Source organism: Paraburkholderia sp. CNPSo 3274 (assembly GCF_024206475.1).
GTDB lineage: Bacteria > Pseudomonadota > Gammaproteobacteria > Burkholderiales > Burkholderiaceae > Paraburkholderia.
The window spans coordinates 1-57,671 of record NZ_JAMBPR010000056.1; the positions used below are offsets into that span (position 1 = coordinate 1).

Sequence of the window (57,671 nt, forward strand, 5' to 3'; positions counted from 1 at the left end):
TCGAGCGGGTGAGCACGGAGATGAGCTTGCATGTGCTCGCGTACAACATGAAGCGGGTGATCAAGCTGATCGGCTCGGAAATGGCTATGAAGGCGATGCGAGCATGATGCCCGCACGGGGTTGTTGAGCCTTTGCAATATGCGTGGCCATGGTTTGAAGCTGGTGTTCCCGCAATTCACATGCCGCGGCCAATACCGAGACAGATCTTGTCAATCTCCTCTGGCCAGGCGTTTTGACACAGTCTGGGCCGACAGGATCTCGAAGCCTTTCGCGGCATTCTTGAAGCTGAGCGTGAACTGGGGGTTCGCCGTCAGTCCGGCAAAGGATCGGATAACGCCATCGCGGATGACGTAATGACGACCGACGCCGGAAACCGTGCGAATCTGAAACACCAAGGTCTTGCCCGCGACGTAACGCGCACAGTTGGGATTGTTTTTGATCTGTCGCTTCAGGATCTGGGCAAATGCCCACAACAGAAATTTGAACTTGAACATGACGGCCAACGTGGAAACATGGGGAAAATGCGAGTTCGGGCGAACACTGCCGTCGCGGTCACTCGGCAAGAAACTGCTCAACGTGATGAAGGAAGCGCTGCGGGTGCTGGAACTGTGCAGCGTGACCTGAGTCCGCGTAGATGAACAACTGGGCGTTCGGCAGGTTGCGGACCATATAGAACGAGTTGACCGTCGGGATCATCACGTCGTTTACGCCGTTGAGGATGAACGTGGGCTGCTGAATGTCGCGCAGGTAGGCGAATGGATCGCCTTCCGAGAGTCTCGGCAGATACAGCATGTTGGCCTCGATCTGCGCTTTCGCCACCTCCGCGGAAGACGGGGGGTCCTGGTCGACGCGCTGATGACGCCGTTCCCAGAACTCGCGCGCTGCCTGCTCAGCTTGCGCCGATCGGCCGAAGAACAGGTAGAGAAAGTCTTCGAAGACGGGGACAGGGTTGACTGCCGTGCTCAGCACGCGTGGTTCCATGTCGGGGTCGCCGCCTCGAGGGCCGGTGCCCAGCAGCAGCAGTTTGCGCACCAATTCCGGATGGCGCCGGGTCAGATCCAGCGCCTGGAAGCCACCCAGCGAAAAGCCGAGAACATCGATCTGCTGCAAGCCCAGCACGCGAACGAAGGCGGCTGCGTCATCGGCCATGTCCTCAATGCGTGTGCGTGGTTGACCGCCGGACGAAGCGATGCCGCGGCCGTTGTAAAGGATGACTTCGCGACCTTCTGCGAGACCGTCCGTTATCAACGGGTCCCAGTGGTCCATGCCGCCGCGGAAGTGCTGCAGAAACAGTAAAGGCGGCTGCGAGGAGGCGGTGTCACCCCAGCGGCGGTAGGCGAATCGAGTACCGTCGACATCTACGAAGCGGGTGGGCGTGGTGATGTGAGTATCAGTCATGTAGTTACCTTTTGAGAGGCTGAAGCAGGGTGCTGGTCTGGTTGGGGGACCTTCGCACGTTCACTGCACCCAAAATGCCAGCACTCCGGGTACGAAGTCCTAACGGGGCTTCGCCTCGCTGGCCGCAGCGAACGGTGAAACGAGCGCAGCGGACAGTTCACGGAGGAAAACAATGGTTATCGGTCGACAAGGCATGGCCTGGCTTTCAAGTCAGACGGAACCCGCCGTGGTCAGGCTTCTGGCCGATAGCGCTCAGCCGCATGCGCTTGTCGAATGTCCGACACGAGTCCTTGACGCGCGCCGTCCAGCGCCTCCCAGCGGCCGGCCACGTGCAGCGGAGGGATGGTGATCAGTTCGCGGCGATCGAAGCCGACCAGTGCCGCATCGACCAGTTCGCCGACCTCCATCACCTCGGTAAGCGCATTGACGTCGATGCCGGCACGCTCCCAGATCTCCGTGCGGGTCGCCGCCGGCAACACCGCCTGTACGTAGACGCCCTTGGGCGACAACTCCAGGTTCAGTCCCTGCGACAGGAACAGCACGAACGCCTTGGTGGCGCCGTAGATCGACATGCCGAATTCGGGCGCGAAACCCACCACCGAGCCAATGTTGACGATCGCGCCAGTACCAGACTGCACAAAGCGCGGAGCGACCGCGGCTGCGAGCCGCGTCAGCGCCGTGGTGTTGAGCGCGATCAGGCGCTCGATGCCCTCGGCCGTCTGCTGGACGAAGCCGCCTGACTGGGCCATGCCGGCGTTGTTAATCAGGATGCCTATGCGAGTGTCGTCGCGCAGGCGAGTCTCGAGCGCAGCCAGGTCGGCGGGCTGGGTGAGGTCGGCCTGCAGCACTTGGACGGCCACACCGCTTTGTTCACGCAGGCGCGCGGCCAGCGCATCGAGGCGCGCCTTGTCGCGTGCAACCAGCACGAGGTCGTGGCCGCGGCCGGCGAAGCGCTCGGCATAGATCGCGCCGATGCCGGAGGAGGCGCCGGTGATAAGAACAGTCGGAAGTGTGGTCATGAGTTATTTGCTTTGCTAGGGTCGCTCTGGCGGGGGTGCAAGCAGCGCGCGCCTCAGGCGGCGATGGTCGGGTAGTCGGTGTAGCCCGCAGCGCCGCCACCATAGAGCGTGGCGAAGTCGGGCTGCGCCAGCGGTGCGCCGGTCTTCAGGCGCTCGACCAGATCGGGGTTGCTGATAAAAGGACGGCCGAAGGCGAACAGGTCTGCCTTGCCCTCGTTGAGGCGGGCCGTAGCGAGTTCCAGGTCGTAGCCGTTGTTGGCCAGGTAGGTTTGCTTGAACCGGCGGCGCAGCGCGCCGTAGTCGAATGGTGCGACATCGCGCGGGCCGCCGGTAGCACCCTCGACCACATGCAGGTAGACGATGCCCAGCGCGCTAAGCTGCCCGGCGATGTAGTCGTACTGCGGCTGAGGATCGCTGCTCGACATGCCGTTTGCGGGCGACACGGGCGAGATGCGCACCCCGGTGCGGTCGGCGCCGATTTCTTCCACCACGGCGGCGACGACTTCCAGCAACAGGCGCGCGCGATTCTCGATCGAGCCGCCGTAGGCGTCAGTGCGCTCGTTCGCCCCGTCTTTGATGAACTGCTCCAGCAGATAGCCGTTGGCGCCGTGGATCTCTACGCCGTCGAAGCCGGCTGCAATGGCGTTCGCCGCAGCCTGGCGGAAGTCGTTCACGATGCCCGGCAGTTCGGCGAGTTCCAGAGCGCGCGGTTCGGAGACGTCGGCAAATCCGTTGTTCACGAAGGTCTTGGTCGCTGCACGGATGGCCGACGGTGCGACCGGCGCAGCGCCGCCGGGCTGCAGATCGACGTGCGCAACACGGCCGACGTGCCAGAGTTGCGCGAAGATGCGCCCACCCTTGGCATGCACAGCCTCGGTGACCGTGCGCCAACCAGCGATCTGCTCGGGTGTGTACAAGCCGGGGGTGTCCTGATAGCCCTGGGCTTGTGCCGACACCTGAGTGGCCTCCGTGATGATCAGGCCGGCCGAGGCACGCTGCGCGTAATAGGTCGCAGCCAGTTCGCTGGGCACCAGCCCCGCGCCCGCGCGGTTGCGGGTCAGCGGCGCCATGACAAAGCGATTGGCGAGGGTCAGACCGCCCAAAGCGTAGGGTTCGAAAAGCGTCTTATCGGTCATGTTGCGTCAGGTTCGAGGTTGGAAATAGGATCAATAATGACGATCATAATCTATTCCGTCAAGGTTTTGATGACGATTGACATCAATGTATAATGGCGTCTTCCCACACATGAACCCATCGTGGTCAGAACATGAAGATCACCAAGGCACAGGCACAGGCCAACCGGGAGCACGTTGTCGAGACGGCGTCCAGGCTGTTTCGGGAGCGCGGCTACGACGGGATTGGCGTTGCCGATCTGATGGCCGCCGCCGGCTTCACCCACGGCGGCTTTTACAAGCAGTTCCGCTCCAAGGCCGACCTGATGGGGGAATCGGCGGCCTGCGGCATCGCGCAGACCGTGGCGCTGAGCGCGGGTGTCAACGCGCCGGAGTTCGTGCGGTATTACCTTTCCCGCGAGCACCGCGACACCCGCGCGACCGGCTGCACGATGGCCGCACTCGGCGGGGATGCCGCGCGTCAGCCGGAAGCGGTTCGCGCCACGTTTGCGGCGGGCATTGAAAGCCTGCTGGCGGTGCTGTCCCCCGAGGGCACTGCGTCGGACGGCGTGGATGCGGGACGGGCGCGAGCCCAGTCCCTTGACATACTGGCGCACGCGGTGGGCGCCATCGTCATGTCACGGGCCTGTCCGGACGACTCGCCGCTGGCCGACGAAATCCTCGCGGTTTGCCGCGACAAAATTCTCGCGTCACTGAGTTCGCCCGCGACAGCGCGCAATCACCGTAACGACAACTCCGCCCAGCCGAAGTGATACGGACACAAACGGCCGACTGGAAGTCGCTGGGACTCATAGAGCACAAAACATCAGAAAGCCGATGAGCCCCCTGCGGAACCGATTATCGTTCTTGCCGTTGACCTCTGGCTCTCGGCTCCAAACGGTCCATGACCCAATCGTGGATAGCCATTAGCATTCCAAGATCGAGTTCATTTGGGTCGGTCGCCCCGAAATAGTGAACCCACTTTTCAAAAATATCGGCCTGCTCCCCGGAATATACGAGGCAACGAGTTTCCGTTTTATTCAGCAAAATTTCCTCCATCAATCACCTCATTAGGAGAGTTGGGCGGCATTTCCGCAACAACTGTCCAGAATGTTTGGACTACCAAGATTGTCATGCTTCAGTATTCTTTTACGAAACTCGTTTTTCTGTTTCTGGCTTCAGGCACTCCGTTAGTCTCTGGAACCACATTATCTCGACAAAGTCACCACTGATTCCGCGAGTCTCTTGATGCAGACCCGCAAGAGTTTTCGAACAAGATCGGGATGACGTGCGCCAGATCCTGGGCCTGAAAACATCGAAGCGAGAAACACAAAACATCAACCCCGCGAATGCTCAGTGTTCGTATAACCGCGGCTGCGTCGTCGGCCATGGCCAGTAACCGTCGTGTTGTCCCACCGGCGATAGGTGAATCTATTGCCATCGACTTCCACGAAGCGAGTCGCGACGGTGAATGGAACACCAAACATGTTGGAAATCCTTAAGAAGTTACCAAGTATGAATATGAAATTCTCTTGTTCGGTGCGAGCAGCCGAACCAGAAGGCTATTGCTTCAAAACTTCAAACGTGCTCTTCGCCCTTCCGGCACGCTGCCTGCGGCGATCGCGCGCCCGGGTGGGCGCTTTCTTCCAAGCTTATTGAGCAGGGAACTCTAGCGCCTTGGGCACAAAGTCCGCGTAGAACTGAAACACCGCGCCGTGGCCGGAATCAGGGTAGATGAGGAGCTTGCTGTTCGGCAGGCGCCGCACCAGGTCTTCCGAGTTCTTGCTTGGGACCATCCGATCGCTATCGCCGTTGACAACGAACACCGGGTTCTGCACCAACGACAGGTTCTCTGGCTCTTTCCGGCCCCAGGCGCGAATCGCCTCCAATTGCGCCAGAAACGCGGCCACGGAGATTTTCTTGTCACGGTTCTCCGAGCGCTCGTTCAAACGAGCCAGGAACGCTTTGCCAGCATCGATACCGTCGGGCGTATGGGCGAAGAACAGATACTGCTTCGGATCCTGGCCGGTGAAGAAGCCTCGGAGCATGTCGTAGAAGGTTACGCCGGTCACGGCACTGATGCCTTCGCCAACAACGTCCAGTGACCCGGAACGCAGTGCAGCGTTCATGCCGTCGGCAGTGCGGAAGCCCCCGGTGACCATTAGCGGCACCTGGATCCTTTTGCGCACTTCTTCCGCGAACTCCAGAAAGTACGCTTCGCGAGCTGCTGTGGAGGCCTTTCCTGGCTTCTGGAAGGCTCCGCTCATGGCCGGCGCTTCGTAGGTTCCGCCGGAGACCTCAATGAGATCGATGCCGGCCTCGACAAGCGCCTGGATGGTCGCCTGGACATTTTTTCTCAGGATCAGCAGCGCAGCCGCTTCCGCCAGCGCCTTCTCCCTTGCCCTGCAATTCCTTCTCAAGCTGCTAGATACGCTTCCTGTCCTCTTTCGACTGCTGGCGCTGCTCGCGTGCCTGCTCCGTGGTATTTGCATTGGCCGAACGGCAAGCGGCTCGCTAGACAGAGATCTGCTCCGGATAAAGACCCTTCCGACGGCAATACTCGGCCAGCTCCGCTGCATTGAGCGGCGCGGTTTCCAGCACGACTGCAAAGTTGTCCTCCGAAGACCATCCTTCCGGATTCTTCCCATCGCCAGGCACAGCCAACCCTTGTCCTTTCGCCTGTCGGCGCCACGTGTACAACGTCTGTTCTGTAATCCCCGTTTCTCTGGCCAGCGCCGAAACCAGCGCATTCTCCGGCGGCATCATGCGCCGTACCAGCGCTTCTTTTCTTTCTACTGAGTAGGCTTTCATTAACCCTGATTTTACCGCCCCCAGACCATGTCTCTAAGAATCAGATAACACGACAAGTAGTCTGACGCCGGGGGCGGGTGCGCTAAGTTTTTCTAGCGCTGTCCTAAGGGGACGCATTGCGTTGGTCAACCTTTCAACAAGTCGGTCGTCTCGGTCATTCGTAGGTGAGTCCCGAGCGCCGCCCAGCAGATAAAAGCTCAGGCTAAGATCATGTGGGTGGAAAGCGTAGGACTCCCAGACAGCCATCGCTACGCGCTCCGCACGACGGACCGGAAGCCGAGCATGCCCGGCTTTGAGCGCATGAATCCCAGCGTCGCTCGCACCGACGGCCGCTCAGGGAAGCACGACGATTTTCCCGCGCCTACTTCGGTCAAATGTTGCCAGCACAGCGTCCCTTGCGTTTGCGAGAGGGAAAGCGATAGTCGCAGGTGGTCGAAGGTGGTCGCGGGCGACCATCGAAAACAGCGCAGTGCGTACACGCCGCGCCTGTTCCGGCCGGTTTGCCAGGAAATACCGCACATCGACCCCATGCAGGGTGGCGTTCTTGAGAAGCGCGAGGTTGACCGGGAGCGACGGAATGGCGCCGCCCGCAAATCCGATCACGAGATAGCGGCCGCCTTTGGCCAGCGAGCGGAATGCCGGCTCGAACATGTTTGCGCCAACAGGGTCGAGCACGACGTCGACGCCTTCTGGCGCGACTCGCTTGAGCGCCTCCCTCCAATCCGGAAGGCTGTAGTCGATGGCAGCCACTGCACCTAGCTCGCATGCGGCTTGACGCTTGAACTCGCTAGACGCCGCCGCGATCACGCGCGCCCCGGCATGCCCTGCAAGCTGAATGGCGGCGGACGACACCGCACCACCGGCTCCCAGCACCAGCAGCGTATCGGCGGCCGTTAAACGTCCCTGATCGAACAACGCGTAGTGTGCCGTCTGGTAGTCCACCAGCATGGCTGCGGCAACGGGCATCGGTAGCCCGCCGGGGACAACGTCCACGTCAGCGGCATCGACCACTACGTATTCCGCCAGGCCTCCCCCTAGCTGCCACGTGACGACACGTTCATCGACAAGTGGCTGCGTCACGCCCGGACCGACGGCGTCGACCACGCCAGCAATCTCTCCGCCCGGTACGTAAGGCAAGTGCGGCTTGATCTGATAGCGGCCGTGCATCATCAGGCCGTCAACGAAACCAAGAGCCGTTGCTTCGATGCGAATCCGCAGTTGCCCGGGACCGGGCTCCGGCATCGGCGCATCAATCAACGCATAGGAGCCGGGATCGAACTCTGTTCCTGAGAAGCTTTGCACGTTTATCTCCATCGCGAGCACCATGACGAACCCACGCACGAATATGCGCGACTACAGCCGCACTTGACCATAGCCGCACTTTACAGCGCATGGCGCGCTCAGCGGACCAACCGCTTCATCCCGCCAACCTCGTGATCGCCACCTGGCTGCCCGCTTGCTCCCGCAGACGAAACTTCTGGATCTTGCCTGTAGTGGTCTTGGGCAATTCTCCGAAGATCACGCGACGAGGGCATTTGAAATGCGCTAGCCGCTCCCGGCAGAACAGGATGACATCCTGCTCCGTGATGGGGGAGGCATCCGGCTTCAGTTCGACAAACGCACAAGGAGTCTCGCACCATTTGTCATCCGGCTGAGCGACGACGGCCACGTTGAGCACGCCGGACATGCGATAGATGACCTCCTCCACTTCTACAGACGAGATATTTTCTCCCCCCGAGATGATGACGTCCTTGGAGCGGTCTGTGATCTGGATATAGCCGTCTGGGTGAACGACCGCAAGATCTCCGGTATGAAACCAACCGCCGGCGAAAGCTTTTGCCGTTGCGTCGGCATTCTTGAAGTATCCCATCATTACCGTATTCCCCCGGACCATAACCTCGCCGCAAGATTTGCTATCGGCTGGCACCGGTTCAAGCGTCGCAAGATCGGCCACCGACATGTTCTCGAACGCGGCCGCTCGTACACCTTGCCCTCTTCCCCGGAAGATGGTGCATGGCACGATCTTCTTCCCACAGTGGATCGCTGGAGAAGGGCAACACCCGGAGAAGACGATCTGCTATCAGAACGACTTCATTGAAGACATGCATCGCTTCCGCGATGAGGGGCCAGCGTACCCCTATGTCATCGTCAGTGAATTCGCGAAAGTCACCTTTATGGAGCAGTGCGGCCCTGACAATGATGCCGTGATTGCGCAGGCGCCAGGGCAGCTTCCGGACGGGTACCTGGATCGCACCAACTAGCCCGGCATCTAGCACGGTCGCAGAATCGGTCGCCTAACTACCACTGGAGAAGAAACATGGTTACGCTTCGCCACGCCATCAAGATCGCAGCTGCCCGGGATGTCGTCTATCGTGCCCTCACTGACATCCAGGGGATGCAAGGCTGGCATCTCGGCGCAATTACCGGAAAGATCGCCGAAGGTGACACCTTTTATCTGGATCGCCGGCCCGGTTTGCGCTTTGGGTGGCGAACAGACCGTCTGCTGGACGGTAGCAAGATCGTCCAGACCTGTATCGAGGGACCGGGCGCCTCAGACGCCAAGCACCTGACCATCGACCTCACTGACCTGCCTGATGGACGCACCCTTGTCGAACTTCATGACGAAGGATGGTCGGAAGACAATCCGCATCTGCCGCTTTGCAACACCTATTGGGGCGAGGCGCTCTCCTCGTGTTGGTGGGCGCGGGCAGAAGCTTGCGCAAACCATTGACCCCGCCGCTGTCGACTCTATCTTCCAGGCCTACGAGGACGCAGGGATTCGCGCGCTCGTGGGGTTCTCGATGATGGATCGCGCGATCGTCGACAACTTCCCGGAGGTCGACAGCATTTTCCCGCCCGCGCTGCTTGCGCAACTGCGTGCGCAGCCGCGGCCCTCTCCCGATACGTTCTTCGCGCTGCTGGAAAGCGAGTTGGCGCATCACCATCCCCAGCATTATCGGGTGGGTATGCTGATCGCCCCTTCCGCACCGCAGCGCTGCACGCCAGAATTTCTCGCGCGTTGCCGCGAATTCGCCGACACGCATGATCTGCCGGTCATCATCCACATTCAGGAAACCCGCTTGCAGGTGGTAACGGCGCAAGCCTTCTACGGCAAGTCCATGCTGATGCGCCTTGCCGAACTGGAATTTCTGCGGCCAGGCACATCGCTGATCCACGCGGTCTGGTTGTCGGATGCGGAGATCGCGTGCCTGGCTCAATCGGGTGCGAGCGTGCAGCACAATCCATGGAGCAACCTGATGCTCGGCTCGGGCATTCAACCGGTGCGAGCGCTGCTCGATGCAGGCGTCAACGTGAGTCTCGGCTCCGACGGCTGCGCGTCGACGGTCACCGTCAATATGCTCAACGTGCTTGGCAGCGCCGCAGCAGTCTCGAAAATACGCGGCGACGATTATTCGCGCTGGTTGTCCGCAGCTGAAGCTCTGCATGCGGGGACAATTGGCGGCGCAACCGCGCTCGGACTAGGCAGCCAGCTCGGTGCAATCGAGGCGGGTTATAGCGCCGACCTGGTCGCTTACCGGACTGACGCGATCAGCTTCACGCCGTTAGCCGATCCGGTGCGGCAACTGGTGTATGCCGAGCGCGGCGCCGCTATCGACAGCGTGTTTGTTGCGGGCGAGGCAGTCATGCGGAACGGCCGACTCACGCGCGTCGATGAAGGCGCAATGCTGCGGGAGATCAACGTCGCTTACCAGGCACTGGGCGCGGAGTTAGACCTCGCGGATGAATCCGTCGCGCCGCTGCGCGCGGAGATGGAGAAGGTCTACGCGCGCGCCCATGCACTGCAGGCCAACTGGCAACCTCATACAGCGAAGCTGCCAGGTTGACGATGTACTTGCGGGCGCGATAGATATGGAATCTCTTCCCCCTGGACGGGATCACGAATCGCAGGTTCGCAGCTGGACGCGTCCAGCCACACGCTAGTCCAGGATTGTCGACGACCTTGAGCCATACGAAGTCGATGTGGCTGTTCCTTCGAGTTGCGAACGTGCAAGCCGCTCTCAGCCGACTTCGATGCACTCGCCAGTCGCCCGGCCTTCAGGCGGCCGAGTTGATGCGGTAAGCTTTGAATGGGACGTGCGACTCTAGTGCGCTACGATCCACCAGATGTGGGAGCGTTGGCAGAACGGAGAATCTCTCCACAAGATCGCTCAGCTTTATGACCGGAATCACTCGGCGCAGATCGTTGCAGGCGAGCTCCCGAGCTCCAGCGGCAGTCGTCACCGCAGCAGATTGCCGGGTGCCTCAAGGCGTGCGTACCCAGACAACAAGGACTGCCACGTGTCCCACGAGACTATCTATCGCAGTCTCTTCATTCAGGCCCATGGCGCCCTGAAGAAGGAGTTGCTGGAACACTTGCGGCGCACCCGGGCCATGCGCCGCTCGCGCCATCACACGCAAAAGACGGACGATTACGGCAGGATTCGCGACACGGTATCGCTCAGCGAACGTCCGGCAACAGTTGAAGATCGCGCGGCACGGGGCCACTGGGAAGGCGACCTCCTATGCGGCAGCGGGAGCAGCCAGATAGCATTGTCGGGAAATCAGATGCGTCTCGCTCAGCCGAAGCGCTCCATGGCTTTGCGGACCTTTCGCCTGAAGGCGTTCCGTTTTTCCGGAGTGGCCACGTTCATGTGGTAGTAGGGCAGATAGAGAATGCGGGCGCGCCCACCGGTGAGCAAATGCAAATAGCGCTTGATGACGCGACGCGGCGGGTCGCTCATGTACCAGGCAACGTAGCGGGGGCGTCCGTAGGTCACGACCGCTGCGATATGCTTGAGGTGCGTGAGGGCCGGCTTGACGTGCGTGGGATCGGTGACGTCGAGCGCCACCCCCGGGATCATCACGCGGTCGAAGAATCCCTTGAGCATCGCAGGCAGACCCATGCACCAGGTCGGGAAACAAAACACAAGCGCCTCGGCCCAGAGTAGCCGTTCGACGTAGCGTTGAACGGGCTGGCGGTTGATCCGGACATCGTGATAGTTCGACCGCTCTTCTTCGGAAAGGACCGGGTTGAAACGTTCGGCGTACAGGTCGCAATTGTCGATGTCGTGACCGGCGTCGCGGAGGCTCTGCAGGACCTCCCGGTGGAGCGCTGCATTGAAGCTGGTGGCAACCGGATGGCAGTAGATGACGAGAATTCGCATGCGCTGGCTGGATTCCGATATCGTGTTAAAGAAGGACGTCCGGTCATGGCCGCGGATCGCGCAACCGATGCTGGGACGAGCGAACGTTGTTTCCATACGTATTCAGGCAATTCGGGATGTGTCGTTTCCCCGTTGGCGCCATGTCCGCTGACGGATTGTCAACGTCGCGGAATCGGGACGTTGCCGGCACAATCGGATCCGGCGTGAAACCGGTAGGTGGTCGGGCGGTACGGCCGGCATCGTCGTCATCGGCGCCGCGTTTCGGGAATCGTCGCCAACGTGACACGAACGAGGGGCTCACGTCTTTGTGCGCATTTGCAGCAGCTCCGCGGACACCGCCACCGCGATCGAGCCGGGCGCCTTGTCAGTGATGCCCGCGATGCCGATCGGACACACCATCTCGTGCATCCTCGCCGGATCGATACCGCGTGCCACGAGCCGCCGCTCGAACTTCACGCGCTTCGTGTGTGAGCCGATCATCCCGAAGTACGCGAAGTCGCGCCGCCGCATGATCCGCTCGGCCAGCGCGAAATCGAGCGCGTGGTTGTGCGTCATTACGAGGAAGTACGCGCCCGGAGGCGCTTCGTCGACGATCGCCTCCGGCGTGTCGGTTGGCTCGGGCTGCACGTTCGGCGGACATTCGTTCGGTAACAGCTCGTCGCGCGTGTCGACCCATAGCACGACGCACGGCAGCCGGCCGAGCAGTGTCACGAGCGCATGGCCGACGTGCCCCGCACCGAACAGCACGACGTGCATCGCCACGGGCGTGCCCGTCGCGCGGTTGCGCCGGCCGGTCCGTTGGGCGATTGTCATGTCAGGGCGCTCCGGGTCGTCCCAGGCGTCCTGACTCCCCCTCGAGGGCAGCGAGCAAGCGAGCGTGGGGACCGTTTCATGTCAGCCTCACGCCGCGCGTACGGCCTGCACCGCGCGCAGGATCGACTCGCCGGTCGCCGGCGCGTCGAGCGGCGGATTCACGCGATAGTCACCGATCGCTGCGACCGCGTCACGCACCGCGAAGAACACCGAGAACGGCAGCAACAGCGGCGGCTCGCCGACGGCCTTCGAACGGTGGACGCTGTCCTCGACGTTGCGGTTCTGGAACAGCCGCACGTTGAACTCGGGCGGCGTGTCGTTGACGGTCGGGATCTTGTAGGTCGACGGCGCGTGCGTCATCAGCTTGCCCTCCGGGTTCCACCACAGCTCCTCGGTCGTGAGCCAGCCCATGCCCTGGATGAACGCGCCTTCGACCTGGCCGACATCGAGCGCCGGGTTCAGCGACGTGCCGACGTCGTGCAGCGCGTCGACGCGCAGCGTGCGCATCTCGCCCGTCAGCGTGTCGATCACGACTTCGGATACGGCCGCGCCGTACGCGTAGTAGAAGAACGGCCGGCCCTGCAGCTTCGCTTGATCCCAGTACAGTTTCGGCGTCGCATAAAAGCCGTCCGACCACAGCTGCACGCGTGCGAGATACGCTTTCGCGATCACCTCGCCGAACGGCACACCGGTCTCGCCGACCCACACGCGGTCGTTGCCGAAGCGCACGTCCTTCGCATTGTTCGAGCTGCCGCCGTATTGCTTCGCAGCGAACGCCGCGAGCCGTTCGCGCAGTTGGCGCGCCGCGTCCTGCGCGGCCTTGCCGTTCAGGTCCGAGCCCGTCGATGCGGCCGTCGCCGACGTGTTCGCGACCTTGCTCGTGTCGGTCGCCGTCACGCGGATCCGCCCGAAGGGGATCCCAAGCTCGTGCGCGACAACCTGCGCGACCTTCGTGTTGAGTCCCTGCCCCATCTCCGTACCGCCGTGGTTCACGAGCACCGAGCCGTCCGTATAGATGTGGACGAGCGCGCCGGCCTGGTTGAAGTGGGTCGCGTTGAATGCAATGCCGAACTTCAGCGGTGTCAGCGCGATGCCCTTCTTCAGGACCGCGTTGCTCGCGTTGAATTCGCGCACCCCGGCGCGGCGCGTGCGGTAGTGGCTGGTCGCCTCGAGCTCGGCGAGCAGCTCGGGCAGGCAGTTGTCCTCGACCGTCTGGCCGTACGGCGTCACGTTGCGCTCGGTCTTGCCGTACAGGTTCGCGTAGCGGACGTCGAGCGGATCGCGGCCGAGCGAGCGGGCGATGTTGTCCAGGAGGTACTCGACCGCGAACGCACTCTGCGGGCCGCCGAAACCGCGGAACGCCGTGTTCGACTGTGTGTTGGTCTTCCCGCAGTAGCCAGCGATCGCGACGTCCGGCAGCCAGTACGCGTTGTCGAAATGGCATACCGCGCGCGTCATCACGGGACCCGACAGGTCGGCCGAGAAGCCGCAGCGCGATGTCATGTCGATCGACACGCCGCTGATGCGGCCGTCGTCTTCGTAGCCGACGTCGAAGCGGTAGTAGAAATCGTGCCGCTTGCCGGTGATCATCATGTCGTCGTCGCGGTCCGGACGCAGCTTCACCGGGCACAGCAGCTTCCACGCGGCGAGCGCCGCGCAGCACGCGAACAGGCCCGACTGCGATTCCTTGCCGCCGAACCCGCCGCCCATCCGCCGGCATTCGACCAGCACGTTGTGCGACGCGACGCCGAGCACGTGCGCGACGAGGTGCTGCATCTCGCTCGGGTGCTGCGTCGAACAGTAGACGTGCATCCCTTCGTCGTCCTTCGGCACCGCGTACGCGATCTGCCCTTCGAGATAGAACTGTTCCTGGCCGCCGAGCGTCATCTCGCCAGCCTCGCGGTGCGGCGCGGCCGCGAGCCGCGCGGCCGCATCGCCGCGCGCGAGCTTCAGCGGGGGGATCACGTACGACTCGGCTTTGCGCGCGTCCTGCGCGGTGAAGATCGCGGGCAATTCCTCGTAGTCGACCCTCGCGCGGCGCGCGGCGAGTCGCGCGGTTTCGTGCGACGTCGCGACGACGATGAACATCGGCTGGCCGACGAACTGCACCACGCCGCTCGCGAGCACGGGGTCGTCGTGGATGATCGGGCCGCAGTCGTTGACGCCCGGAATGTCGTCGGCCGTCAACACCGCGACGACGCCGGGCGTCGCGCGCACCGCGTCGAAGTTCATCGACAGGATCTTCGCGTGCGCCTGCGCGGACAACCCGAGCGCCGCGTGCAGCGTGCCCGCGACGAGTGGGATGTCGTCGGTGTAGGTCGCGCGGCCGCTCACGTGCAGGTGCGCTGATTCGTGCGGGCGCGACAAGTGCACCTGGCCCGCATCGGCCCGCGTATCGAGGGCGTTCAGAAACGGTTCTGCTTGCTGGTTCACGGTGTTCTCCGGAGCTTCAATCGTCACGCGCGCGCCGTCTCGGCGGCCACTTCACGCACGCTCAGCGCCTGCGGCTGCAGCGGATCGTGCGGACGGGTCTCGAGCCAGAACCGGTACAGCAGGTTCTTCGCGGTGTCGAGCCGGTACACCCTCGTCGCGCGCATGTCGGACAGCGGCTGGTAGTCCCGTCCGAGCGCCTGCATCGCGGCCTGCGCGGTCGCCTCGTGCCACGGCACGCCGTCGAGCACGGCTTCCGTCTGCGCCGCGCGCTTCGGCGTCGCGGCCATCCCGCCGAACGCGATGCGCGGTTCGCGGATCGTGTCGCCGTCCGCGATGAACGCGAACGCCGCGCACACGGCCGAGATGTCCGAATCGAAGCGCTTCGACAGCTTATAGGTGCGGAACCGCAGGTTCGCGCGTGCGCCGCTGCGGGTCGGCACCTTCAGGCCCATGACGAATTCGTGCGGCGCCATGTCCTTCTGCTGGTAGCCCGTGTAGAGCGCCTCGAGCGGCAGCTCGCGCACGACGTCGCCGCCGCGCAGCACGACGCGCGCGCCGAGCGCGATGAGCCCCGGCATCGAGTCGCCGATCGGCGAGCCGTTCACGACGTTGCCGCCGAGCGTGCCCGCGTTGCGGATCGGCAGCGACGCGAAGCGCTTCCACATCTCGGTCAGTTCCGGATAGGTGCCAGCCAGCGCCGCGTATGCGTTCTCGACCGTCACGGCCGCGCCGATCGCGATCCAGTCGTCGCCGTGCTTGATGCGCTTCAGTTCGGCGATCTGGCCGACGTAGATCAGATCGTCGAGCCGGCGCATCTGCTTCGTGACCCACAGGCCGATGTCGGTGCTCCCCGCGAGGATCCGCGCGTCGGGGCGCTCGACCTTCAGCGCGGCAAGCGCGTCGAGCGTGCGTGGCGCCGCGAAGCGCGCGTCGCCGACCGTGTAGTCGAAGGTGTCGTCGCGCTTCAGCGATGCGAGCGTGCGCGCGAGCGCGGCCGTGTCGACGGGTGCCGAAGGCGGCGGCGCATCGAACATCTGCACGGCCGCATCGACGATCGGACGGTAGCCCGTGCAGCGGCACAGGTTGCCCGTCAGCGCGTCGGCGATCTCGGTGCGCGTCGGCGTTTCCTTCGCGGCCGCGCATGCGCTGCCGCACGCCTCATGGCCGTGCTTCTCGTAGAGCGCCCACATCGACATCACGAAGCCGGGCGTGCAGAAGCCGCACTGCGAGCCGTGGCAATCGACCATCGCCTGCTGCACGGGGTGCAGCGAGCCATCTGGCTGGCGCAGGCCCTCGACGGTCAGCAACGCCTTGCCGTCGAGCGTCGGCAGGAACTGGATGCACGCGTTGACGGCCTTGAACTCAACGGTTCCCGCTTCGGTTAGTTCGCCGACGACGACCGTGCAGGCGCCGCAGTCGCCTTCCGCGCAACCTTCCTTGGTGCCCGTGCAATGCGCGTCCTCGCGCAGGTATTGCAGCACGGTGCGGGTGACGTCTGCGCCGTCGACTTCGCGGATTGCCTGACGATGATAGAAGCTGATTGACTGGCTCATATTCAGATATTGTTACTGTCGATCAATGGGGCTAAATCTGGATACAACTGCTCTGCACGCCGTCACCGACGGGCTGAAGACGGGACTCACAACAGATGGCGGCCGTCGCCGATTTCACGGAGCAATCCGGCTACGGCCGCCTGCGCTTGACGGCCGAGTTCGGCCATGTCGACGCCGGCGATCTCGTCGTCCTTGACGATTCGTCGTCCGGCCGAGAAGAGGGCAGCGAGCGACGGGCGTCCTCCCGATGCGACCGGCCCGATAGCGGGGTCGTGCAGCCCGAAATAGCGGGGATCGTCGAGGCGATAGACCGCAATGTCGGCCGAATAGCCCGGCGCAATTTTTCCAACATTCGGCAGGCCGAGGATCCGGGCGCCTCCTGCGGTGCCCCAGTGAATCACGTCCGTCACCGTCGCAGCATGCGCGCCGCCTTCGAAACGGCCGCCCTGGAATTCCGGTTCGGCAGCCATTCCCAGCCTCGCGCGTTGCGCGAGCCACGCCATATGGACTTCCGAAATCATGTCGGCCGCTTCGTTGGATGCGGCGCCGTCGACCCCGATGGAAATCGGCACGCCCGCATCCGCCATTTCGCGCACAGGGCTGATCCCGCTTCCGAGGCGGCCGTTGCTCTGCGGGCAATGCGCCAGTCCGGTGCCGGTCTGGGCTAGCAGGGCGATTTCGGTTGCGTCGACCTTGACGAGATGCGCGAACCACACGTCGGTGCCGAGCCAATCATGCTCACCGCAAAACGCCACCGGCGAACGCTGATGCCACCGATGCGCGTGATCCCGATAGGCGACGGTCTCGGACAGATGCGAATGCATCCGCAGGCCCAGTCGCCGTGTAAATGCGGCGATCTCGCGCATTTGCGCCGGCTCGACCGAGTACAGCACGGTCGTGGGCGCAACGACGACGCGGCGCATGGCGCCCGGCCCGGCGTCGTGATACGACGACGCGAGCCGCTCTACGTCGGCGAAATAGGCGTCGAGCGTTTCGGGGCGCAGCGCCGTCGGCAGCTCGGCTTCGAGCTGGCGCGTCCTGGTTGCGCCTCCGCGCAGCAGCACGAAGCGAAGGCCAAGTTTTTCCGCCTCTTCGAACAGGATCGCCGAACTGTCGAACGGCATCTCCGGGTAATACAGGTAATTGTGGTCGGCGATCGTCGTGCAGCCCGAGCGGATCAGTTCGATCATGCCGATGCGCGCGGCGAGCCGGAAGCGTGCTTCGTCAAACAGCGCGCGAAAGCGGTAGGGCGTCGCCGCGAGCCACGGAGTCAGCGACGCGTCCAACCCCAGCGGATCGCCTTTCAGGATCGACTGAAACAGATGATGATGCGTATTGACCCAGGCGGGGTACACGACGCAGCCGGTCGCGTCGACGATCGTCTCGCCGGGGCGCGGCGTCAGCGCGCCGACTTCCGCGATGACGTGGTCGACGATCCGAATGTCCGGCCCGGCAACGCGCGCCGGGTCGCCGGCGTCGTTGTCGCCGCCGGTCATGATAGCCACCGCGCCGCGGATCAGGGTCGAGTGTGCTGGATCGGTCATGGTCGAGTGTGCTGTATCAGTTATGGTCGAGTGTGCTGGATCAGTCATGGTCGAGGAGGCAACGGGGAGTCAGAGTTCACTTTCGTGCCAGCTTCCGAGGCACAACCGCGACAACCAGGTCGTGAGGCCGAACAGCGCCACGCCCGTTACGGTAATCAGCGCGAGCGCGGCGAACAGCCTGGGAATGTTGAGCGCGAAGCCCGCCTGCAGGATCTGGTACGCGAGGCCCGCGCCGGTGCCGCCCGTGCCGGCCACGAACTCCGCCACCACCGCGCCGATCAGCGCGAGGCCGCACGAAATGCGCAGGCCACCGAAGAAATACGGCAGCGCGCTCGGGATGCGCAGCCGCACCAACGTATCCCAGCGGCTTGCACGATTGATCCGGAACAGGTTGATCAGCCCGGGGTTGACGCTGCGCAGCCCGAGCACGGTGTTCGAGATGATCGGGAACACAGCTACGAGCGTCGCGCAGATGACGAGCGCAAGCGTCGGTTCCTTGACCCAGATGATGATCAGCGGGGCAATGGCCACCACAGGCGTCACCTGCAGCAGGATCGCGTAGGGAAAGAGGCTGGCTTCGATCACGCGGCTCTGGACGAACAGGAAAGCCGCGGCCGTGCCGCACACCACGGCCAGTGCAAACGCCAGCAGCGTGATGCGCAGCGTCACCCACAGCGAGCCGGACAGCAGCGGCCAGTCTTCAACGAGCGTCTTGCCGATCGCAATCGGTGAGGGTACGAGGTACGGCGGCACGGCGAGCGCCATGCAGACGCTCTGCCACACGAACAGCAGCACGATGCCTACGGCCATGGGCGCGGCTACGCGCTGAACGGTCGGCCGCGCAAATAGCGGGGGATGCATATGAATTCTCCGACAATCAATCGACAACGGGAGCGCCGGTATTGGCCTGCGTCAGCAGGGCCGACAGTTGTGCGCAGTACTGCATGAACTCGGGCGACACGCGGAACGCCTCGTCGCGGACCGCGGGACCTTCGATCTGCACATCGGCGATGACGCGGCCCGGGCGGGCCGCCATCACGATCACGCGGCTCGACAGGTAGACCGCCTCGTAGATGCTGTGCGTCACGAACACCACCGTCAGCCCCCGTTCGGCCCACAGCGCACGCAGATCTGCGTCGAGCTTGTTGCGCGTGAACTCGTCGAGCGCGCCGAACGGCTCGTCCATCAGCAGCAGGTCGGGATGCGTGGCGAGCGCGCGCGCGATTGACACGCGCATCTGCATGCCGCCGGACAGTTCGCGCGGATACACCTGCCCGAACTGTCCCAGCCCGACGAGTGCCAGCGCGCGATGCACGCGCTCGTCTGCTTCCGCGCGCGACATGCGGGCGAGGTCGAGCGGCAGGCGGACGTTGGCGGCCACCTTCGCCCATGGCATCAGCGTCGCCTCCTGGAACACCATCGCCAACGTGCGGCCTGGGGTGCCGACGCCGGCAGCGAGCGTGGGCTCGCCCCACCAGCGCAGGTGCCCGGCGGACGGCAACTCGATCCCCGCAAACAACTTGAGCAGCGTGCTCTTGCCGCAACCGGACGGACCCAGCAGCGAGACGAATTCGCCCGGCTGGATGGCGAGCTTCACCCGTTCCAGCGCGACGGTGCCGTTGGGATAGGTTTTCTCGACCTGGTTCGCGAACAGCGCGGGCGCGTCGGTGGGGCGCTGGCCGCCGCGTGAAGGCGGGCCGCCGGCCGACGGCCTGGCTGTGTCGATATCGTTGCCACCAAAGGCGAGCGACATGGCGGTTTCCCCGAAATTTGCCGATTGAGTTCCGGATGCGGTACTCACGGCATCACCTTCAAGTCCTTGGTGAACTGCGTGGTGTATGCGCGCTTCCAGTCCACACCGGCTCCCAGCATGCCGGCGCTGACCATGAAGTCGCGCGTCTTCTTCCAGCGCGTATCCGTCATCACGCCGATGCCCATCGTGGCGGCGTCGCCCCCGGTGATCATGCGGAACTGCTTGAGTTTCTGCACGGCGTAGGCGAGCTGGTCGTCCTTCATCGCCGGGTTGTCACGCTTGATGAGCGCGTTAGCGGGCGCCGGGTCGGCGAGGTAGCTCTTCCACCCTTCCATCGACGCGCGAACGAAACGCGCTACCAGGTCGGGCTTGTCCTTGACGGTGTTGCTCATCGTGACAATGGTGGTGCCGTACGGCGGATAGCCGTCGTCGGCAAACAGGAAGAAGCGCGTCTTCACGCCGGCCTTGTCGGCGCTGAACTGCTCGGACGAGGCATAGGCCTGCTGCGCCGCATTGGGATCGGCAAAGAACGGCTGCAGGTTGAACGTGTACACGCGCGATTGCGAATCGTCGAGCTTGTACTTGCCCTTGAGCCACGGCCACCACGTGGTGCGGCCGGACGTCGAGACCAGGATGACGTGCGTTTTCAGATCCGCCAGACTCTTCACGTCGTCGTGCGTCATCATGCCCTGGGGATCGGTCTGCATCGCGGCGCCGACGGTGGTGACGGGCACGCCCTGCTCGATGCTCTTGAGCACCTGGAAGTCGTAACCCATCAGGAAATCGGCCTGCCCGCTGGTCAGGATCTGCATGCCGTTGACCTGCGGACCGCCCATGCGGATCTGCACGTCGAGCCCGTATTTCTGGTAGATGCCGGTGGCGACGGCCTGATAGAAGCCGCCGTGTTCGGCCTGGGCATACCAGGAAGTGAGGAAGACGACTTTGTCGAGCGCGAAGGCGCTGGCGGACCAGCAAGCGGCGGCGACAGCGGCCAGTCCGAGGAGACGGCGGAGAACGGTACGAGGATTCATGGCTGGACACGGGTTGATCGTGATTCAACACGCCAGTGACCACGCCATCATGAGAGTCTGAGCGGTACCAATGTAGCCGGACGTGACGCGTCATGAAGGCTCGGCCATGCATCCGGATACCGGACGCCCAGGCGCGGCTTTCAAGAGCAATTTCCGGCTGCTGCGCGAATCGGCCGAAGGCTCGATGCCACCTCGTGCAGTAGTGAACGCTTCTACTCTGCCCGCAATAACGCAACTACCGTACCAGGGGGTGGCGTGCAACGCGCCGGCGGGGCGAGAGCGGTCATTCCGAGCAAGATGGTCTCGTCCGGAAGCCGCCGTAGTGCGTGCGATGTGGGCCCATGGTGCGTCGCGCCCGCGTGTGGTGCATCGTCGCGCGGAGACCCGCGCCGCATCGACGTTCACGGTTGGCGTGGATATTGCTCCCAAGCCGGCAAGAGTAGAAGCGTTCACCAGTCGCGCAGAGAATGTCGACTGGCCGGGAATTGCTCTTGAAGTCGGACCGGGCCAAGCCTCAACGGGCGGCCTGGATGCCATTGGAGCTTCAAGACCGCGATGCCTGGATTCGTTTCGATCGTCCCGCGTTGTTGCGTTGCTCCCGGTCCGACGTCCATCGACCTTTTTTTGCACGGAGCACATGCATGACCACGCCGAACGACCGCCGTTACACGTTGACCGAACTCGACAAGGAAGCCCGCATGGGTGGCCTGGGTTCGGAAACGCATGCTCGCGAGGTTCGCATCATCGATCTCGCCGACTTCGAGGAACGTCGTGCGCCGATTGCCGACGAACTGTGGGCCGCCGCGACCGACGTCGGCTTCTTCCAGCTGGTCAACCACGGCATCGACCTCGAGCAGGTGCGGGGCGCATTCGAGATGGCGCAGCGCTTTTTTGCGCTTCCGGAACGCGTCAAGGCCCAGTATCCGTTGCAGAAGGCGCAGAACAGCGGCTGGGAGAGCAAGGCCCAGGTGCGCCCCTCTACGGGCACGCAGGACCAGAAAGAGTCTTATCAGATCACATTGCCGCACATGTGCGGGCTGTGGCCAACCGAGGAGCAGCTGCCCGGCTTTCGGGCTGCGATGCTGGCGTTCGAGACGCAGTGCTGGCGCCTCAGCGTGCGCGTGCTGTCGTGCTTCGCCGACAAGCTCGGTTTTGCGCGCGACTTCTTCGAGCACGCCCACGATCCGTCCCTGCCGACGTACCAAAGCACGCTGCGCCTGCTGCATTACTATCCGAACGATCCGTCTTTGCCGAGCGGCCTGTGGCGCGCAGGGGCGCATACGGATTTCGACTGCCTGACGCTGCTGTTCCAGCGCGCCGAGCAAGGCGGCCTGCAACTGTGCCCCGGGAAGGAAATGGACGGGCAGGAATGGACCAGCGTCGAACCAGCCGACGAGGTGATCACTTGCAACATCGGCGACATGTTGATGCGATGGAGTGACGACCAGTTGCCGTCCAACTTCCACCGCGTGCGCAATCCACTACCGCATGAATATCAGGGGTCGCGCTACAGTCTGGCTTTCTTTTGCCAGGCGAACCGCAACGTGATGATCGAGGGTCCCAGCCGCAAGTACGATCCGATCAGTGCAGAGGACTATCTGCGTCAGCGCGTTGCGGCCAATTTCCATGCAATGAAGTAAGGCCTGCCAAAACTAACGACATGGTTCGGCAAAGGCGAGCTCGACCAATGTTGCAGGCATCATGACAGCCGCGTTGTCGGGAGGCGGCTCGACCTCTGAGGGGCGGTAGATCGCATCGCCCGCGGCGATGCCCTGTCCGCTCAAGGCGCATATACCCGATCGTTTGGCTGCAGCAAGGCGCCAGACCTGTTCGCCGTACTTGCAACCTCGGGGGTCGCTCCACGATACGGTGGCCGTTCGTGGGCTGGGTCGATCGAGTAGCGCGATCGTAACGTCGCCATTCTTGACCGGCAGACTGCTCGATCCGTGCGAATCGACTATATGCCTGACTCGAGCCGTCAATTGATGCGCGCATCCCGCATCGAGTTGGCCGACAGTGCGCTGCCATGCAAGGTCGGCCGTCACGTATTGATCCATGGGTACTCCGTCGAAAGTGAGGTGGCGTTCAGCTCAGCCGTATCTTCGGCTGCACGAGGCCGTTGATCTGCTCGGCGGTCCACAGCATCATGGCCTTGCCAAAACCGTGCAAAGCCTGCTGATGTTGCCGGTAGAGCATGGCGTGACTGAGCTGCGCGAATCGGCCCTTGATGAATCCGCCACGGAAGAACCCGAACTGCCCGAGCGTCCCAAAGGCGTTGTAGTCGCTCAGCGATACCAGCGCGCCGAAGTCGTGAAATGCAAAGTCGGGCAATGAGCCGCCGCCGAGCCAGCCCGGCAAGTGCTTGGCGAGATGTTGTGCCTGCTGCGTGGCGACTTGCGCCGTGGGTGCGAGAGGACGTTCATTGCCGGCGAGCGTCAACGTCGAGCAATCGCCGAGCGCGAATAGTGTGTCGTCGTCCTGCGCCTGCAGGGTAGGCCTGACGGCGATCTGATTGGAACGGTTGATCTCGATCCCATCCAGTTTGCTTAGAAAATCAGGGGCCTTGACGCCCGCCGCCCACACCATCAAATCCGCCGGTTGGTGGCTGCCATCGCCCAACCGGAGTCCATCGGGTTCGGCGGCGGTCACTCGCGTGCCCGTTCGCACCGTGAAACCAATATGCCGTAACTGTGCCTCACTGGACTCCGACACCGCCGGCGGAAACGCCGCCAGTACGCGCGGTGCGCTTTCATAAAGGGTGAGGTTCAGACGTGAGCGGATGCCGGGGTCACCGTAACTCGACGCCACTTCGAGCAAGCGGCTCAATTCCGCTGCCAGTTCGACGCCGGTCGCTCCGGCGCCGACGATAGACACGCGCAACGCGCTATTCGTCACAACGCTCTGGAATATGCGGATTCGCAATGCTTCGTTGAAGACTTCAGCCTGTGCCTGGCTGTCAATGAAATGGCAATGATCGAGGATGCCTGGGGTGCCGAAGTCGTTGGCGCGACTGCCTAACGCAAGAATCAGTACATCGTATTCGACGGTGCGCGGGCCGATCACAATGCCACCCGACTTCGAACGCAGCGCAGCCAGCTTTACGATGCGCGCATTGCGGTCCAGGCCTTCCATCTCGCCTGGCTGATAGTTGAAGCCGTGGTCGCGAGCGTGGGCGAGATAGATGACCTGCTGTTGCTGGACATCGCGCGTGCCCGCCGCGATCGTGTGCAGCATGGGCTTCCAGATGTGGGTTGCGCTTTTGTCGATCAACGTGACCTGAGCGCGGCCGCTGCGGCCAAGCGTGTTGCCCAGCCTGGTCGCAAGCAGAAGTCCAGCGATACCGCCGCCGACGATGACGATCCGGGTGGTCTGGCGCATGGTTTAATATTCTACGAGTGATGAATTAATGCGATACTAAGGTTTCGAAGGGTTGATGTCAAACCGGTGCCGCTGCTATTCGCGGTGCGGCACCCGTTAAAATTCTGGGCTTTCCTTGAACACGATCTACCGTCGCCGATGAAACACCCTCACGATCAAACCCAGTGCGCCACGACGACTCCCACACCCCGTCGGTCGCGCGGCCGTCCAGCGTGCAGCGACGCGGGTGGCGCCGACGCATTGCTGCGCAGCGCCCGAGGGGCGTTCGCGAGGAGCGGCTATGAGGCGACGAGCGTGCGCGAAATCGCCAGGGCGTCGGGTGTCGACCCCGCGCTGGTCGCGCATCACTACGGCTCGAAGGAAGCGCTGTGGGTTGCCGTGGTGGACCAGATTGCCGACGATGTGGCTCCCATGGTCGCGAAGACCGCCGCCTTGCGGGAGATTTCAGGTCCAGGACCGCGAGCGCGCGTCGAGGGCGCCGTGTCGATCCTGATCGACCAGGTGTTTCTGACGCCAGACGTTGGCATGTTTTTTTCGACTGCGGCAACCGAAACTGGAGAGCGCCTTAACCTGCTGATCGAACGGGTGGTGCGGCCGTTTCATGACGTGTTCGTGCCGTTGCTCATCGATGCGATCGACGCAGGTGAGATTTCGCGGCAAGATCCCGACATCATGTTCACGATGCTCGCCAATGGCATCAGCAAAACTGTCGCCTATAGCCACGTGCTGAGTCCGTTCTCTTCCTTACCGCGGCGTCCCAAGGCATTCAAACGCGCCGTTCTGACGACGGCTTTAGCCATGCTCGGCTGAACCGCTGCGACCGGGACGCCCCTCTCGCAAATCTGCCGCAAAGCGGTCCTTCGGATATTGTCGGTGAGCGACCGAGTTGGGTCGAGCAGAAGCGCTGGAGCAGGCGGCCGAGCTTTTTCGTGTCCACCTCGATCCATCGCCCGCGAATCCACTGAAGGCCGTCGGCCCCCTTGAGCAGAGTCCGGATCTCTGCCGGACTCAACGATTCGCCATCGAGCGACACCTCCATCCTGAAGTCGAGCAGCGCTTCCCTGCCAAGGAGTGACGGAGGCTGCGTCCCGATGCTCGCCCTGACCGAGGGCCGCGCGGGGCGTCCCGCCGCCCAGGTCGCCGGTAATCGAACCATGATGCCGGCGGATTCCAGGGCCGGCAAATCGGAGAGGAGGCGGAACGCGTCGGCCGGCATCCAGCGCAACGGGTGGTAGATTGCCCGCGATTCAACCATCGCTCGCAGCCAGTCGCAGCGTTCAGCTGCACGCTGAACCGGCATCAGGAGGGAGAGCAGCTGCGCCTTGTTGCGCTCACCGGAAAATTCCTCGAGCGCCCGCGAAAGGGGTTGATGTTGCGTCTTGCCATGGGCTGACAGGCGCGCCGCGTAGGTTGCCAGAAACGCGAAAGGTGCTTCGGCATCCTTACGGTTTTTGGCGAGATTGAAATGAACGCGACCCACCAGATTCCAGGCAGGATGACGCGCCCTGAGAAAGGCCTGAAGCGACTCTCCCGTTGCTGCCAGCTCGTCGCGCAAGGCTTGATCGATTTCGCCCCACTGTGCCGCCAGGACGTCCGGCGTGAGATATTCTGCGCCCGTCATGGGCGGCGCGTCTTCGATCAGTGTGCCGAGTTCCGCTGGATCTGGCTGGGCGACCGCGATGTCCCCGCCTTCCGCCGTGGTGCACAGGGCCGTGACATAGCGAGCACCCAGTTCGCGCCACCAAGCCCACGCAGGCGGCAGTACACGCCCAATAGTTGCGCTTCCCAGATAGAGCAGCCCATGGCCTGCGCCGCGCGTGAAAGCCGTGCCCAGCGCTACATCTTCGGGCAGGGCGGCCGCCTCGATGTCCGGTGCGGCAAGCAGGTGGCCGGCGGGTGTGATTCTTGGCGAGAGGCGATCGGTAACGGTCAAGGACATGGGCAGTTGATGGGGGAGTCGCGGGTTCAAATGCAGGCGGAAGACGGGCCCGCCAGGAGATCACGTATCGCCTGCGCCGCGGGGAAAATGGCCTGTCCTGGTCGTGGGACGGATTTTTTCGCCGTACGTCGCATGGCATCATCGGGCGACGCTTCTGACCACGCCGCGCAAAGCCCGGCCCTTCTGGGTGCAGGCGCGCTCAGCGTTACGACGCGGGCGCCGGTCCGTCACCGGTTACCGGGGCGATGTCGTGCATGTTGATCGTGCTGAATGCTTCGGCCAGCGCGGCCCCATCGGTCGGGAACGGCTCGTCCCAGACGGTGGACGTCCCGGACGCGTCGATGATTTCCAGTATCCAGCCGTCGCGACCCTCATCGCCGGCGCGATAGATGTGCGCATCGACAGACGTGCCGCCACGCGTGAGGCGCGTAGCCAGCGGGGACAATGCCAGCGGGTGAAATGCGTCGTCCGTCAGCCGACCGAGCGAATCCACGAGGAACACATCTTTGGACACGCTCCCGTCCCGCGCGGCCCGATTCCTCGCTGTGGTTTGCGTCGCCGTCCTGGCCTTCGGCCATGAACCCGCCGGGATCGCGCATGGCTGCTCGCCCTGCTCCAGCAATCTCCGACCTTCCTCACACCCGTAGCGATGGATATTAAGTGCCGATGCGACGAGCTGGAGGACAAACGACCGGCGTTGCCCGACCGTGTAGTCCCGTTGCGCCAACTCCTGGTATCCGGAGGCTGTGCCGAACAGCAGGATGATACTGAACCACCAGGGGTGCCGTTCGATCAGCGGCTCCCAGGCCTCCCGGTCGATGTCGATGCCCTTGCAATACCCCTCGCACCATTCATCGAGGACGGGAACCTCTTCGCCCGCATATACGGTCGTGTGCAGCGGGAGCTCGAACAGATCGGGGCAGTGATTCAGGCTATCGTTGATGTCGTTGCAGTACTGAAAGATCAGTCCCGTGACCTTGCGAGCCCGACCTGCCGACAGGAATCTGGGTTGACGGGTTGCGTGCCTGGCATCCCAGACCCAGGGAAGGATCGCGCCCGGCATTATCGCGTTCGGTCCGGAGATGACGGCAGTCAGAAAGCCATGCAACATGACCGCACCCATCGCATCGTCGCAGACGGCATTGCCCGAAAGAAAGCGTTCGAGGAATTCCAGCTCTTCGTCAGTCAACGGATTGTTGAGTTCGGGATCAGGATGATCGAATTTCATGGTATGTCCATGCGGTATGCGGCACCCGCTTCGCCATTGCCGCCGACGTTCAGCGCGACGCCGCGCCTCCGGGAAGCATCTCCGGCCAGTGTCACAGTCCCGGCATTTTACCCGAGGCGCGATGCACAGACCGGACGCCGGGCGACACGCGATGAAAGGAGGAAGCGCAAAATGTCGACGATGAACCCCACAGCAAAGCGGAACACCCAACGGCCAATGACCTACGCGAGTACGGTGCAGGGCCAGCGCCTGCCCGTGATCGACATCACTGACCCGCGTTTCGCCCTGCCAGCCGATTCCGACGCCATCACGGCGCTCTTCGCATCGTACCTAGCCGACGAACGGCGCAGAGCCAGGGTTCCGATTTTTATCATGCATATGATATTGGCGCTCGTATCCAGGCGCGCACCGCTGCTCCGTTCTGTCGTAAGCGCCAGGAGTGGCTTTCTCGACGGGCTGAGCACTTACCTGTTGCAACTGGGCCCACGGACAATCTACCTCCCCCTTCAACAATGACATCGACCGCAAATTCGCGGCCTCACCGCACGTTGTGTCGATGCGGCTGAGGCTGCAGCAGGTCGCCAGTTGGCCCATCCATACCATCGGCGACGTGCGTCGGACCTCCGCTCGTCTAACTGCGGCCTGCTCTAAACGGAATCTTGAGACTGGAACCAGCGTAAGGCGTGCGCGCAAGCCAGATGCTCACGAAACTCGCCTTGCTGCGCGACATCAAGCCGTCGGAGCAATACGACCCGGCTGCGGCATCTGGTGCGCCACTGGCGGAGACACGCACTTGTCTGGAGACGGGTTCGAGATGACCCTCGCGCACCGCGACATAGCCTGTCGCTACGTTGGCAGCGGCTGCCGCCCACGCTGCGGTTCATGGCGCGGAAACGAGGAACGTATCAGGCAACCAAAGGGTGCCTCACGCGCTGAGAGCGCCGCGCAGTGTAGTCGACGGCCGCGCCCCCAAGGTATGCGTCGTGCAACACGTCGAGCCGCGCAAGCTCGGCTGCCGCTCCGTGTGCAACCACGCGACCGCCTTCGAGTACATAGCCATGCTGCGCATAACGCAGCGCCATGGTCGCGTTCTGCTCCGAGAGCAGGAAACTTACGCCCTCGTCGCGGTTGAGCGCCGCAACGATCTCGAAGATCTCCTCGACTACGATCGGCGCGAGCCCCATCGACGGCTCGTCGAGCAGCACGAGCGAAGGACGCGCCATCAGCGCCCGGCCGATCGCCAGCATCTGCTGCTCGCCACCCGACGTCAATCCCGCCAGCGACCGGCGCTTGACCTTCAGACGCGGAAAGATCGCGTAGATCCGTTCGAGATCCGCTTCGATCTCGGGCCGCCGAGGCCGCCTGGCGAACGACCCGATCCGCAGATTGTCCTCGACCGACAGATGCGCAAAGCAGCGCCGTCCTTCGAGCACCTGGACAAGCCCGCGCTCGACCAGCGTCCACGGTTCGACGCGCGCGACACCTTCGCCGCGATAGACGATGTTTCCGCTCGTCACTTCGCCGCGCTCCGCGCGCACGAGGTTCGAGATCGCCTTGAGCGTGGTCGTCTTGCCCGCGCCGTTGCCGCCGAGCAGCGCGACAATCGCGCCCTCGGGCACCGCCAGCGACACCCCGCGCAACGCGGGGATGATCTGGCTATAGGTCACGGCGATCTCATCGACCTGCAGGATCGGAGTGCTCGCCATGTTAGAGGTCCTTGCTGCAATCACGCGGCGTAATGCCCTTTTCCTTCGCGTACGAAAGCGCCGATTTCTCGATGATCGGACGTAGCAGCGCGCGGTCTGCCTGCACCCAGTTGCTGATCACGGTCCACTTCTGGCCGTCCCATTGCTGAAAGCGCACAGCGCCGCCGCCTTCGTGGTCCGCACAGGTCAACTTGAGCGGCTGGACGAGGCCGAGTGCGCCGAGTTGCTTGAGGCGCGCATCGTCGAGATCCAGATGCTCGAAGCCCCAGCGCACCTGCTCGCCCGTGAGTGGCTTGTCGCCGAACTTGCGCTGCGCGACGCGCACCGCCTCGACGTTCAGAATGCCGTTCACCACGCCCAGGTTGTAGTAGACGGTGCCAAAGCGCGCCGGATCCTTGAGGTTGCCGTTGCCCGGCTTGATTACGTACTGGTTGATCGCCTGCAGCACCGGGTAGTCCGTGCCAGAGGGGTGCGTCGTGATCGAGATGAAGCCCCTGGCCGCATCGCCGGCGGGCCGGACGTCTTCCTCGGAGTTGCTCCAGATATTGCCGATGATGTGGTCAACCGGATAGCCGACCTTCTGCGCGGTCTTGATCGCCACCGGATTCATCACACCCCAGCCGCGCAGGATCACCCAGTCGGGATTGATCTGGTGAATCTTCAGCCACTGCGAACCCTGTTCGTTGCCAGGATGCGGGACTTCGATCTGGGTGACGTCGAAGCCGTACTTCTTCGCCAGCAGATCGACTACAGGAATCGTTTCGCGGCCGTAGGGCGAGCCGTGATACAGCACGACGATCTTCTTGCCCTTGAGCGCGGCGAGACCGCCCGAGCGCTGCCCGATATAGTTGACGATAGCGGAGACCTCGCTGTACGGATTCAGCTGCAGCGGGAACACATAGGGAAACACTGCGCCGTCGGTCGAATCGGTGCGGCCGTGGTTGATCGTGATGAGCGGGATCTTGTCGGCCGTCGAACGGTCGAGCGTCGCGTAAGCGATACCAACCGACAACGGGTTCGTGGCCGCAGTCGGTGCGCCGTCGGGGCCGCCGCTCTTCAGGCGCTCATAGCACTCGACGCCCTTCTCCACCACGTACTCGGTCTCGCACTCCTTCCATACGAGCTTGACGCCGTTCACGCCGCCGTCGCGCGCGTTGATCAACTGGAGATAATCGATGAAGCCGCCGAAGAAGCCGCTCCCGCCAGCCGCGTAAGGGCCGACCCGGTAGCTTTGCAGCGGAAAGTATTCCTCTCCTGCCGCATGCACCTGCGGTAAAGCGCCGACAGTCAGCGCAAGCGCGGCCACGAAAGCCGAGGACCACTTTCCCCATTTCGTGCGAACGGGACGAACATCATTATTTTGCATAACCAAATATTCCTTGGATGATAAGAGAAACAATGGAGATTAGCCGCTCAGGATTGCTTCAGTCGTCGTTGACAAACGATCTGCACGAGTCTCGCAAGGCCTTCCGGTTCCTTGATCAGGAAGACGATGATCAGCGTGCCGAAGACGATCTTCTGCAGGTTCTGCACCTGGTCTGCGCCGATGCCTGCATGTGCCAGCGCGCCAGCCGCGTTTGAAAGCAGAATCGGCAGCAACACGATGAAGGCCGCGCCCAGAACATTGCCAGAGATGCTGCCCACGCCGCCAATGATGATGATGAACAGCACCTGGAATGAAAGATTCAGGTTGAAGCCATCCGGCTCGATCGTGCCGAGGTACGCGAAGGCCCACAGCGCGCCGGCGATGCCGAGCACGAAGGAACTCAGCGCGAAGGCCAGCAGCTTGCTGCGCCCCACCGGGATGCCGATCACGCGCGCGGCGGCTTCCATGTCGCGCACGGCCATCCAGCGCCTGCCCAGCTCGCTGCGCACGAGGCTCGCGCCGGATGCGAACAGCAAGGTCGCGATGCCGAGCACGAACAGGTAGCGCGACACCGGCGTGTCGATACGCCAGTGACCGATGGTGAGCTGCGGCGCGCTCAGCACGCCGGACGTGTCGTAGTTCGAGAACCACCCCACGCGCGTGAACAGCCAGACCACGAAGAATTGCGCGGCCAGCGTCGAGACGATCAGGTAGAAGCCCTTGATCCGCAGGCTCGGCAGTCCGAACAGCACGCCGGCAGCGGCGCTGACCAGGCCGCCGAGCAACAGGTCGACCGGCAGCGGCAACGCGGGCACGCGCACGAGCAGGTTGTAGGTCGCATAGGCGCCGATCGACATGAACGCGGCTGAGCCAAGCGACAGTTGCCCCGCATAGCCGGTCAGGAAGTTCAGCCCGAGTCCGGCCACGGACAGGATCAGAAACGGCACGAGGATCGCGTTCAGCCAGTAGTCGTTCGCCACGAGTGGCACGCCGGCGAACGCGACGAGCGCACTCGCAAGCGGCACGGCCAGCTGGCGCAGGTTCAGCCGGCGCGGTTCGGCGAGGGGACGGGTCAGTTCCATCAAGGTTTCCTCAAACGCGCTCGACGGCCGCCTCGCCGAACAGGCCGGACGGGCGCGCGAGCAGGAACAGCATTGCAAGCAGATACGGGAACCAGTTCTCGATGCCGTCGCCGATCACGGCCCCGATATAGACTTCGGCCAACTTCTCCGTTGCGCCGACCAGCAGCCCGCCGACGATCGCGCCGCCGATCGACGAGAAGCCGCCGATGATCAGCACCGGCAAAGCCTTGAGCACGACGAGCGAGAGCGAGAACTGCACGCCGAGCCGCGCGCCCCAGAGCAGGCCGGCAACGAGGCTGACGAAGCCCGCCAGTGCCCAGACGATTGCCCAGATGCGCGGCAGCCGCACGCCGACCGCGAACGCGGCGAGCGGATCGTCCGCCACGGCGCGCAGCGACAGGCCGAAGCGCGAGCGCTTCGCGAGCTGCGACAGCACGAGGACCAGCACGCCGGCCGTGGCGGCGGCGAACAGGTCGAAGCGGCTCACCATCACGCCGGCCAGGTGCAGCGGCCTGTCGTCGATGCCGAGATCGAGCCCGTGCACCTGCGCGCCCCAGAACAGCTGCGCCGCGCCTTCGAGAATCAGGCTCAGGCCGAGGGTGGCCATGAACAACACGATCGGCGCGCGGTTGACGAGCGGCCGCAGCACGAACCGACCGGTTGCGATCGCGATCAGCACGAGCGCGGCGAGCGTCGCGCCGAACGACAGCCACGGGTTCCAGCCGCGCTCGACGAGGCTCACGTAGGTCAGCGCACCGAACAGCACGAGAGAGCCCTGCGCGAAGTTGAAGATGCCCGACGCCTTGTAGATCAGCACGAAGCCGATCGCGACCAGCGAATACATCACGCCGGCGAGCAGTCCGCCCACCAGCACCTCGATAAAAAATTGCATTGCGCGCCTTTTGTCAATGAGGGGTGCCGAGATAGGCCGCCAGCACGTCCGGGTTCGTGCGGACTTCGTCGGGCCTGCCGTCGGCGATCTTTTTTCCGTAGTCGAGCACCACCACGTGATCGGACAAGCCCATCACCACGCCGATGTCGTGCTCGATCAGCACGACCGTGACGCCGAGATGCTCGTTGGCATCGAGCACGTACCCGGCCATCGCGTGCTTCTCCTCGGTATTCATGCCGGCCATGGGCTCGTCGAGCAGCAGCAGGCGCGGTTCGGCTGCCAGCGCGCGCGCCAGCTCGACCCGCTTCTGCAACCCGTAGGACAGGGTGCCCACCACGCTATCGCGCCATGGCTGCAGATCCAGTGCTTCGATCACGCGCTGCGCGCGCTCGCGCTGTTCGGCTTCATCCCGCGCGGCACGGCCAACGTGCAGTGTCTGCTCGAGCCATGTACTGCGGCGATGCAGGTTGCGTCCGGCCAGCACGTTGTCGAACACGCTCATGCGCCTGAACAGCGCGAGATTCTGGAACGTGCGCGCGATGCCCCGATGCGCGGCGTCGTGCGTGTCCATGCACCGGTACGCATGGCCGTCGAAGCGCAGCGTGCCGTGCAGCGGACGATAGACGCCATTGATCACATTCAGCAGCGAACTCTTGCCCGCGCCGTTCGGGCCGATCAGCGCGCAGATCTCGCCTGCCGCGACTTCGAAACTGATATCGGTAATGGCCTTGACGCCCCCGAACGACACGGAAATGCCGTCGAGCGCGAGCAGGGCCGTCGAGGCTTGCGTCATGCTGATTCACCCCTTGGGGTACCGTTTCCCAGTTGTGCTCTTCTGTTCCATCTGGCCGGGTCTGCTCGCGCGCCCGGCCACGCCCTGCCGCCGCTTGCGTCAGGCGGCCTGCTTTTCGCGCTGCGCTTCGAGCTCGCGCACGAGCGGCAGCACCTTCTGGCCGAAATACTCGACTTCCTCGATGAAATGCAGGAAGCCGGTCAGCACCAGGTCGACCCCGATCGACTTGAGTTCGACGATGCGTTCGGCAATCTGCTGCGGCGTTCCGATCAGGTTCGTGCGGAAGCCGTCGTTGTACTGGACGAGATCCTCGAAGGTCGATTTGGCCCAATTGCCCTCGCCTTCAGGCGAAGCCTTGCCGGCCTGCTTGACCGCATCGCCGAACGCATGAACGGCCTCGACGTGCGCGTGCCTGATGATGTCGTCGAGCACGGCCTTCGCTTCCTCTTCGGTGTCGCGCGCGATCACGAAGGCGTTCACGCCGATACGGACCTGGTGATTGTTCTGCGCCGCTTTCGCGCGGATGTCGTCGATCTGGGCCTTGAGATTCTCGGGCGTGTTGCCGTTCGTGAAATACCAGTCCGATACGCTCGCCGCGTTATCACGCGCGGCGCGCGAGCTGCCGCCCTGGAAGATCTCGGGATGCGGCTTCTGCACCGGCTTCGGACTCAACGTGTAGTTGTTGAAGCGGTAGAAGTCGCCCTTGAACGTGAAGTTGTCCTCGGTCCAAATACCCTTGAGCGCGCGGATGAACTCGTTCGAGCGGCGGTAACGCTCGTCGTGCTCGAGCCACGGTTCACCGATCGCGGTGAATTCGCCCTTGAACCAGCCGCTTACGACGTTGATCGCTATGCGTCCGTTCGATATGTGATCGATGGTGGCAATCTGCTTGGCGACCACGGCCGGATGCCACGGCCCAGGCAGGATCGCCGCGAGCACCTTGAGCTTCGTGGTCGACTGCAGCAGCGCCTGGCTGAAGGAGACCGACTCGTGCTGATACTCCGCGCCGTAGCCTGCCGTGAAGCGGATCTGGCTCAGCGCGTATTCGAAGCCCGCGCGCTCGGCGGTCTGCGCAAGACGCTGGTTGTACTCAAGGCTCCAGTCGGTGCGCTGCTCGATCGTGCTGACGACAAGGCCACCGCTCACGTTCGGCACCCAGTAGGCGAACTTGACCGCGTCCCCGGTTTGGGAAGTCTGGCTCATTGAAGGTTCCTTGAATGACTTTGAATTCAGACGGCAAGCGCCGCGGTGACGTTTTCCGCGCGCGCAACGAGTTGCGGGACCGCACGTTCGACAGCCAATGCGATACGAGCCCGCAACGCCTCGCTCGCGATCTCGTAACGATCGAAATCGCTTTCGGAGGCGTAGACGCCGACCGGCAGCGTGCGTGCCAGGAAGAAGCTGAAGAGCGGCCGCAGCTGGTGATCGATCACGAGCGCGTGACGCTCGCTGCCGCCCGTGGCGGCCAGCAAAACTGGCACGTCGATCAGCGCCTCGTGATGCACGAGATCGAACAGATGCTTGAAGAGGCCTGTATATGAGGCGCGATATACCGGACTCGCCGCGATCACGAGGTCGGCTGTCTCGATCGCGCGGATAGGTTCTTCGATATCCGCCGGCACCTGCGCACGCGTGAGCGCACCGGAGAGTCGCCCGGCGATCTCGCCGAGATCGATCACGCGGATTTCGACTGGCACTGCGGCTTCCAGCGCGGAAAGTAGCGAGTGCACCAGTGCCAGCGTGCGCGACGGCCGCTGCAAGCTGCCCGACACTGCCACGATCTTGTGTTTCTTGCTCATGAGGATTCCTTCGTGAATCGGGACGTGCCTGATCGGTCCCGTCATGAGCTAAAGGCAAGGACCGTGCCAAATCGCGCGAACTAACCACTCACAGCAGAGCCGCTGACATAGCAGCATTTTTCGTCGTCGAGCAGCCTTTCCAGAAGGGGAAATGCACCTGATAAGTACATCCCGGAGACACTCGGATCGATATGCCGACATGTGATGACGCACCGGCAACAACGCTGCTGCTTCGCTGCTTCCCACGCAGCAGCACCGGTTCGTCACATGAACGGAAGCACTCAGGACGCATGGCTTCGCGTCTCAATGCTGCTGGCGCAGCAGCCTGATTAGGTTATGAAAAATCCTCGCTTCTCCCGGCGGCCAAAACCCTGAACACTGTGCTGATCCGGCAGCACGCATGCGCGTGCCGTGCTGCTTCACCCGATCACACTGCAATGGCATCCATTTCCCTATCGTTGCCGCTGTCCGACGCGCCGGAACACATCCGGCCCGTCCTGCAGGAATCGCCGCTGGGCGTCGCCCAGCGTCTTGCTGAGCGCTTCGCGCAGACTGCCGCGGAGCGCGATGCGCGCGGCGGCACACCCAAGGCGGAGCGCGACGCGCTGCGTGCGAGCGGCCTGCTCGCACTGAGCATCCCGACCGTTCACGGCGGACTCGGTGCGAACTGGCGCACGACGCTCGACGTCGTGCGCGTGCTCGCGTGCGCCGACAGCTCACTCGCCCACGTGTTCGGATTTCATCACCTGATGCTGGCCACCGTCCGTCTGTTCGGCTCGCCGGAGCAATGGCATGCGTTGTTCGAACAGACCTCGCGGCACCGGTGGTTCTGGGGCAATGCGCTCAATCCACTCGACGAACGCACGCTTGCTCATCCGCGCGGTGGGTGGCTCGAATTCAGCGGACAGAAGACCTTCTGCTCGGGCGCGCTCGACTCGGAAATGCTGATCGTCTCCGCGCGCCACGCCGAAACGAAAGCATTTCTCGTGGCCGCCATACCGACCCAGCGAAGCGGCATTTCAATCGCCCAGGACTGGAACAATTTCGGCCAACGCCAGACCGATAGCGGCTCCTTGACGTTCGAACAAGTCCGCGTCGAGCATCACGAGCTGCTCCCGGACCCCGGTCCGTTCTCGTCACCGTTCGCCGGGCTGCGGCCGCTCATCGCGCAACTGATCCTGACGAACATCTATCTCGGCATTGGCGAGGCCGCATTCGAGGATGCGCGGCACTACACCCTGAACGAAGCGCGGCCCTGGCCCACGGCGAGCTTCGGCTCGACCGCCACTGGCGCAACCTGCGCACCCATACGCTGCACGATCCGCTCGCCTACAAGATCCGTGAGATCGGCGAATGGGCGCTCAAACGAACCTATCCCACGCCGAGCTTCTACTCATGAACCACCCGCTCCCCCACTCATGGTCCGACGATGCCGAAGCCGACCGCCCCGTCCCCGTCCTGACGCTGCCGCACAGGCATTCGCTGACCACCTCGATCCGCGCTCGCGCACAGGTGTTCGTCGATCCGCGTTCGCTCGAGCTGCTGGAGCGCATCCAGCTGGTCGCGCCGAGCGACGCAAATATCCTGATCATCGGCGAGACCGGCACTGGCAAGGAGCTGATCGCGCGCCACGTACACAGCCTGAGCGAGCGGCGCGACAAGCCGTTCGTCGCTGTGAACTGCGGCGCTTTCTCCGAGACGCTGGTCGAAAGCGAACTGTTCGGGCACGAGAAAGGTGCTTTCACGGGCGCGTTCCATGCCAAGCCGGGCTGGTTCGAGGCGGCCAACGGCGGCACGCTGTTCCTCGACGAGATCGGCGACCTGCCACTGTCCATGCAGGTTAAGCTGCTGCGCGTGCTGCAGGAGCACGAGGTCGTGCGGCTCGGTTCCCGGCGCGGCATCCCGATCGACGTGCGCGTGGTAGCCGCGACGAACGTCCACCTGCAGCACGCGGTGGCGGCCAGGCACTTTCGCAGCGACCTGTTCTACCGGCTCAACGTCGTGCAGCTCGCCGTTCCGACGCTGCGCGAGCGCACCGGCGACATCCTTCCGCTCGCCCGCTACTTCATCGAGGACTACCGCAGCCGGCTCGGTTACGGGCCGGGCACGATCTCGCCGCGCGCCGAGCAGAAGCTGCTCGCGTACAGCTGGCCGGGAAACATTCGCGAACTGGAGAACGTGATCCATCACGCCCTGCTCGTGAGCCGCCACGACACCCTGCAGGATGGCGACCTGCACCTGTTCTCGTCCGGCATCACGGCGCCGGCTGGCGCGAGTGCGCCGAGCGGTCCGCACCACGCACTCGAATCGGCGCTGCTCGAACTGTTCAATGGCGAGCACGAGAATCTCTTCGAGCAGATCGAGGACATGGTGATGCGCACGGCGTTCGAATACAGCCACCGCAACCAGATCCAGGCAGCGAGGCTCCTCGGCATCAGCCGCAACGTGTTGCGCGCGCGGCTGATCCGGACAAAGGAAATCGCGGCCCTCAAGTAGCGGCGCCATCCGCCGGACAGGACCGCACGGTCGTACTCAGGCCGCCTTTTGCCCCGGCGCGGGACCGGCGCCGATCGCCCAGACATACGGCGGCTCGGTCCCGTTGATTTCGCGGTCACCCACAATGCGCTCCTTGAAGACGATCGGGTTGTGCGAGGCTGCCGTGCGGGCGTTACGCCAGTGGCGGTCGAGCCGCTTCTGCTCGCTCGTGCCCGATGCGCCGAGCGCGTTGAACAGCAGCGTCGTCGCGCGCAGCACGAGATCGGCGATTGCGCTCTGGCCGCGAGCGGAATCGAGTTCGGCATCGACATTCGCATCGTGCTCGGCCTGCGCATCACCGCCGAAACGCGCCTCGTACGCGCTTTGCGAAGTCTGCGCCGCGCGCACGGCTGTGGCCTCGGCCGCGAACACGAGCGATGAGACCTGGCCCACGACCTGCTGCACCTGCGGGTCCTGCGCGAACGAAGGCGCATTGCCGTGGCTGAAGATGCGCCGGCGCGAACGCACCTCCTGCGAGATGTCGCGCAGCGCGGCGCGACCCGTGCCCGCGAGCACGGCCAGCAGCACCAGTTGGTAGAACGCGGTCTGGTACTTGAAGCGCGTCGAAAAGGCGATGATGTCAATCTCGTCCACCTCGGCGGCGACAAACGTGGTGGTGCCGCTGCCCGTCGTACGCTGGCCGAAACCGTCCCAGTCGTCGTGATGCGTCACGCCGGGCTGCCTTGCCCCCACGGCCGCGATCACGTCTTCTCCCGTGTCGTCGCGGCGCGCAAGCACGTCAATCCAGTCGGCGAAGATGCTGCCCGTGCTGTAGTACTTTTCTCCGTTGACGACCCAGCGCGCGCCATCACGCGACACGCGCGTGATCACGTCGCCGATCGCCACGCTGCCGATCTCGGTCCAGGCGTTGCCGACCAGTTCGCCGTCGACAAATCGCCTGAACCAGACGTCGCGCGCAGGGCCCGGCTCGGCGTTGAGCCGGTCCTCGACGAACGCGAAGTGGCCGCGCAGTGCCTGAGGCAGATTCGAGTCCGCCTCGGCCAGTTCGATCAGCAGCTGAATCAGTTGCGGCAGCGATGCCCCCGCGCCGCCATGCTCGAGCGGCACGCGAACGGCGCCGAACCCGGCGGCCTTGAGCCATTCGATCTGCTCATAGGGCAGGCTGCGATCACGCTCACGCTCGAGCACGCCCTCTGCGATACGGCCAAAGATCGGTCGAAAACGTGATGCGAGACGCTCGTAATCCGTACCGAGAGAAAGTACGGGCGCAACTGCCATCGTGCTGGCGAGATTCAATGCGGTCATAGGGGCTCCAGGTATCGGCTTGATCGGTGGCCCGCGATCGGGCCTCGTTCCTTACCGATAAAGCAGAAGCCATGCCAATCGTGAGTCGGGGAGCAGGTGTGTGCGCGACGGGAGAACTGTGCACAGGCTGCTGGCTGAGCAACAGGGTGCTGCTGATTCACTGCTGGATTTCCAGCGATTCAAGGTGGCTGGGCAGGCATCGTCTACGTTGAGAGTCAGCAGCATAGGGCGAGCAGCCAGCGCTGGTATTGAATGAGATTGACGCCCTCAAAAAGCGCCTATCACACACCGCAACGACGGCCGAATTCTCCGCGCAGTCGCGCTGTATCTACGACCTGGTCGTGACAAGACAAACGATCTACACTGCAATTCAGCACAACCGAATAGATCGGCCAGCCTTTGCGGACCGGTCGTATCCCGTTTGCCTTGATTATGCGGAGTCCGTGCGTGCTGTCCTTTCTGTCTGGAGGCGACTATGAAAAAGGAGAGGAAGACCGCACGGCAGATTCTGTCCGTGATCCCCCGCGAGGTTGTTTCGGTCAGCCCCGATGACACGGTACTTTCGGCGCTGCATTTGATGGCCGAAAAGGATGTGACGACCGTGCTGGTGCTGCAAAGCAGCAAAGTTGTCGGCATCCTGTCGCAGCGCGACTACGCCCGCAAGGTCGAAGTGCTCGGCCGCGACGCCGCCAATACCAACGTTGGCGAGATCATGACCACCGAGGTGTTTTACGTGACACCCGAGCACACTTGCGATCAGTGCCTCGCGTCGATGCATACCAGGCGGATCCGGCATCTACCGGTTATCGAATCAGGGCGCGTCATCGGCGTGCTTTCCAGCAGCGACCTCCTGGAAGAACTTTTTCAGGAAGACGAGCATTTCATCACGCTCCTCGAGCATGACATGCTCTATCTGACGATCGATACCGGCGGGGCCTATTAGACACTCAGACACTCGCGCCCAAGTCAGGCGAGGTATAGCTGGGCGCACGCAACCAACCGCGATGGTTCCTTTACAGGGCATCTTTTCCCGCGAGCGCGGCAAAGTGATATCGGCGCGCGACGCCGTGCGCCGGATCCACAGCGGCGATACGGTCGCGACAGGTGGCTTGCTCGGCATCGGCTTTGCAGAAGACCACTATCGCCGTCGAGGACCACTGTTTGATGTTGATGGCGACGCATGACTTGCGGCTTGCCGCCTCGATCGCGTACGACGCCGTCTTCCTCAAGGATGGCGCGATCGTCGAGTCCGGCCCTTCGCATGAACTCTTCGCGCGTCCGCAAGATGCGCGCACTGCGCGCTTTGTCTCCGCGCTCACGCAGACCCTGACAACGTTCTGAACCCGACTGCGTACCGGTGGTCGACGCGCCGTCGGCTCCCCGAAAAATACGACCGCTCGCACGCTACCATTATTCTGGACTGCGACAGATAAGCGGAATCTGTAACGACCCTGCTCCAGACCGGAGAGACTGACATCGCACGTAGGCGCGCCCACTTGCGATCGTTTCATCCTCGATGGCACTCGGCGGTGGCAAGTCTCGGAACGAGGCTTTGAGACTGAAGCCAGCGCGCGTTTCGGTTAGCCCGGTCAGACGCGCCCGCGTCTGCGTCGCCAAACACGCCCCGCCTCTAGCCGCGCACGTCGACCTGCTTTCACCGATCCCCCAGCTCCTGCGGCCAGGGTTTTCCCATGTTATGCGAGTCTCGCATAGGGACATGCCACCCCCGCATTGTCCTTTTTTTGACCGCTTCTACCATCCGATTTGACTCTGGTGTGAGGTGTGAGGCGTGATCCATCCCGCTGCCAATCGAATTCGGAGTCGTGGGATCGCCCGCTTTGTTCCGTTCAGCAACAAGCCGGTGAGTTCGCCGTTCCTTCCGTCTAAGGTCTCTTCCATTTGCACACGATCATGAAAAAATTCGCGCACCCCGTTTCGGCTCAATTTCGTACGACCATTGCCGCCGCACTGGCAATATTCCTTGCCCTTCCGCTCTGTTCCGCGTCCGCCGCAGCTGCGGACACCACCTCAGATCAACAAACGAACGCCCCCGGCCAGACTAAACAACTTCCACGCGTCATCGTGCTTGCAACCGGAGGCACGATCTCCGGAACGGCGGATGCTCGTTCGGCAATCGGATACAACTCGGGTGAGCGAAGCGGGCAACAGTTGATCAAGGATGTGCCTGGTATCGAACTTCACTTCAGACGTTTCTGTCTCCCAACGCCGGGCCAATCGGCTATGTGGATCCGGCGTCGATCCGCTTCGTTGCACCCGCCCTTGCGGCTCGCAAGCCCCCATATACGCTGCCCGTTGACGGACAATTGCCTCGGGTAGAGATTGTCTTCGCTCACAGCAACATGGACGCGACACAAATCGACCATGCGATCGCGGACAAGGCGAAGGGGATCGTGATCGCCGGGGTAGGCGACGGCGACGTTTCCAATGCCGCCATGCTTGCCATGCAGCGCGCCGCAAAAATGGGCGTCGTCGTCGTTCGGTCCTCGCGGGTTGGATCCGGCTTCGTGAACCGCAACGTCGAAGTCGACGATGACAAGAGCGGATTTGTCGCGTCCCTCGATCTCAATCCTGAGAAGGCCCGCTTGCTGACCCAACTGCTGATCGCCAATGGGATCACGTCGCCTGCCCAGGTGCAGGCAGCGTTTTCTGCGACTTACTGACCGAAACCGGTGAGGATTGCGTCCGCATTGAGTTAGTGCGGGCGCATTTCGCGTAGATGCAATCGCGGACCCTCGCCAGGTCAGGCGCGGTCCTGGACGAGATCCGGCGCAACGGTATCAGCGTAAGATTGGAGCTTCCTGCAAACGGTATTCACGTCTCAGAAGGCGGGCCCTACGTATGGAGATCAAGTGGGTCGAGGACTTCATCGCCCTTGCTCAATACCAGAGCTTTTCGCGCGCAGCGGAGTTCCGCAACGTGACCCAGTCCGGGTTCAGCCGGCGCATTCAATCGCTGGAGCAATGGGTCGGGGCGGAATTGATCGATCGCAGCAGCTTCCCTCCGGTGTTGACGCCCGCAGGTCAACTCTTCCGCGAAGTCGCCGAAGATATCCTGAACAAACTCTTCGATACCCGCGCCATCATACGGACTGAAAAGCGGATCGCAGGCAAGAGCCTCCAGATTGCGGCTGGCCACACGATCGCGCTGAATTTCCTGCCCGCCTGGCTCAAGGCGCTTTCCGCGCACTTCGGGGACGTGCGCGCGCGCGTGGTGCCGGCCAATGTGCACGACTCGATCCTGACGCTCGTGAATGGCAACTGCGAATTGATGTTCGCCTACCACCACCCCGAACTGCCCTTGCATCTCGATCCGGCGAAGTATGAGCATCTCACGGTGGGTATCGACACGCTCATGCCGGCCAGCAGGCCAAACCTGCGTTCCGCGCCGATGTATCGACTGCCAGGAACGGCAAAGCAGCCGTTGCCTCACATCTCATACACGGAGACGAGTTATTTCGGGCGTTGCCTTGCTGTGCTGCTTGGTCGAGCCCCCTCTGCACCGTCCTTGTTGCTTCACTATGAATCGGATATGGCCGAGGTGCTCAAAAAAATGGTCATGGAAGGCGAAGGGATGGCGTGGCTGCCAAAGAGCGCGATAGTGGCCGAACTGGATGCAGGTGAACTGGTCCCCGCAGGTCCGCCGGCCTGGAATCTGGATATCGAGCTTCGGGTCTACCGCGACGCGTCTAACCGTAGCGAGTTTCTCGATGCGCTCTGGCAGCATCTTCGTGCAGTTTTACAGTCAGACGCCTAGGGGTTTCCCCGCGTTATGCAAAATTCGCATACGCACATGCCACAACGGCATCATCGGTTCTTTTGGCATCCCTAATATGCCTCTCAACGCTTGACCGAGTCGCAGTCGATCTCGCTCCAGGCGTCTCTCAACGTACACCGGTCACGTCTTGACCATCTTGCGTCACTCACGGACAGACGGAAATGAAAAATCGCCTTACCGTTTATATTGCCGTTGGCATGATACTGGGCGTCATTGCGGGCTACGCGTGTCACGCCAGTACATCCGACCCGGCGACACTCAAAGCCATCGCAGGCTACTTCTCGATCATCACGGACATTTTCCTGCGTCTCATCAAGATGATCATTGCGCCACTGGTGTTTGTCACGCTGGTGTCGGGCCTCGCCGGCATGGACAGCGGCCAGGACGTCGGCCGCATCGGTTTGCGTTCGGTGGGCTGGTTCGTTTGCGCGTCGCTGATTTCGCTCACGGTGGGCCTCGTCTTCGCAAATCTCCTGCAGCCGGGGGCTGGCCTGCACATGGTGGCGGGTACCGGTGAGGTCGATACCGGCCTGAATACCTCGGCACTGAACTTCAAGGACGTCTTGACCCACGCCTTTCCGACCAGCCTGCTCGACGCTATGGCGCGTAACGACATCCTGCAGATCCTGGTCTTCTCCGTCTTCCTCGGCCTCGGGCTGAGCGCGACGAAGCGGGACGCGCGCGTCAAGGTCGTGATCGGGATGATTGAAGGCATGGTGCCCGTCATGCTGCGAGTGACGAACTACGTCATGCGTGCGGCGCCCTTCGGCGTGTTCGGTGCGATCGCTTCGGCGGTGACGCTGCGCGGCCTCGACGTCATCTACACGTATGGCAAGTTGATTGGCTCCTTCTATCTGGGGCTGGTCGTGCTTTGGGCGATCCTGGTTTTCGTCGGCTATCTGTTCCTCGGCCGTCGCGTCGGCCCCTTGCTCAAGGCGGTGCGCGAACCAGCGATGATCGCGTTTGCGACGGCGAGCAGCGAGGCGGCCTATCCGCGGTTGACCGAGCAGTTGGAGCGCTTTGGCGTCGACAAGAAAGTCGTCGGGTTCACGCTTCCGCTGGGCTACGCGTTCAACCTGGACGGCTCGATGATGTATCAGGCGTTCGCGGCCATCTTCATTGCCCAGGCGTTCGGGGTCAACATGCCGATCTCGCAGCAATTCTTCATGCTGCTCGTGCTGATGCTAAGCAGCAAGGGCATGGCGAGCGTCCCGCGCGGCTCGGTGGTGGTGGTCGCGGCAGTGGCGCCGATGTTCCATCTGCCGGTCGAAGGCGTGGCCATGGTGCTTGCGATCGACCAGATCCTTGACATGGGCCGCACGATGACCAATGTGATCGGCAACAGCGTGGCGACCGCTGTGATCGCGAAGTGGGAAGGCGCGCGAGAGAGCAATGCCTCCGACTTTATCGAGGACGACGAACAGATTTTCGGCCCGGCGCATGGTGGAGCAAAATGACTTCCGATGTCGCCGGCCACAAGCGCAAGTTCGGTATTGTCGGTGGCCTGGGTCCGCTGGCTAGCGCAGACGTCTTCTTCAAACTGGTGAAGGCGACGCCCGATGCCGACCACTTCGACGCAATCTTTCAGCAGTCGCCATTTCCCAACTCGGGCTCGGGAAGCACCGCTACGACGGAACGCAAGCTGTATATCTTCGAGATGATCCGGGACTTCGAGAAGCGCGGCGTGACAACTGTGGTGCTGCCGTGCTTTCTCAGTCACACCTTCATCGACGAACTGCGCGCGAACACGCGCTTGCAGATCGTGGACATGGTCGAGGCGGTTCGCAGCCATGTTCGACGCAAGTTCCCGGGTGCCAGCCGAATCGGCATACTCGCCTCCGACTACACGAGGGAAAAGCGCCTGTTTGAACGGTACTTTACGTCGCCCGAATTCGAAGTCATCCACCCCCGATGCCACGAACGCTTCGATCCGGTTACGGAAGCGGTATATGGATCGGACGGCATCAAGAGCGGGAACCTGCGCGGGCGTCCGGTCGAGCTGTTGCGCGAGGCTTGCCGGGATCTGGTCGAGCAAGGTACCCAGGTGATCGTGCCCGGCATGACAGAAATTGCCCTGGTTGCGGATGAAATCGGCCCGCTGGGCGTGCCGCTCGTCGATGCCAACCTCGCGTATGCGCAGTACGTCGTATCCGGCGGTTACGGTTCGCCATCTCACGCCTTCAAGGTTGGGGTCGTGGGCGGTGTGGGCCCCGCGGCGACAGTCGATTTTCTGCAGAAGATTGTCCGGAATACGCCCGCCACGCGCGACCAGGATCACATCAAGCTGCTGGTCGAACAAAACCCGCAGATTCCGGATCGCACCGAGAATCTGATTGGCGACGGCGCGGACCCAACGGTCTCGCTGTACGCGACGTGCAAGCGGCTCGAAGACGGCGGCGCGGACATCATCGCGATTCCGTGCAACACTGCGCATGCATTCGTCGAGCGCATCCAGCCGTACCTCAACATCGCGATTGTGAACATGTTGACCGTCACGGTCGGCTATTTGCGCGAGACTTATCCGGCGCTTCGTGATGTCGGTGTGCTCGCGACATCGGGCACGATCGAGAGCGGGGTCTATCGAAAGGCGCTCGAGTCGCAGGATCTTCGTCAGGTCGTGCCCTCCCCTGCGCTACAGGAGCGCGTGATGGACGCTATCTACGGCAAACATGGCGTCAAGGCAGGATTGACGACGGGGCAGTGTCAGGAAGACATCGCTGCCGCCATGGAAGGACTGATTGCCGAAGGCGTTGACGTCGTGGTCCTTGGGTGCACCGAACTCCCGCTCCTTTTGACCGGGAGTGAATTCGTGGGCATGAGCGGCGCGCGCGTCAGGCTGGTTGATCCCACCGACGTTCTCGCTCGACGGTGCATCGCGTACGCATTGTCCGCGGACGCGGCCACCGGTTGACTCGAACCCTCTTCAATGGAGCAAAGATATGCCCAATCGTTCTGAACGCATCGAACACGATCTTCTAGGCGACCTCCCCGTGCCTAACGAAGCCTATTACGGAGTCCACACGCTTCGCGCACTGACCAATTTCCCGATTACCGGCATTCCGATCTCGACTTATCCGAATCTGGTCAACGCCCTGGCGTATGTGAAAGAGGCGGCGGCGATAGCGAACTGCGAGTTGCGGCTGCTTCCCGAGCACAAGATGAAGGCCATCGTTCATGCATGCCAGCAGATCCGTGACGGGATTGCCCACGACCAGTTCGTCGTCGACGTGATTCAGGGCGGGGCCGGCACGTCGACCAACATGAACGCGAACGAAGTGATTGCCAATCTCGCGCTCGAACATCTTGGCCACGAACGAGGGGACTACGCGGTGCTGCACCCAAACGAAGATGTGAATCTGGGGCAAAGCACCAACGACGTTTATCCGACTGCACTGAAAATCGCCACGTATATGGGCATCGCGCAACTGGTCGATGCGATGGGTGTCCTGCGCGCGTCGTTCGAACGCAAGGCAGTGGAGTTTCACGACGATCTGAAGATGGGACGAACCCAGTTGCAGGACGCGGTCCCGATGACCCTGGGACAGGAGTTCAGCACCTTCGCAGTCATGCTCGAGGAAGATCAGGAACGTCTGCGGGAAGCGTCGAAACTGATTTGCGAAATCAACCTCGGCGCCACGGCGATCGGCACGGGCATCAACACATCGCCCGACTATGCGCCGCTCGTCTGCCGCCATCTGGCCAGCGTTACGGGTATTCCTGTGACGACGTCGCCCAATCTCGTGGAGGCGACGCAGGACGTCGGCTCGTTCGTGCAACTGTCGGGTGTGCTCAAACGCGTGGCAGTCAAGCTCTCAAAGACCTGCAATGACCTTCGCCTGCTTTCGAGCGGCCCGCGCGCAGGCCTTGGCGAGATCAATCTGCCGCCGGTTCAGGCGGGCTCCAGCATCATGCCCGGCAAGGTCAACCCGGTCATTCCGGAAGTGGTGAACCAGATCGCGTTCGAAGTCATTGGCAATGACGTAACGGTGAGCTTTGCTGCGGAGGCCGGTCAATTGCAGTTGAATGCGTTCGAGCCGATCATTGCGCACAGCCTGTTCAAGAGCGTTGCGCACCTGCGTGCGGGATGCCTCGCCCTCGCTTCGAAGTGTGTCGACGGGATCACGGCCAATCGCGATCGGCTTCGCTCGCTCGTTGAAAATTCGATCGGCATTGTGACTGCGCTGAATCCGTACATCGGCTATACGAATGCGACGCAGGTAGCGCAGGAAGCGCTCGTATCCGGAAGGAGCGTCGCCGATATTGTCATTGAGAGAGGGCTGCTCACGCGGGCTCAGCTCGAAGACATTCTCAAGCCAACGATGCTGACGCAGCCGAGGCATAACCTGCCGATTGCGTAGTCACATACGCTACCTGCACACCGCTGGCATCAGGCTGAAGAGCGCGCAAGTACCAGACGCTTATGACGCTCGCCTCGCTGCGCAGCATCAAGACGTTGGAGCAATACAACTTCGGCTGCGCCAGCAGTGCGCCACATGCGCAGATACCCACTTGCCTGAAGACGGTATTGCGGATGTCGCCTTGGGTTGGAGGACGAAACTTCGGAAGACCGTTAGTCGCGTTTCCCGGCCGGGCGGCCACAGCGGGCGACGGCGGATGACAGCTTGACATTCGGCCCGGTAATGTTGAAAACGCGCACGGCGGTGGGGTGCTGCGCACGCCTGCGACGGCACCCGCTCGCTAGGGCGCAATCCGGAGCCGGAGCGTGCTCAGGCCGGGAGATAGATTTCGTTGGATGCCTGAGTCAACGGGACAATCGCGCATGTCATAGCTCTATTGCCGATGACACAGAGCCCCGTCATCGACCCGGACCACGCTAACGGGCGAGTCGACCAGGCCGGCCAGGAACAGCTACTCCGTGCGAAGCCTTATACCGCGCTAGAGTGCCATCGCCAGCGCTGCCACCGATTGGCAGCTGGGGGGCCAAGCACCCGCGTCCCTCATGCTGCGCTTGTCGGTAGCCATCACGAACGGAGGTGCTTAGAGAGGAAAAACTGACTGCCTTCAGGTGCCCGCTTCCCTCGAAGCTGGAGGCACCGCCACGGCACACATTCGGCGAGCGCTGGCGCAATTCGGTCGTGGCCGCCGCCATCGGCTTGAGACCAGATTTGTGGCGCGTGGGACCTCGCCGCCTTCGGAGCACGTTGTTGGACTTGTCTGTTGCTGAACCCCAAAGAAACGTGCGACAGACCTATCGGTGCCCTCGCGCCTCCTATGTACTGGCGCGCGACGCGTTGATTCGTCCAAAAACGAATTGTCCGAGGTACCAGCCAAGTTCCCCGCTTGCGAGGATGTCTCCCTCAGTGACGTCGGCGGGCTCGAGCTTCATGCGGCGGAGCATCAGCTTGCCCTCGCGGGAGCTCACCCAGCCACGGATGAAATCCCGTTTGCTCCTCTCGTCGGCAGTCAGGTAGTGTTCGCGACCGATTCTCGCCTCTTCGTTCATGCGTGCGCGCGATTCTTCCTCTCTCGAGGCAATGCTGTGCGCAACCGAGGCACGAACCTCCGCCGTTTCGGTGCTCTGCTGGACTTCGTTGCTCAACAGTTTCGACTGCACTTCGACCATCGTTCGCTCGGCTTCCGACATTTTCCAGTTGTCGCGTAGTGCCTTCATCAGATAACCAGACGGACTCTTCTTGACCTGACCGCGGTGAAGCCGGAATCGCGTGTACTCGATCGCTTGCTGGATGCGTTCGTCCGTCCACGTATCGCGATTCTCTGAGATCTCGCTGAACTGCCGCGATGACAGGTTGAACTCGTCCTTGAGTACCATGTAGACATGACTCGCGTCAGCGAGGCTCGCCATCACTGCGTCGGCCGTATCTTTTCGCTTAAGCACGAAGCGCAGACGATCGATTTTCTTCGAAGAGGTGGACTCGGTCCTCGTTTCATACGAGAGTTCGATGTCGGACACCTCATTGATCTCCTTGACCGCAGGTTCGAGCCAGTCACGCTTGAAGTATTTGAAAATGGCCGCGTTTGCACCCATTTTCCCTGGCCATGTCCGCATCACCTCAAGTGGAATCCAGTCGGTGCGCCCCGCCGGAACGCTTGGCAGTACCTTGTCGTAGATCGCTCTGGCCAAGCTTCGCGTGAAAGCAGTCGATATTCGCAAGCTCAGCCAATGTGATTTTCGCGGGTCGCGAATATGCGGCACCAAGGTCGGGTGAACGTCGAACCGAATGCGCCCACGATGAAAGGCCACTAGCCCGATGAGTTGGACCTGAACCCACAAGTCATCCTCACGCGGGTCGCGGTCTGGGGGCGTATTCGTCAAGCGAATCTTGGCGTTCTGGGCTTCGTCGGCGATAGTCCGGAGGTGCTTGAGATTGCGGCTGTCATAGCGCATCAGCCACTTGAAGTAGTTCAGTTCGACATCGTACTGGTCCTGCGTCTGAGACTCCTGCGCGACGATGAAGTACGCCGCGTCCAGGAAGCGTCGCGCCGGCAGCCCCATGTTCACGATTTCGGTGAAGAAGTTGTTGCGCTGATACCCGATCTCGCGGCTCGACTCATTCACCGGCAACCCGAGATCGAACATGTCCTCGAACAACGCCAAGGCCATTTGCCGAGGTGTCGTTTTCGTTCTGCCCTCTTCCGGATTGTCCGATGCCATTGCGTGAGTTGCCCGATTTGGATTCACGCGACTTTATCACTCGTGGGTGAGGTGTCAACACAACGAACCTCACCATCACGAAGCGCTGTCAAGCACGCGTGCGGGCTTCTCGTGAATCGAGCACAAGGAACCTCACCATACGCACAACGAACCTCACCATACCGATCCCGTGATTGTTGATGCAGGCCGTACTGCGCGGCTCCCCGAGGTGTTTCGCTCGAATCGCACAAAGGACCTCACCAATGTGGATAAGTGCAATCCGTGCACATCGAACCTCACTATTGTGAGGGTCCAAGCTCACCTTTCCGGTTCAAAAATCTCACTTTCTCGCACACCTGACCTCACCTTCAGCACAATCAACCTCACTTTGAGGCGCCTAACTACTTGATTATTATAGGACTCAAGTCTCCTGTTAGTTTGTCTGTTCGGTTTTTGTTTACAAGAACAACATACAAACGTGTACTCCAAAGGAGCGACCACTTGCGCAGTGCCGCAGATCGAGCGGCTGGTGATCGAATCTCCCAGGTTATTTCCGTACTTTTGCATTTCCGGCGTTCGAGAGACTTGCCGATTTAAGGTGAGGTCCATTGTGCACGCCTCTGATCGTGAGGTCTCGAGGAATCAAAGGTGCATGCTTCGGGCCGCCCGACGGGGCTGAAGGTGAGGTTGATTGTGCTTTCCGTGTACAGATACCCTGCTGTTCTCCATTTTGTGAGTTGTTTTGGGCGCGTCACACAGGGGAAGGTGAGCCTGTTTGTGCTCGATTTGGCGGGGCTCTTCCACGCAATCCAAGGTTTGCGCGTGCCAGAACCCGGAAAAATTCAATTTATTTCTATGTTTACAGTGATTTAGGCTGAAAATTTCAAGTTGCTTCTGTATTATGAGGTTTGTCTACGACCTCACGAAAACCTCAGAATGGTAAAAACAAGCCAACTTCCAGCTGTTGACCGAACTGTACCTCTGGAGCAGATTAGCGCGTTCGCTGAGAAGGTGTCGATTTTTACGGATGAATTGCGCGAAACCATCCTCGCACCAAGACCCCGAAAGGCTGCGCCCGTGTTCAAGACTGGCGAGATTGCCGCGATGTGCAACATCACGCATTCACAGGTTCAATATCTGGCCACAAAGGCGGATGGCGAATTGCCGCCTGGCACGGCAGCGGGTACTGGCCGCACACGGACCTTCACGCTAGAGGAGGCCCGTGTCTGGGTGCAGAAAGTTTCGGATATCTACCAGACTCCCCTCGTGACAGGGACAAAGGAGCCAGATGGGAAAATTATCATAACAGCCCAGCTCAAAGGCGGATCCGCAAAAACCACGACGACAATGTGTCTTGCCCAAGGCCTTACGCTACGCGGACGCAGGGTCCTCGTCGTCGATCTCGATCCGCAAGCCTCGCTGTCTGAACTCTGTGGCTTGTATGCGGAGAAGGATGTAACGCCTGAGGACACGGTGCTCCCCTATATTTATGACCAACAAATCGAAGGGGGGCTCGGCGCACGCGTTCAGTCAACTTATTGGGATGGCCTCGACGTCATCCCGGCGCATACGGAACTCATTGGGGCCGAATTTCATTTGCCCGCAATGCAGAAGATCAAGCCTGGATTCAAGTTCTGGACGGTATTACGAGAGGGTCTTGCGCCGCTTCGCAAGCAGTATGACTACATCCTCATGGATACGTCGCCGTCTCTCTCCTATATGAATCTGAACGCACTCCTTGCGGCGGATGCGCTGGTAATGCCGATGGTTCCTGAGAACCTCGATTTCATCAGCTCATTGTCGTTCTGGCGTTTGTTCTCGGACGTATCGAAGAGCTTTATCAAGTACGAGCAAGGTAAGCAATATGACTTCATCTCGCTGTTGCTCTCGAGGGTGGACTACGGACGTACCTCGTCGGCGCCGATAGTCCGTGCGTGGGCGGAGAGCGCATACGAGAACTGGCTCCATGCCATTGAGGTGCCTGCCAGTTCGGTCATGAGTACGGGCGCACTCGCCTTCTCCACCGTGTTTGATATCAGTAGCTCGCATAGTGCGGCTAAGGCGCTGCAGCGCGTTCGACAACCGCTCATCGACTACTGCCGCTGGTTGGACGAAATTTATGAAGAAAAATGGAGGACCGCGCAATGAGCAATATGCGTGAACAACTGCTGGCCAAGACGGCCGGAATTCGAAAGACGTCCTCTATCAATGAGGACGAGATCAAGCGAACGGAACGCACGCAGACTGCACCTGGGCTTGCTGGTGCGCTTGCGGTTGCACAACTTCGCGTGCAGGAACTTGAGGCGGCTGGTGTTGCGTCACAGTTGTCGGTTGCAGCGATCGCGCCCAATCCGTGGCAACCTCGCCGGATATTCAACGAAGCCAAGTTAAGCGAATTGGCAGAATCGATTCGCGAGGTTGGGCAGATACAGCCAATCGTAGTGCGACGTGTTGAGTCGGGCTATCAAATCGTTGCAGGGGAGCGGCGCTGGCGCGCGCACAAGGTTTTGGGTCTGGACTCGATCAAGGCTGTGGTGACGGATTGTTCCGATTCAGACATGGCAGTTCTGGCAATGGTCGAAAACGTTAGCCGTGACGATCTGTCGGACTATGAGATTAGCCTGTCGATCCGGCGTACCGAAAAGGAGTTTCCGGACCGGAAGCGGTTGGCGGAGGCACTTGGGCTCTCGCGAAGTGGGCTCTTTCAGTTCCTGAGCTTCGACAAACTCCCGGCGTTCATCCTCAAGGACCTGGATATTCAGCCGCGCCTGTTGGGAGCCAACGCTGCGGAAGCAATCGTGTCGGCTATCCGGAAGTTCGGCGAAGTCGGTCTTTCAGCGGCGCGTGAGGTTTGGCACGACGTGGTCTCGGGGGACCTCGAACAAGGAAAAGCCGCGGCCGCAATCAAGCTGCTCGCGACGCGCGGTGCAGCTTCCGCAACTGCGAACGAGAGAAGTATTGACAAGTTTTTCGCCGGCAAGGAGCACGCCGGTTCGATCACAAAAGATGTGAACGGTTTTACGATTAAGTTTAAGCCTGGTGTGATGACGGAGGACCTCGAGGCGCAAATCCGAGCACTAGTTAGCAAGACGTTCAATCATCATCCGAGATGACCGAACCTAGCTCAAACCCGCCGCGAGCGGGTTTTTTTGCGCTCTGCATCTGGACAATTCATAGTATGGACTGGTGCGAGGTGTCGATCGAGCTCGATGCTTGCCTGCGATTCTTCTGGTTTCGCCAGTGGCGGAGATGCGATGAGGCGTTTAGGCGAGTCCATACTATGGATCATCCTGCAGGGTGATTGCCGAATCTCGAGCTCGTGTTCATTGCTCGGCGCCTGCATACACTCGGCGAGTTTTGCGACTTCTCATCCGCGCGCCGAATCCATAGGATTGCCCCGCACGCGGTGCATGATGACAGTTCTCCCTTAGGTTCGGCAGGTCGGTTGAGTTGCCACGTGACCACGTGAAAAGAGCGAATCGCGTACCAGTCCATAGTATGGATCCCAAAGTTCCAATCCGCAGCGATGACCCACCGGGCGATCTCTTGAGGCTGCGATGGGACTTGGCAACAGAGCGTCACCGACGATCCAACTGCGGTCGTTGGCGTCCAGTTTTCAGCGGATCACCAGGGATTCCACGCGTAGTCCATAGTATGGATTCGTCGCCTCTGGCCGCACCCTAATCGCGGTGTATTTGGCCGACGCGATGTTGTCCCTCTACTCCCTTGCTCGCTACGTCACCCTTTCTTAAGCTTGGTCGAAATTCGACCATGTGGCCTGAATATCAGTTGATCTTGTCCGAAGTCATCATCGAAGATGCTAAGCAAGTAGTTCGGGCAATCACCTCTGGACGCGTCCCCGCCTTTAGATGCCTAGTTAAGTTGCGCCGCCTGCGGCTCGCGCAGAGTTGGATCGCGATTCAACGCACACGCTATGTGACTTCCGCGTCTGGCGTGTCGCTTAGTCTGCGCTGCTTGTATTAGTCATTGCGGAGCCGCTGATATATCGCCACTACGCAAAAGGGAAGTGCGATCGTCGATGTCCCTCGAGTACGCAATGGGCCGTCATCCACACATCCATTCGTTTCGATGCTTGCGAGGCTGCGGTCGGGAAAATACCTCAGCGTTGAAGCATGAAGTTGGAAAGCTATGTCGGCGCAAACGGCGGCAATTTCGCATCTGACGTGTCGCCGTGTACTCCCTGTCAGGGCAGTGTCTCGCAAGCGCCGGGCAGTAGGATCTGATCCGAAGCCCCATGTCTTTGCTACTTCTGTGCGCTAAGTATCCGGACAATCCGTCTAACTGCTAGATGCAATTTGATCGGGAGGTCGGGCACAATCTCGTGGCCTGTGGTCCCCGTAGTGCATTCGGGGTTCTCTTAAAATCCGCGTTGTCGAAATCCGGTATCGGACATTGCTCGACGCATGCACCCCAGCGCGGGTAATCTCCAAACTGCGCACCACTAATAACTGCGTGCTCATTGTTTTCATCGCGATCGTGGCGTTGAGTTCACTGAACATCCTGCTAACAAAGGAGCATCTCACCGAGTCCATGCTCCTTAGCGCAAGCATGCGTGGCAGCCAAATTTCGAGGCGCTAGCGCGGCCGTTGATATCTGGGCTCCGCCAATCAATCACGTCCGTGACGTGCGATGCCGAAGTATCCTTCTTCCCACATCGGTGCTGAGTGGAGTCTTCAGTATGGGGGTGGGGAACAGCGCTAACACGAGCGCATCGTCGGCGGATTGGCTTCAGCCAACAGGAAACGCCATCGACCAACGCCCAGATTGAATTTCTTCTGATTGCGAGCGTTCGTTGTTCGCGGAAGCTTGCATCTCGACGGCACGGAAGTACCGGACGCTCGCGACCGAACGATATAACCTGCGAAAGCGTTCAATCAGCATTAATGCAACTAACAGAAATATTGGCGCTTGCTGGTATAGCTGCTTCCCGTTCGTCGTGTATTCGCGCATCCAAAGTAACCTTACACGATGGAACTTTCAGGCTCGTCGTATCGTGAAACATTCGGGGCCAAATTCATGAAGCTCTGAATTCGCCTATCGGCGGGTTGTTCAGCGGAATCTGTAACGAATGTTTCACGCGGCGACCGCCTAATAGACAACAGGACTGTCCCATTCCAGCCCGGCGCGCGATAACTCCTTGCCATAAACGCAGTTCGTAGTAAATAACACGTATTTTGTAGTGAATGGCGCGACCCGCGAGCGCAGTTCAGGATGGGACAGAAGCGGTGGACTGCCTTCAAAGTTCCGCTATTTTTGATCGTCCGATCCTGGGCCGCTACGGCAGCCCTGCCGAGAATCATCGGGTGCGTCAGTCGACCTCGTGCGTGCGTTGCGCAGCGGGCCAGCACGTACAAACGCAACGGTCGCAGGGCTTCTTCACGCGTGGCGAGGGCGAACCGCCGCAGGCGAGTCTGACATTCCGGAGAACAGGCGAAGGGGAGAGCGCAACGAATACCGGCTTATCGCGATGCGGCCTCCGGCGCTTGGTGAATGAGATGTTCAGGCCGCCAGCATCCGTTTTGACCGATATACGTAGCGGTGCGGGCAAAGTCGAAGCCGCCGCTGCCATGGGGCGAAGCAGGAACCGCAGGGTGTCTGTGTGCTGTGCAGCGAGGCGCAGGCGCGCAGCGCCTCCGGGCGAACCTGCTGCTGCCAGAACAGCAGGGCGCCGGCGGTTCCGGCGCGAAGGATCTACTCCGCTGCCCACGGGCTGTGCGCGGTCGTGGGTGCCTTCAGCACGCGGAGATTTTCAGCTTCTATTCCCCACCACGTGAACGCAGCAGGCTGCAGTCGATGCGGCGGCTGCAGCACAAAGACTGGCCGGGCCGCGACGGTCTCGAGCTAGGCTTGAGCGGGCGCAGTTCACAGCAGCCGGGTTGCGGGACCATTACCTCCGTCAGGGCGCCGGTCGGGCAGCCCCGTCCGAGCAACTCCGCGCCCGCTCGCGACCGTACGGCCGTGGGCGGAGCCCAACTGCGAAGCCCGCCAGAGTTCCGGGTGTATCGCCTCAACGTTCAGGAGCGGCTGCGTCAGGATTCACTCCCTGAATACTGTATAAATATACAGGTATCGTGGCGGGTCTATCCCGGAAAGTCACGCTGGGGTCGCCGGTCGCTGTGCGGATCTCGGGCGGATTTGCCGTAAGTCGGAGGGCGTCCGCAATCGGTGCAGCGAGGTTAGCGGCAGCAGGAAGAATCAATCTATGGCAAAATGCCTCCAATGGTTGGGCATTTTGCTCGGAGGGATCATGGCTACCGTAGAATATCGTCCCACAGGACGCGTGAACCCGCGGCATAGCGAGTTCTCGCTGCTGGGAGACCTGCTACAGACGCATATCCGGTCCGGCAATGATCTTGCCGCGCTAGCGACGCAGCGCGTCGGCGTGGAGGTGCTCGATCGCCTCGGGGAGCATGGTCTGAAGGCCGACGAACTGCTCTTCATCATTCCTCGCCGAACGCTCTCACATCGCCGCCAGAATGGTGAACGACTCTCGACTGATGAGTCGGACAAGGCCATCCGTCTCGCGAGGATAGTTGCACAGGCCGAGACGGTGTTTGGAAGTCCGGAAAAAGCCATGACCTGGCTTCGCGGCAGCAAAGAGCGATTCGCCGGGAAAACGCCGCTCGAGATGGCAGCAACGGAACACGGCGCACGGCTTGTTGAAGACGCGCTGGTTCAAATCGACGAGGGATACTTCGCCTGATGGAATTCTGGAGGATCAGCAATTACGCGGACCTTCGCGGCATCGGCGGGTTGCGGGCGTCTGGCCGGTGGCATTACCGGGGGCAACCCGTCGTCTATCTGGCAGAAAATCCCGCGCTGGCGCTGCTAGAGACCATGGTGCACCACGAATTCGGGTCGCCGCAGGCGTTGCCTGAAAACTATCAACTGCTTCGCGTAGAAATTGCGGAGGGCGCTGCGATCGCGGAACTCACGGCGAGTGTCATCCCGGATGACTGGCGCGAGAATCCGGACTGGACGCAGGCCGCCGGAAGCGAATGGCTGGCGGCAGGGCAGGAACTGCTCCTCAAGGTTCCGAGCGCCATTCTTCCTCATTCGTACAACTATCTGTTTAATCCAGCTCACCCTGGGGCTGGCTCGGCGGTTGTAGCGGAGGTGCTGAAAGTGCCATATGATCCGAGAATTCAGGCGATCCTTGGGGATACTTGAGCCTGGGCATTGCACTAGCGCCCATAGGCGCAATGGTCATCGATGATGCAAATCCACGGAACGAGATTGGGCGCATTGTCCAGACACCACCGTGTGGAAAGCACAACGCAGCCCCGCGCGTTATTTGGAAGCCGGCGCGTTTTCATTCCCGATCGCTGCGACTGCGCCACAGTGGCGCATCGCAACGTATGGCCGGCGCAAGCCCTATTGCGGGTTCTTCGCCTGACAGCAGGGGCACTCGCACGCTGCAGCGCAGACCTCCAGACGAACCTTTTCGGTGTCCGCGATGCGCATCGAGACGACCGAAGCGATGGGCAGGCTGGCGCGGCTCGCCTGACGCGCATACCAGCTCCAGAATCCGGGGTGGCCGGCGGCGTTCGTGAGCGCATGCTCTTCGACGAAGTGGTCACAGACCGGAGCGTCGTTGAAAATCTCGTATCCCATACTGCCGTCTTCCCTCTTGTAGTAGGTGAAGACGCGGTATCGGCGACGGGTGCCGCCCGCCCCGAATTCTCCTTGCTCCCAACGTCTGAAATCGACAGGATCGAGTACACGGCTCGCTGCGATGCGAAGCGGCTTTTTCCCGATTGGACCTGCGTCGTTTTCGAAGTGCTCCCGCGTCAGAACCGTCACGACGCTAGCTGAACGGCTCTTGATGCCGCCTTCGATAGCCACTACCGCAACCAAAAAAGTCATCTTCATCCTGTCAAGGAAGAGGTGATAGGAGCGATTTGCGGCGCGGAGCAGCAGCGTCACGGCATGCCGAGTCTTGACCATCTCCAGCACACGGCTTGGCGCAACAGACGATCGCTCGCTGCCCGCTGACGTGCGTGCTGACTCATGTCGACGCAGTATCCGCAGGCCGAAAGTGCTGCGGTGATTTTAAGATGATCAGCTTGTTTCATCGTTCAGGGTTCCTTCACGTTTTGAATGCCCTATCATCGCGCGCGTTCACCGGGATGCAAGCTTCGATCCGGCGGTTGATTTTGCCTGGCCGAAGAGGCGGTGAAGTCGGGAAAGTATTCGCCGTGGAGCGTGCACGCTGCTTGAGAGCATTGACGCAGCAGTAGTTCGGAGGGCCAGCGCGGCAGGGCAACCGATATCGGGATCGATGACGTCCCGGAAAATTGCACCTTTCAGGATGGGAAACGGTTCGTCTGTATTGGCTCATACCGACCGCCGAACGCGAACCCGGTGTGATGCGCCTCATCGTCCCTGGCGTCGGCGCGTTCGGCCGCAGCCTTTTGTTTTATTGCGATGTCGGACTAATTCTGCCCACTCTCGCGAGAACCTGACCAAAAATATCGTTCGGGTGGAAAGGGTCTTGCGGGGCGCACTGACCAGTTTGTACGCGGTCGTTGCCGTGAACGGCGTGGTTTCCTTTATGCCGACGCAGGGGGCAGGCATCACAATTCAGGCCAGATTTTCGACTGTCCTGCGAAAATCTTTTCGCGGC

47 protein-coding genes and 5 pseudogenes are annotated in these 57,671 nt (G+C 61.9%); 22 read left to right on the forward strand and 30 right to left on the reverse strand.

Annotation, left to right across the window (positions count from 1 at the left end; genetic code table 11):
• Positions 1-209: 209 nt before the first annotated feature.
• From M3I54_RS30625 to M3I54_RS30640, 4 genes are all read right to left on the reverse strand, one after another.
• Positions 210-494, reverse strand: coding sequence for a helicase (locus M3I54_RS30625; protein WP_254342700.1), 285 nt, complete (start codon positions 492-494; stop codon positions 210-212).
• A gap of 58 nt (positions 495-552) precedes the next feature.
• Positions 553-1,398: an alpha/beta fold hydrolase gene (locus M3I54_RS30630; protein WP_254342702.1), complete on the reverse strand. Its 846-nt coding sequence runs from the start codon at positions 1,396-1,398 to the stop codon at positions 553-555.
• A gap of 230 nt (positions 1,399-1,628) precedes the next feature.
• Complete coding sequence (locus M3I54_RS30635) at positions 1,629-2,417, reverse strand: SDR family oxidoreductase (RefSeq protein ID WP_254342710.1); 789 nt, start codon at positions 2,415-2,417, stop codon at positions 1,629-1,631.
• A gap of 53 nt (positions 2,418-2,470) precedes the next feature.
• Positions 2,471-3,553: an alkene reductase gene (locus M3I54_RS30640; RefSeq protein ID WP_254342712.1), complete on the reverse strand. Its 1,083-nt coding sequence runs from the start codon at positions 3,551-3,553 to the stop codon at positions 2,471-2,473.
• A gap of 131 nt (positions 3,554-3,684) precedes the next feature.
• On the opposite strand from M3I54_RS30640, the gene M3I54_RS30645 reads away from it, so the two are divergent.
• Both M3I54_RS30645 and M3I54_RS30650 read left to right on the forward strand, forming a co-directional pair.
• On the forward strand, positions 3,685-4,302 hold the full coding sequence (locus M3I54_RS30645; RefSeq protein WP_254342714.1) for a TetR/AcrR family transcriptional regulator: 618 nt from the start codon (positions 3,685-3,687) through the stop codon (positions 4,300-4,302).
• Between the two features lie 712 nt (positions 4,303-5,014).
• Positions 5,015-5,188: a hypothetical protein gene (locus tag M3I54_RS30650; RefSeq protein WP_254342716.1), complete on the forward strand. Its 174-nt coding sequence runs from the start codon at positions 5,015-5,017 to the stop codon at positions 5,186-5,188.
• On the opposite strand, the gene M3I54_RS30655 is transcribed toward M3I54_RS30650, so the two are convergent.
• From M3I54_RS30655 to M3I54_RS30670, 4 genes and pseudogenes are all read right to left on the reverse strand, one after another.
• Positions 5,182-5,898, reverse strand: a complete 717-nt coding sequence (locus M3I54_RS30655; protein ID WP_375542243.1) for an alpha/beta fold hydrolase — start codon at positions 5,896-5,898, stop codon at positions 5,182-5,184. The two genes, M3I54_RS30650 and M3I54_RS30655, sit on opposite strands and share 7 nt — an antisense overlap.
• Positions 5,881-6,340, reverse strand: a pseudogene (locus tag M3I54_RS45425) (transposase); the annotation flags it as partial. The pseudogene M3I54_RS45425 and the gene M3I54_RS30655, both read right to left, overlap by 18 nt.
• Positions 6,341-6,673: 333 nt before the next feature.
• Positions 6,674-7,666, reverse strand: coding sequence for an NADPH:quinone oxidoreductase family protein (locus M3I54_RS30665; RefSeq protein ID WP_254342721.1), 993 nt, complete (start codon positions 7,664-7,666; stop codon positions 6,674-6,676).
• A 91-nt stretch (positions 7,667-7,757) separates the two neighbouring features.
• Positions 7,758-8,330 (reverse strand): annotated as a pseudogene (locus M3I54_RS30670) (acyl-CoA synthetase); the annotation flags it as partial.
• Between the two features lie 16 nt (positions 8,331-8,346).
• Between M3I54_RS30670 and M3I54_RS30675 the strand changes: the two are divergent.
• From M3I54_RS30675 to M3I54_RS30690, 4 genes and pseudogenes are all read left to right on the forward strand, one after another.
• Positions 8,347-8,601 (forward strand): phenolic acid decarboxylase, encoded by a 255-nt coding sequence (locus M3I54_RS30675; RefSeq protein ID WP_254342723.1) that lies wholly within the window; start codon positions 8,347-8,349, stop codon positions 8,599-8,601.
• 56 nt (positions 8,602-8,657) lie between these two features.
• Positions 8,658-9,071 (forward strand): SRPBCC domain-containing protein, encoded by a 414-nt coding sequence (locus M3I54_RS30680; RefSeq protein WP_254342725.1) that lies wholly within the window; start codon positions 8,658-8,660, stop codon positions 9,069-9,071.
• Positions 8,959-10,185, forward strand: a complete 1,227-nt coding sequence (locus M3I54_RS30685; protein WP_254342728.1) for an amidohydrolase family protein — start codon at positions 8,959-8,961, stop codon at positions 10,183-10,185. The genes M3I54_RS30680 and M3I54_RS30685 overlap by 113 nt, the downstream gene beginning before the upstream one ends.
• 387 nt (positions 10,186-10,572) lie before the next feature.
• A pseudogene (locus tag M3I54_RS30690) lies at positions 10,573-10,891 on the forward strand (transposase); the annotation flags it as partial.
• A gap of 26 nt (positions 10,892-10,917) precedes the next feature.
• Here the strand turns inward: M3I54_RS30690 and M3I54_RS30695 are convergent.
• The 8 genes from M3I54_RS30695 to M3I54_RS30730 all read right to left on the reverse strand — a co-directional run bounded on the left by M3I54_RS30695 (position 10,918) and on the right by M3I54_RS30730 (position 20,632).
• Positions 10,918-11,601: an NAD(P)H-dependent oxidoreductase gene (locus tag M3I54_RS30695; RefSeq protein WP_254342730.1), complete on the reverse strand. Its 684-nt coding sequence runs from the start codon at positions 11,599-11,601 to the stop codon at positions 10,918-10,920.
• A gap of 201 nt (positions 11,602-11,802) precedes the next feature.
• Positions 11,803-12,318, reverse strand: coding sequence for a xanthine dehydrogenase accessory protein XdhC (gene xdhC / locus M3I54_RS30700; protein WP_254342732.1), 516 nt, complete (start codon positions 12,316-12,318; stop codon positions 11,803-11,805).
• An 87-nt stretch (positions 12,319-12,405) separates the two neighbouring features.
• Positions 12,406-14,751 (reverse strand): xanthine dehydrogenase molybdopterin binding subunit, encoded by a 2,346-nt coding sequence (gene xdhB / locus M3I54_RS30705; RefSeq protein WP_254342734.1) that lies wholly within the window; start codon positions 14,749-14,751, stop codon positions 12,406-12,408.
• 23 nt (positions 14,752-14,774) lie between these two features.
• Positions 14,775-16,304, reverse strand: coding sequence for a xanthine dehydrogenase small subunit (gene xdhA / locus M3I54_RS30710; protein WP_254342736.1), 1,530 nt, complete (start codon positions 16,302-16,304; stop codon positions 14,775-14,777).
• 86 nt (positions 16,305-16,390) lie between these two features.
• Complete coding sequence (locus M3I54_RS30715) at positions 16,391-17,848, reverse strand: amidohydrolase family protein (protein ID WP_254342738.1); 1,458 nt, start codon at positions 17,846-17,848, stop codon at positions 16,391-16,393.
• Between the two features lie 69 nt (positions 17,849-17,917).
• On the reverse strand, positions 17,918-18,709 hold the full coding sequence (locus M3I54_RS30720; protein WP_254342740.1) for an ABC transporter permease: 792 nt from the start codon (positions 18,707-18,709) through the stop codon (positions 17,918-17,920).
• 16 nt (positions 18,710-18,725) lie between these two features.
• Entirely contained in the window at positions 18,726-19,601 is an 876-nt protein-coding gene (locus M3I54_RS30725; RefSeq protein WP_254342742.1) for an ABC transporter ATP-binding protein, read from the reverse strand.
• Between the two features lie 44 nt (positions 19,602-19,645).
• Positions 19,646-20,632 carry an ABC transporter substrate-binding protein gene (locus M3I54_RS30730; protein WP_254342744.1) on the reverse strand — a complete coding sequence of 329 codons (987 nt, stop codon included), beginning with the start codon at positions 20,630-20,632 and terminating at the stop codon, positions 19,646-19,648.
• A 641-nt stretch (positions 20,633-21,273) separates the two neighbouring features.
• Between M3I54_RS30730 and M3I54_RS30735 the strand changes: the two genes are divergently transcribed.
• On the forward strand, positions 21,274-22,272 hold the full coding sequence (locus M3I54_RS30735) for an isopenicillin N synthase family oxygenase (protein ID WP_254342809.1): 999 nt from the start codon (positions 21,274-21,276) through the stop codon (positions 22,270-22,272).
• Positions 22,273-22,284: 12 nt separating this feature from the next.
• Here M3I54_RS30735 and M3I54_RS30740 read toward each other — a convergent pair whose 3' ends face one another.
• Both M3I54_RS30740 and M3I54_RS30745 read right to left on the reverse strand, forming a co-directional pair.
• Positions 22,285-22,689, reverse strand: coding sequence for a DUF3331 domain-containing protein (locus M3I54_RS30740; RefSeq protein WP_254342751.1), 405 nt, complete (start codon positions 22,687-22,689; stop codon positions 22,285-22,287).
• A 28-nt stretch (positions 22,690-22,717) separates the two neighbouring features.
• The gene (locus tag M3I54_RS30745) at positions 22,718-24,010 is read right to left on the reverse strand and encodes an NAD(P)/FAD-dependent oxidoreductase (RefSeq protein WP_254342753.1); all 1,293 of its coding nucleotides are present in this window, start codon (positions 24,008-24,010) and stop codon (positions 22,718-22,720) included.
• A 138-nt stretch (positions 24,011-24,148) separates the two neighbouring features.
• Between M3I54_RS30745 and M3I54_RS30750 the strand changes: the two genes are divergently transcribed.
• Positions 24,149-24,820 (forward strand): TetR/AcrR family transcriptional regulator, encoded by a 672-nt coding sequence (locus M3I54_RS30750; protein WP_254342811.1) that lies wholly within the window; start codon positions 24,149-24,151, stop codon positions 24,818-24,820.
• Here the strand turns inward: M3I54_RS30750 and M3I54_RS30755 are convergent.
• Both M3I54_RS30755 and M3I54_RS30760 read right to left on the reverse strand, forming a co-directional pair.
• Positions 24,777-25,949, reverse strand: a complete 1,173-nt coding sequence (locus M3I54_RS30755) for an SNF2 helicase-associated domain-containing protein (protein WP_254342755.1) — start codon at positions 25,947-25,949, stop codon at positions 24,777-24,779. The two genes, M3I54_RS30750 and M3I54_RS30755, sit on opposite strands and share 44 nt — an antisense overlap.
• A 205-nt stretch (positions 25,950-26,154) precedes the next feature.
• Positions 26,155-27,177 carry a UPF0149 family protein gene (locus tag M3I54_RS30760; protein WP_254342757.1) on the reverse strand — a complete coding sequence of 341 codons (1,023 nt, stop codon included), beginning with the start codon at positions 27,175-27,177 and terminating at the stop codon, positions 26,155-26,157.
• 171 nt (positions 27,178-27,348) lie between these two features.
• Here M3I54_RS30760 and M3I54_RS30765 point away from each other — a divergent pair, with 171 nt between their 5' ends.
• Positions 27,349-27,693, forward strand: a complete 345-nt coding sequence (locus M3I54_RS30765; RefSeq protein ID WP_254342759.1) for a hypothetical protein — start codon at positions 27,349-27,351, stop codon at positions 27,691-27,693.
• 389 nt (positions 27,694-28,082) lie between these two features.
• Here M3I54_RS30765 and M3I54_RS30770 read toward each other — a convergent pair whose 3' ends face one another.
• The 7 genes from M3I54_RS30770 to msuE form a co-directional block, all read right to left on the reverse strand.
• Positions 28,083-28,883 (reverse strand): ABC transporter ATP-binding protein, encoded by an 801-nt coding sequence (locus M3I54_RS30770; RefSeq protein ID WP_254342761.1) that lies wholly within the window; start codon positions 28,881-28,883, stop codon positions 28,083-28,085.
• Position 28,884: 1 nt separating this feature from the next.
• On the reverse strand, positions 28,885-30,249 hold the full coding sequence (locus tag M3I54_RS30775) for an ABC transporter substrate-binding protein (protein ID WP_254342763.1): 1,365 nt from the start codon (positions 30,247-30,249) through the stop codon (positions 28,885-28,887).
• 47 nt (positions 30,250-30,296) lie between these two features.
• A complete protein-coding gene (locus tag M3I54_RS30780; RefSeq protein ID WP_254342765.1) occupies positions 30,297-31,331 on the reverse strand; it encodes a branched-chain amino acid ABC transporter permease in 1,035 nt (344 codons plus the stop codon).
• A gap of 10 nt (positions 31,332-31,341) precedes the next feature.
• Entirely contained in the window at positions 31,342-32,223 is an 882-nt protein-coding gene (locus tag M3I54_RS30785; RefSeq protein WP_254342767.1) for a branched-chain amino acid ABC transporter permease, read from the reverse strand.
• Between the two features lie 13 nt (positions 32,224-32,236).
• Positions 32,237-33,016 carry an ABC transporter ATP-binding protein gene (locus tag M3I54_RS30790; RefSeq protein ID WP_254342769.1) on the reverse strand — a complete coding sequence of 260 codons (780 nt, stop codon included), beginning with the start codon at positions 33,014-33,016 and terminating at the stop codon, positions 32,237-32,239.
• Between the two features lie 99 nt (positions 33,017-33,115).
• On the reverse strand, positions 33,116-34,219 hold the full coding sequence (sfnG, locus tag M3I54_RS30795) for a dimethylsulfone monooxygenase SfnG (protein ID WP_254342771.1): 1,104 nt from the start codon (positions 34,217-34,219) through the stop codon (positions 33,116-33,118).
• A 26-nt stretch (positions 34,220-34,245) separates the two neighbouring features.
• Positions 34,246-34,815 carry an FMN reductase gene (gene msuE / locus M3I54_RS30800; RefSeq protein ID WP_254342773.1) on the reverse strand — a complete coding sequence of 190 codons (570 nt, stop codon included), beginning with the start codon at positions 34,813-34,815 and terminating at the stop codon, positions 34,246-34,248.
• A 437-nt stretch (positions 34,816-35,252) separates the two neighbouring features.
• Between msuE and M3I54_RS30805 the strand changes: the two are divergent.
• Positions 35,253-36,214: pseudogene (locus M3I54_RS30805) on the forward strand (acyl-CoA dehydrogenase family protein).
• Positions 36,211-37,311: a sigma-54-dependent Fis family transcriptional regulator gene (locus M3I54_RS30810; protein ID WP_254342775.1), complete on the forward strand. Its 1,101-nt coding sequence runs from the start codon at positions 36,211-36,213 to the stop codon at positions 37,309-37,311. The pseudogene M3I54_RS30805 and the gene M3I54_RS30810 overlap by 4 nt, the downstream one beginning before the upstream one ends.
• A gap of 36 nt (positions 37,312-37,347) precedes the next feature.
• On the opposite strand, the gene M3I54_RS30815 is transcribed toward M3I54_RS30810, so the two are convergent.
• Positions 37,348-38,616, reverse strand: a complete 1,269-nt coding sequence (locus M3I54_RS30815; protein ID WP_254342777.1) for an acyl-CoA dehydrogenase family protein — start codon at positions 38,614-38,616, stop codon at positions 37,348-37,350.
• A 475-nt stretch (positions 38,617-39,091) separates the two neighbouring features.
• Between M3I54_RS30815 and M3I54_RS30820 the strand changes: the two genes are divergently transcribed.
• From M3I54_RS30820 to aspA, 7 genes and pseudogenes are all read left to right on the forward strand, one after another.
• Positions 39,092-39,559 (forward strand): CBS domain-containing protein, encoded by a 468-nt coding sequence (locus M3I54_RS30820; protein WP_254342779.1) that lies wholly within the window; start codon positions 39,092-39,094, stop codon positions 39,557-39,559.
• A 221-nt stretch (positions 39,560-39,780) separates the two neighbouring features.
• A pseudogene (locus tag M3I54_RS30825) lies at positions 39,781-39,957 on the forward strand (amino acid ABC transporter ATP-binding protein); the annotation flags it as partial.
• A gap of 1,019 nt (positions 39,958-40,976) precedes the next feature.
• Positions 40,977-41,297: a hypothetical protein gene (locus M3I54_RS45430; protein ID WP_375542242.1), complete on the forward strand. Its 321-nt coding sequence runs from the start codon at positions 40,977-40,979 to the stop codon at positions 41,295-41,297.
• Between the two features lie 178 nt (positions 41,298-41,475).
• Complete coding sequence (locus M3I54_RS30835; RefSeq protein ID WP_254342782.1) at positions 41,476-42,390, forward strand: LysR substrate-binding domain-containing protein; 915 nt, start codon at positions 41,476-41,478, stop codon at positions 42,388-42,390.
• Positions 42,391-42,572: 182 nt separating this feature from the next.
• Positions 42,573-43,868, forward strand: a complete 1,296-nt coding sequence (locus M3I54_RS30840) for a dicarboxylate/amino acid:cation symporter (RefSeq protein ID WP_254342783.1) — start codon at positions 42,573-42,575, stop codon at positions 43,866-43,868.
• Positions 43,865-45,322, forward strand: coding sequence for an amino acid racemase (locus tag M3I54_RS30845; RefSeq protein ID WP_254342785.1), 1,458 nt, complete (start codon positions 43,865-43,867; stop codon positions 45,320-45,322). Before M3I54_RS30840 ends, M3I54_RS30845 begins: the two co-directional genes overlap by 4 nt.
• 28 nt (positions 45,323-45,350) lie before the next feature.
• Entirely contained in the window at positions 45,351-46,769 is a 1,419-nt protein-coding gene (gene aspA / locus M3I54_RS30850; protein ID WP_254342787.1) for an aspartate ammonia-lyase, read from the forward strand.
• Positions 46,770-47,641: 872 nt separating this feature from the next.
• Here aspA and M3I54_RS30860 read toward each other — a convergent pair.
• Positions 47,642-49,045 (reverse strand): replication initiation protein, encoded by a 1,404-nt coding sequence (locus tag M3I54_RS30860; protein ID WP_254342789.1) that lies wholly within the window; start codon positions 49,043-49,045, stop codon positions 47,642-47,644.
• Between the two features lie 915 nt (positions 49,046-49,960).
• Here M3I54_RS30860 and M3I54_RS30865 point away from each other — a divergent pair.
• From M3I54_RS30865 to M3I54_RS30880, 4 genes are all read left to right on the forward strand, one after another.
• Positions 49,961-51,172 (forward strand): ParA family protein, encoded by a 1,212-nt coding sequence (locus tag M3I54_RS30865; protein WP_254342791.1) that lies wholly within the window; start codon positions 49,961-49,963, stop codon positions 51,170-51,172.
• A complete protein-coding gene (locus tag M3I54_RS30870) occupies positions 51,169-52,137 on the forward strand; it encodes a ParB/RepB/Spo0J family partition protein (RefSeq protein WP_254342798.1) in 969 nt (322 codons plus the stop codon). Before M3I54_RS30865 ends, M3I54_RS30870 begins: the two co-directional genes overlap by 4 nt.
• A gap of 3,155 nt (positions 52,138-55,292) precedes the next feature.
• Positions 55,293-55,748 carry an antitoxin Xre/MbcA/ParS toxin-binding domain-containing protein gene (locus tag M3I54_RS30875; protein ID WP_254342813.1) on the forward strand — a complete coding sequence of 152 codons (456 nt, stop codon included), beginning with the start codon at positions 55,293-55,295 and terminating at the stop codon, positions 55,746-55,748.
• Positions 55,745-56,215 (forward strand): RES family NAD+ phosphorylase, encoded by a 471-nt coding sequence (locus M3I54_RS30880; RefSeq protein WP_254342815.1) that lies wholly within the window; start codon positions 55,745-55,747, stop codon positions 56,213-56,215. The genes M3I54_RS30875 and M3I54_RS30880 overlap by 4 nt, the downstream gene beginning before the upstream one ends.
• 204 nt (positions 56,216-56,419) lie before the next feature.
• Here the strand turns inward: M3I54_RS30880 and M3I54_RS30885 are convergent, their stop codons facing one another.
• Entirely contained in the window at positions 56,420-57,001 is a 582-nt protein-coding gene (locus M3I54_RS30885; RefSeq protein ID WP_254342800.1) for a hypothetical protein, read from the reverse strand.
• Positions 57,002-57,671: the final 670 nt, after the last annotated feature.

Excerpts from the sequence above, each read along its gene's own strand:
- M3I54_RS30625 (WP_254342700.1), bottom strand. The coding sequence starts at position 494 with ATGTTCAAGTTCAAATTTCTGTTGTGGGCATTTGCCCAGATCCTGAAG.
- M3I54_RS30630 (WP_254342702.1), bottom strand. The coding sequence starts at position 1,398 with ATGACTGATACTCACATCACCACGCCCACCCGCTTCGTAGATGTCGAC.
- M3I54_RS30635 (WP_254342710.1), bottom strand. The coding sequence starts at position 2,417 with ATGACCACACTTCCGACTGTTCTTATCACCGGCGCCTCCTCCGGCATC.
- M3I54_RS30640 (WP_254342712.1), bottom strand. The coding sequence starts at position 3,553 with ATGACCGATAAGACGCTTTTCGAACCCTACGCTTTGGGCGGTCTGACC.
- M3I54_RS30645 (WP_254342714.1), top strand. The coding sequence starts at position 3,685 with ATGAAGATCACCAAGGCACAGGCACAGGCCAACCGGGAGCACGTTGTC.
- M3I54_RS30650 (WP_254342716.1), top strand. The coding sequence starts at position 5,015 with ATGTTGGAAATCCTTAAGAAGTTACCAAGTATGAATATGAAATTCTCT.
- M3I54_RS30665 (WP_254342721.1), bottom strand. The coding sequence starts at position 7,666 with ATGGTGCTCGCGATGGAGATAAACGTGCAAAGCTTCTCAGGAACAGAG.
- M3I54_RS30675 (WP_254342723.1), top strand. The coding sequence starts at position 8,347 with ATGGTGCATGGCACGATCTTCTTCCCACAGTGGATCGCTGGAGAAGGG.
- M3I54_RS30680 (WP_254342725.1), top strand. The coding sequence starts at position 8,658 with ATGGTTACGCTTCGCCACGCCATCAAGATCGCAGCTGCCCGGGATGTC.
- M3I54_RS30685 (WP_254342728.1), top strand. The coding sequence starts at position 8,959 with ATGACGAAGGATGGTCGGAAGACAATCCGCATCTGCCGCTTTGCAACA.
- M3I54_RS30695 (WP_254342730.1), bottom strand. The coding sequence starts at position 11,601 with ATGGAAACAACGTTCGCTCGTCCCAGCATCGGTTGCGCGATCCGCGGC.
- xdhC (WP_254342732.1), bottom strand. The coding sequence starts at position 12,318 with ATGACAATCGCCCAACGGACCGGCCGGCGCAACCGCGCGACGGGCACG.
- xdhA (WP_254342736.1), bottom strand. The coding sequence starts at position 16,304 with ATGAGCCAGTCAATCAGCTTCTATCATCGTCAGGCAATCCGCGAAGTC.
- M3I54_RS30715 (WP_254342738.1), bottom strand. The coding sequence starts at position 17,848 with ATGACCGATCCAGCACACTCGACCCTGATCCGCGGCGCGGTGGCTATC.
- M3I54_RS30720 (WP_254342740.1), bottom strand. The coding sequence starts at position 18,709 with ATGCATCCCCCGCTATTTGCGCGGCCGACCGTTCAGCGCGTAGCCGCG.
- M3I54_RS30725 (WP_254342742.1), bottom strand. The coding sequence starts at position 19,601 with ATGTCGCTCGCCTTTGGTGGCAACGATATCGACACAGCCAGGCCGTCG.
- M3I54_RS30730 (WP_254342744.1), bottom strand. The coding sequence starts at position 20,632 with ATGAATCCTCGTACCGTTCTCCGCCGTCTCCTCGGACTGGCCGCTGTC.
- M3I54_RS30735 (WP_254342809.1), top strand. The coding sequence starts at position 21,274 with ATGACCACGCCGAACGACCGCCGTTACACGTTGACCGAACTCGACAAG.
- M3I54_RS30740 (WP_254342751.1), bottom strand. The coding sequence starts at position 22,689 with ATGGATCAATACGTGACGGCCGACCTTGCATGGCAGCGCACTGTCGGC.
- M3I54_RS30745 (WP_254342753.1), bottom strand. The coding sequence starts at position 24,010 with ATGCGCCAGACCACCCGGATCGTCATCGTCGGCGGCGGTATCGCTGGA.
- M3I54_RS30750 (WP_254342811.1), top strand. The coding sequence starts at position 24,149 with ATGAAACACCCTCACGATCAAACCCAGTGCGCCACGACGACTCCCACA.
- M3I54_RS30755 (WP_254342755.1), bottom strand. The coding sequence starts at position 25,949 with ATGTCCTTGACCGTTACCGATCGCCTCTCGCCAAGAATCACACCCGCC.
- M3I54_RS30760 (WP_254342757.1), bottom strand. The coding sequence starts at position 27,177 with ATGAAATTCGATCATCCTGATCCCGAACTCAACAATCCGTTGACTGAC.
- M3I54_RS30765 (WP_254342759.1), top strand. The coding sequence starts at position 27,349 with ATGTCGACGATGAACCCCACAGCAAAGCGGAACACCCAACGGCCAATG.
- M3I54_RS30770 (WP_254342761.1), bottom strand. The coding sequence starts at position 28,883 with ATGGCGAGCACTCCGATCCTGCAGGTCGATGAGATCGCCGTGACCTAT.
- M3I54_RS30775 (WP_254342763.1), bottom strand. The coding sequence starts at position 30,249 with ATGCAAAATAATGATGTTCGTCCCGTTCGCACGAAATGGGGAAAGTGG.
- M3I54_RS30780 (WP_254342765.1), bottom strand. The coding sequence starts at position 31,331 with ATGGAACTGACCCGTCCCCTCGCCGAACCGCGCCGGCTGAACCTGCGC.
- M3I54_RS30785 (WP_254342767.1), bottom strand. The coding sequence starts at position 32,223 with ATGCAATTTTTTATCGAGGTGCTGGTGGGCGGACTGCTCGCCGGCGTG.
- M3I54_RS30790 (WP_254342769.1), bottom strand. The coding sequence starts at position 33,016 with ATGACGCAAGCCTCGACGGCCCTGCTCGCGCTCGACGGCATTTCCGTG.
- sfnG (WP_254342771.1), bottom strand. The coding sequence starts at position 34,219 with ATGAGCCAGACTTCCCAAACCGGGGACGCGGTCAAGTTCGCCTACTGG.
- msuE (WP_254342773.1), bottom strand. The coding sequence starts at position 34,815 with ATGAGCAAGAAACACAAGATCGTGGCAGTGTCGGGCAGCTTGCAGCGG.
- M3I54_RS30810 (WP_254342775.1), top strand. The coding sequence starts at position 36,211 with ATGAACCACCCGCTCCCCCACTCATGGTCCGACGATGCCGAAGCCGAC.
- M3I54_RS30815 (WP_254342777.1), bottom strand. The coding sequence starts at position 38,616 with ATGACCGCATTGAATCTCGCCAGCACGATGGCAGTTGCGCCCGTACTT.
- M3I54_RS30820 (WP_254342779.1), top strand. The coding sequence starts at position 39,092 with ATGAAAAAGGAGAGGAAGACCGCACGGCAGATTCTGTCCGTGATCCCC.
- M3I54_RS45430 (WP_375542242.1), top strand. The coding sequence starts at position 40,977 with ATGGACGCGACACAAATCGACCATGCGATCGCGGACAAGGCGAAGGGG.
- M3I54_RS30835 (WP_254342782.1), top strand. The coding sequence starts at position 41,476 with ATGGAGATCAAGTGGGTCGAGGACTTCATCGCCCTTGCTCAATACCAG.
- M3I54_RS30840 (WP_254342783.1), top strand. The coding sequence starts at position 42,573 with ATGAAAAATCGCCTTACCGTTTATATTGCCGTTGGCATGATACTGGGC.
- M3I54_RS30845 (WP_254342785.1), top strand. The coding sequence starts at position 43,865 with ATGACTTCCGATGTCGCCGGCCACAAGCGCAAGTTCGGTATTGTCGGT.
- aspA (WP_254342787.1), top strand. The coding sequence starts at position 45,351 with ATGCCCAATCGTTCTGAACGCATCGAACACGATCTTCTAGGCGACCTC.
- M3I54_RS30860 (WP_254342789.1), bottom strand. The coding sequence starts at position 49,045 with ATGGCATCGGACAATCCGGAAGAGGGCAGAACGAAAACGACACCTCGG.
- M3I54_RS30865 (WP_254342791.1), top strand. The coding sequence starts at position 49,961 with ATGGTAAAAACAAGCCAACTTCCAGCTGTTGACCGAACTGTACCTCTG.
- M3I54_RS30870 (WP_254342798.1), top strand. The coding sequence starts at position 51,169 with ATGAGCAATATGCGTGAACAACTGCTGGCCAAGACGGCCGGAATTCGA.
- M3I54_RS30875 (WP_254342813.1), top strand. The coding sequence starts at position 55,293 with ATGGCTACCGTAGAATATCGTCCCACAGGACGCGTGAACCCGCGGCAT.